Source organism: Hymenobacter aranciens (genome assembly GCF_030580865.1).
Lineage (GTDB): Bacteria > Bacteroidota > Bacteroidia > Cytophagales > Hymenobacteraceae > Hymenobacter > Hymenobacter aranciens.
Genome location: NZ_JAUQSY010000010.1, coordinates 169,737 through 225,917, shown reverse-complemented (window position 1 = coordinate 225,917; position 56,181 = coordinate 169,737). Strand labels below are relative to the sequence as shown.

The following is a 56,181-nucleotide window of genomic DNA, read 5'->3' as shown; positions in this document are numbered from 1 at the left end:
AACGTTTCGCCGATGCACAGCGGCGCGGCGGCAGGCGTTTGGGCGTGGAGGGCGAACGTCAGCAAATAGCAGCCGAGAAGCAGTAAGCGAGTCTTCATGGGCGAAAGAAGCATACTCGCCCTGCAGGTTGCGGGCCGCACGTCAGTAGCGCGAACTTTGTAGTTCGCTTCCCCGAACGACTTATTGGCGCGGGGACGCGAACTACAAAGTTCGCGCTACTGCTAATACCCGTACTTCTCGCCCCACCAGCCGCGCAGGCGCTCCTGGATTTTCTGCTCCGCCGCATTGAGCCCCGGCTCGTAGAAGCGGGTGCCGCTCAGCGCCTCCGGCAGAAATTCCTGCTCCTCGAAGTTGCCCTCGCCATTGTGCGAGTAGCGGTATTCCTGGCCGTAGCCGAGCTGTTTCATCAGGCGGGTGGGAGCGTTGCGCAGCGGCACCGGCACGGGGTGCACGCCGTGCTGCTGCACCTCGGCCTGCGCCGCCCGGATGGCCATGTACGAGGCATTGCTCTTGGGCGAAGTAGCGAGGTAAACCACGGTTTGGGCTAAAATCAAGTCCGACTCGGGCAGGCCGATGACGGTGCAGGCCTGGAAGCAGCTCGTGGCCAGCATCAGGGCGTTGGGGTTGGCGTTGCCGATGTCTTCGGCGGCCAGAATGAGCATGCGGCGGGCAATAAACTTCACGTCTTCGCCGCCTTCCAGCATCACGGCCAGGTAGTAGAGGGCCGCGTTGGGGTCCGAGCCGCGCATCGACTTGATGAAGGCTGAAATGACGTCGTAGTGCATCTCGCCGCCCTTGTCGTAGCGGGCCAGCGGGCGCTGGGCCACCTGCTGCACCACCGCATCGGTGATGTGCACCACGCCCTTTTTATCGGGCGGCGTGCTCTGCACCACTATTTCGAGCAGGTTGAGCAGCTTGCGGCCGTCGCCGCCGCTCAGCGCCAGCAGGGCGCGGTCGTCTTCCAGCTTCACCTTTTTCTGGCTTAGCGCCGAGTCTTCGGCCAGCGCCTTATCCACCAGTCCGCGCAGGATTTCGGGGCTCAACGGCTCCAGCACGTACACCTGGCAGCGCGAGAGCAAGGCCGGAATCACCTCGAACGACGGATTCTCCGTGGTAGCCCCGATGAGCGTCACGGTGCCGTTCTCCACCGCGCCCAGCAGCGCATCCTGCTGCGCCTTCGAGAAGCGGTGAATTTCATCGATAAACAGCACCGTGCCGCGCTGCCGCTTAGCCCGGTCAATGACTTCGCGCACATCCTTTACCCCCGCATTGATGGCGCTGAGGGCAGTAAAGGGCTGCTTCAATTCGGCCGCCAGCAGGTTGGCCAGGGTGGTTTTGCCCACGCCGGGCGGCCCCCAGAGGATGAGGCTGGGCAGCCGGCCCGAATTGAGGTAGCGGCGCAGCACGCCCTCGGGGCCCAGCAGGTGGGTCTGGCCGGCGTAGTCGGCCAGGCGGCGCGGGCGCTGGCGCTCGGCCAGCGGGGCATCGGGGCCGGGAGTGGGAATGGCGGGGGCGGGCGTAGGTTCGTCGGGAAAGAGGGAGTTCATGAGCAGCAGTAGCTTTGAGCTTCGGTATTGGGTGTTTGGTGTTGGGTGTTAGGTGTTCGGCCTTTTAACCCAATACACACCCAATACCAAACACCTAAAACCGAATACCAGAAAAACAAAGGTCGGGGTCGGCGCTTTGAAAACCCGTATGAATAATTCCCTGCGCGTTCACGCCGCCCTCTTCACCGTCTCCCTCATCTACGCGGCCAACTACTCGCTCTCCAAGGATGTGATGCCGCATTACCTCAGCCCCTTCGGCATCGTCACGTTGCGCGTTTTGAGCGCCACGCTGTTCTTCGCCGTCGCTAAATATCTGGTGGCCCCGCAGGATAAAATCACTGGCCGGGCCGATAATATCCGCTCCATCCTCTGCGGCATCTGCGGCATCGGTGTCAATCAGCTGCTGTTTTTCAAGGGCCTCAACCTCACCTCGCCCATCAGCGCCTCGCTGCTCCAGACGTTTTCGCCTATCGTGGTCGTGCTGGCCTCCGCCGTGCTGCTGAGCGAAAAAATCACCCTGCCCCGCGTGCTGGGCATCGGCGTGGGGCTGGCCGGGGCGGCGCTGCTCATTCTGGGGCGCGATGCCCACGCCGCTATTTATCCGCAGGCCGGGCTGGGCAACCTCTGCATCCTGGCCAATGCCACGGTGTTTGGCATTTACCTCGTCATCGTGGCCCCGCTCATGCGCAAGTATCACCCGTTCACGGTGCTGGGGCGCAGCTTCCTGGTGGGAGCCATCATCGCAGTGCCCTTCGGCTGGCACGACGCCCTCACGGCCGACTACGCCAGCTTTCCGCCCACCATCTGGGCCGAAATCGGCTTCATGATTGTCTTCCTCACCATCATCGCCTACCTGCTCAATAACTGGGCCCTGAAGTACGCCTCCCCCGCCCTGCTCGGTGTGTATATCTACCTGCAGCCGGTGTTGGCGGTGCTCATCGCCGTGAGCCTGGGCAAAGACCATTTCACCTGGGCCAAGGCCGGGCAGGCGGCGCTCATCTTCTTGGGCGTGTGGCTGGTGAGCCGCAAGCCGCGCCCTGTAACGGCTGCGGCGGAATGAACGGAAGTGGACGGATTGCGTTATCTTCCCGATACAATTCCCCTTACCGCCATTTTTCATGGAAACTCTGGTTATTGATTTAAACCACGAACACGCCCGGCGGCTGCTGGAAGACCTGCAGTTGCTCGGCGCTATCACCATCCGTTCAGCGGAGAATAATTCAACTGTTGGTCGTGGCCCTGCCACTTTCAACGCGCTCAAACTAGATACGCGCGGCTTCAAATTCAACCGCGAGGAAGCCAATGAGCGGTAGGATTTTTCTCGACACCAACGTTCTTGTTTATGCTTATTCAGCGTTTGAGCCCGTGAAACAGGCGCAGGCACTAGTAGCGAGCAACAGCGGCGAACGTTGGATTTCAACGCAGGTGCTTATTGAGTTTGTAAATGTGAGCCAACGCAAGCTGAAAGCTAGTTGGCCAGACATTCAAACCACTCTGATTGAGATAACCAGTAACAATCAGGTCATCGCTACTTCTACCGTCACCATTGCCCATGCTACCCGCCTCGCTCACCGCTACGATTTTTCATGGTTTGACTCACTCATTGTAGCCGCCGCGCTGGAGTGCGGCTGCGAAACGCTGTATTCCGAGGATTTGCAACATGGACAAGTTATCGAGCAAACTTTGCGAGTGGTGAATCCATTCCTGCCGTAATCATCCAACCACACGAAAAAGCCCGCAGGAATCACTTCCAGCGGGCTTTTTCTATTTCAACTAATCAGCAATTACAGGTGAATCACCTCGCCATACGCCGCGGCGGCCGCCTCCATAATGGCTTCCGACATGGTGGGGTGCGGGTGCACGGCCTTGATGATTTCGTGGCCGGTGGTTTCGAGCTTACGGGCCACCACCACTTCGGCAATCATTTCGGTCACGTTGGCGCCAATCATGTGGGCGCCGAGCCACTCGCCGTATTTCTTGTCGAAGATGACTTTCACGAAGCCGTCTTTGGCGCCGGCGGCGCTGGCCTTGCCCGAGGCCGAGAAGGGGAATTTGCCTACGAGCACGTCGTAGCCTTTTTCCTTGGCTTCTTTCTCGGTCATGCCCACGCTGGCGATTTCGGGCTGGGCGTAAGTGCAGCCGGGGATGTTCTGGTAGTTGAGCGGCTCGGGGTGGTGCCCGGCAATTTTCTCGACGCAGATGATACCCTCGGCCGAGGCCACGTGGGCCAGCGCCGGGCCGGGCACGATGTCGCCGATGGCGAAGATGCCGGGCACGTTGGTCTGGTAGAAGTCATCGACGATGACGCGACCGCGCTCCACTTTGATACCCAGCTCTTCGAGGCCGAGGTTTTCGAGGTTCGTAACGACGCCGGCGGCGCTCAGCACCACGTCGCAGTCGATTTGCTGCTCGCCCTTGGCGGTTTTCACGGTCACTTTGCAGCCTTCGCCGACGGTGTCCACCTTAGTTACCTCGGCGCTGGTCATCACCTTGATGCCGATTTTGGAGAAGGATTTCTCCATCTGCTTCGACACCTCTTCGTCTTCCACCGGCACGATGCGGGGCAGGTATTCTACCACCGTTACCTCGGTGCCCATGGTGCGGTAGAAGTAGGCAAACTCGACGCCGATGGCGCCCGAGCCCACCACCACCATGCGCTTGGGCGGTGCGGGCAGCACCATAGCCTGGCGGTAGCCGATGATTTTCTTGCCGTCGATGGGCAGGGCGGGCAGCTCGCGCGAGCGGGCGCCGGTGGCCAGGATGATGGATTTGGCCTCGACGGTTTCCTTGCCGCCGTCGGCTTTGGTGACCTCCACTTTGCCGGGGGCTACGAGCTTGCCAGTGCCCATCACCACCTCGATTTTGTTTTTCTTCATGAGAAAGGTCACACCCTTGCTCATGCCGTCGGCCACGCCGCGGCTGCGCTTCACCACGGCCTCGAAGTCGAAGCTCAGGCCCTCGGCCTTGATGCCGTAGTCCTGGGCGTGTTGCAGATACTCATACACCTGGGCCGATTTCAGCAACGCCTTGGTCGGGATACAGCCCCAGTTGAGACAGATGCCGCCGAGGCTTTCGCGCTCGATGATGCCCACTTTCAGGCCCAGCTGGGCGGCGCGAATAGCTGCCACGTAACCACCGGGGCCGCTGCCCACCACCACTAAGTCAAACTGTAAAGCCATAAAAACTTTCGGGAAGAAAAGAAAAAAAGAGGAAAATGGAAAACCCCGGCCGCCGTCCAAACCGGGCTACAAAGATAGCCGCAGCCAGGCACCGCGCCACGCCGGCCACAGCCCCGCTTGCAACAAGCTCGACCTAACCTTAGTTGCGCCTGATTGTGAGGCCGGGCAGCTATTCCGGCGCGGCTCCCGTATAACGGCCGAGCTACGGCGCAGCTTGCCGGCAGCTCGCTTACCCTTTTTCATCATGAAAGTATCTTTTCGCCTTCCGCTGGCGGCCCTCGGCCTGCTGGCTTTTCTGACTGATTGCGCCTCCACCACCGAAACGGAGCGTCCTTCGGCTACCAGTATGCCCATCGCGGCCCCCACCGCCACTCTGCCTGTTGACTCGACCGGCGCGGCAGCTACCGCCCCCGATGCCACGCCCGCCGCCGCCGAAGGCGCCGGCGCTGCCACCAACACCGTGACGGCCGGCACCACGACCACCGACAACACGACCACCACTGTCTCCGACGCCGCCAAAGCCGCCGCCCTGGCCGCCGACAAGCCCGACCCCACGGCCCTCTCGGCCAGCGCCGTATCGGAAGAGCGTGCCAAGGAGAAAAAGATGAACAACGCCGACTACCGCAACATGATTGCCAACGCCGACGCCATCCTGAAAGTGGACCCCAAAAGCTCGATGGCCTACCTGCAGCGCGCCAAGGCCAAGAGCTACCTCAAGGACTACGATAAAGCCATGCCGGACTACGCCACAGCCATTCGCCTGCAGCGCAACAACCCCGACAACTACTACAACCGCGCCGTAAACCGGCTGATGCTGAAGCAATACAAAGCCGCCATTTCGGATTTCAGCGCGGCTATTAAATACCGGCCCGATGATAAGGAAGCCCTATTTGGCCGTGGCGTGGCCAAGATGCAGAGCTACCAATATAAGTCGGCCGTGCCCGATTTCACGAAAGCCATTCAGCTCGACTCGACCTATGCCGACGCCTGGGAATACCGGGGCATCAGCTACGCGTCGTTTGATAAATCGTACCTGGCGCGGCAGGATTTTGAGCGCGCCGTGAAGCTGAACCCGGCGGCCGAGAAGAGCATGAAGAGGTATTTAGGCAAGGACGGGCAGACGGCCACGACTTCGGAGAAAATTCAGCTGAAGCGCGAAGCGGCGAAGAAGTAGTCTGTCATGCTGAACAGAGTGAAGCATCCTCTCACGCCGAAACGATTTGTTTTAGCGCGAGAGGATGCTTCACTACGTTCAGCGTGACAGTTACTTCCCGCCAAACAGCAGCTTGAAATAAAATCCTGGCTGCCGCAGCCGCTCCCGCAAGTCCAAATCCAGGAACATCATCGACAGGGTTTCGGCCAGCGTGGGGTTTTTAATGGCCCGATTGGCCACGAAATTGAACAAGCTGGGGAAGTTGAGCAGCCGCTGCATCACGCGGCTCAGGCGCAATTCCTTACCCAGGCGGTTGTACACCGCTTTATCGTAATTCTGCAGAAAGCCGGCGGTGAAGTCGGCTTTTTTTATGGCCTCGGCGGCCCAGTGGGCGGCGTGGCGGCCGCTCACCATGGCGTGCGAAATGCCCTCGCCGCTGAATGGGTCGATGAGCGAGCCCGCGTCGCCGAGCAGCAGGTAACCGGCGCCCGACAGCGCCCGGCGCTTCGAGCCCAGCGGCAGGCCAAAGCCGCGCACCGGCCCCAGCCGCTCGGCCTGGGCAAAGCGCGGGGCCAGCGCGGGATGGGTGGTCAGGATTTCATCGAGGCGCTGGCGCAGGTTGACTTTCTTGTCCGCCACGGCTTTGGAGAGCATGCCCACGCCCACGTTGGCCTGGCCGTTGGGCAGCGGAAAAATCCAGAGGTAGCCGGGCAGAAACTCCTTGATAAAGTGCAGCTCGATGAAATTATCGGGGCTGAGGTCGGCCACGTTCTGGTAGTAGGTGCGCAGGCCGGCGCAGTGATGATTGGGCTCCAGCGCGTGGCCGGCCACCTTGCGGGCAAACTCCGATTGGGCGCCGTTGGCCACCAGCAGCAGGCGACAGGTGGCGATTTCCCGGCCGGCTTTGTCGAGCAGCTGCCAGCCTTCGGGCGTGCGCTCGGTGCGGGCCACGTCCACGTTTTCGCGGAAGTCGATACCGGGGCGGCGGCGCACTTCTTCGATGAGAAAATTATCGAAATCGACGCGCTTGGCGACGTGGCCGGCGGCCCGGTCGGTGGCTTTGTTGAACTGCGGTTTGAAGGGCACGGCCAGCTTCTGGCCGTTGGGCGCGAAAAAGTCGATGCCCCAGCTGGGCACCTGCGCAGGGCTAGTATTGAGTTGGGCGGGCAGGGTTTCGTCAATCCGCTTTAGCTCGCTCAAGACTTTGCCGCTGAGGGCATCGCCGCAGATTTTGTCGCGGGGGAACGTGGCGCGGTCGAGCAGCAGGCAGAGCTGGCCGGCATTGGCGAGGTGCAGGGCGGCGGTGGCCCCGCCTGGGCCCGCGCCCAGAATGCAGATGTCGTGATGAAGCATGGGTAGTACGAAAGTAGCGCGGACTTTGTAGTCCGCGAGTTCAAACGGCGCACTCGCGGACTACAAAGTCCGCGCTACTTACCTTCGCGCCATGACCAACACCCTCACCGGAAAAGTGGCCCTCATCACGGGCGCTTCCAAAGGAATCGGCCGCGCCATCGCGGCGCATTTTGCCCAGCTCGGCGCCGATGTCGCCTTCACCTACCTCTCGTCCGTGGAGAAGGGCCAAGCCCTGGAAACGGAGCTCGCCGCCCACGGCACCAAGGTAAAAGGCTACCGCTCCGACGCTTCGGACTATGCGCAGGCCGAAAAGCTGATTGACGACGTGGTGGCCGAATTCGGCAAGCTCGACGTGCTCGTCAATAACGCCGGCATCACCCAGGACGGCCTGCTCATGCGCATGAGCGAGCAGCAGTGGGACCAGGTGCTGACCGTCAACCTCAAGTCCGTCTTCAACCTGACCAAGGCCGCCACCAAGCCCATGATGCGCGCCAAAAGCGGCTCCATCATCAACATGACCAGCGTGGTAGGCATCAAGGGCAACGCCGGGCAGGCCAACTACGCCGCCTCGAAGGCCGGCATCATCGGCTTCACCAAGTCGGTGGCCCTGGAGCTGGGCTCGCGCAACATTCGCTGCAACGCCATTGCCCCCGGCTTCATCGAAACCGAAATGACTGGCGCCCTCGACCAGAAGCAGGTGGACGAATGGCGCAAGGCCATCCCGCTCAAGCGCGGCGGCGCGCCGGAGGACGTGGCCAAAGCCACCGCCTTCCTGGCCTCGGACGACAGCAGCTACATCACCGGGCAAGTGCTGCAGGTGGATGGGGGGATGCTGACGTAGTATGGCCACGCCAGAAGAACACGCCGCGCATGACGCTGAAGCAGAGAAACAAATTCTCAGTGCTGTAGAAGAACACGGATTTTACATTGCCCAGTTTCGCGGTGATGGCTATTCACCCAACTTCGCTTACACAATCGGGTTATTCAAGACGTATGGGTACCCGGAGCTCATCTGCTTTGGGCTAGACCTTGACTTGCTGCATTCGGTACTTTGGTCGGGTAAGGAGCTGCTGGATAAGCAGCCCATGCCCGACCAGGGTATTGGGTACCCTGATTTTATAGGCGAATATGATGTACGCTTTTTGACTGTCGACAAAAAGTGGTATAAGAACTATTTCGGCTATGGCTATTGGTTTAATGGCAGTTGGGATTTCCCGGCTTTGCAAATCGTATGGCCCGACAAGCAGGCGCTTTTTCCATGGGAAGATGACTTTAATCCCGATTGGAAGTCTGGGCAACCGTTATTGGACCGCAATACTGATTTCAAGTTTCGGGAAGAGCGCGACTTGGGCGTTTACACGACGCGGCAGATTTTGGAAGGGGCTCCGATTCTACGTGTTGCTCATGACTATGATGGCGACTGGCAATTCCTTTGCAACACGACGACCGACAGTGCGGATTTAAAAATCGTGGCTTTGTCGGAAGTCGTCAGGCGCGACCCTTCAGTTAATAAGCTTTTCCAGCTTAACTATGGCTGGTCAGCTTGGCGGGAAAGTCCCGAAGCAGATTGGGAAACATGGGAGCAGGAAGATGATGAGGATTCGGAAGAATAACTCATCTGTCAACAAACCATTACTCCCTCAAACTGCATACAAACTAAAACAGCCATAATCAGTACGAACGCCCAAGGCATCGCCGACGAACCTGGCTTGGGCGCGTTTCACCGTATGGTAGAGATGAAAGGAGCGTAGCAGCTTTTTGCCGGTGAAATCATAAACCCAGGCCGTGTCCCGATGCAGCACCACAAGCCGGGATTCATCCGAATTAAAGCAGAAGTCCTGCGGATTATCCGGCAAGGCCAGGCTGGGAAACGCCAGCGCCCGGCCGGTAGCTACCTCAAAAAATAGCAGCGGGCCCCGCTCCCACGGCGCGTGTACCACCAGCATCGTGTCGTTGGCGGCGAACTCCAGGCGGGCTATGCGGGTGAAATTGCCGGTGATGGTACTTTGCAGGCGGCCGTCGGCGGTGTCGAGCAGCTGGATTTCGCCGAACCGGGTGTGTAGCGCCAGCTGCTGGCCGCTTTTCGACAAGGCGGCCGCGAATACGGAACTGCCGTTAACCAGGTCCGTACGATATGGTATTTCCACCAGCGGCTGGCCGGCCAGGGTTTGGAGGTGCAGGGTGGGCTCGGCGGCAAACGCCTGGACGGTAGCACTCACAGCGACGAACGAGGTCCAGTGAATTCCGGGCCCGGAGCCGGGCGCGGCCAGCTGCCGGAACTGCCCGGTGGCTAGGTCATAATCGTAGATGAAGTGGTCGACGTCGAGTAGCAGGCGGTTGGCCGGGGCGTTGTAATGCAGGTCCCAGGGCAGGATTTTGGGCAGGGCGATGGTTGCGAGCAGGGTGCCGGCGGCATCCAGGCGCAGCAGGTAATCGACTGGTTGTGCGGAAGTATTGTCCCAGCCATTTTGGTAGACGTAGATGCCGGTGGGCGTGCCCACGAACGAGAGGCATCCGGTGTAGCCTTTGCCCAGGTAGTAGTGCAAGTGCGGTTCGCCAGCCGGGGACGTGGGCTGGTGCAGCACGAATCCTTTTTTGAGAGCTTCCCACTCGCGTTTCTCGAATTGCTGCCGGGCCTCGGCGGGAGTGCCGAAAGTTTTAGTGGTCGTCCGCTCCTTGCCGGGGCGGCCGGTGGCCACGGTGAGGCTGGCGCCCGCAAGGGTAATGGTGACGCTATTGGCCGAGTGGGGGTCGGTGAGGCGGTGCGAAAGGCTGCTCATGGTGCAACGGAAATAGCCACCGGGTGTATTTGGCCGGCGGCGGTGGCGCGGCCAAATATACCCGGTGAGGGCAGCCGCTGGCGCTGGCGGGAGTATTTTTGCTCACTGCCCGCGTTGCCGGCTTATCACGGCGGCTGGCGGCGGCTGTCTTTTTTCGCTTTTCCGTTTGCTGACTACCCAATATTCTCCCTGGCTCATCCTCGTCTGCCTGCTCGTAGGAGCGGGCTATGCGGCGCTACAATACTCGGCCAAAGCGCCGTGGAGCAAGCAACTGAACTACGCGCTGGCGGCCCTGCGCTGGCTGGTGGTGAGCTTCTTGTGCTTCCTGCTGCTCGGGCCCTTCGTAAAAAGCAGCACCACCCGCACCGAGGCCCCAGCCGTGGTGCTGGCCGTCGACAACTCGCAGTCGGTGCCGCTATTCACGCCCAAAGACGTACTGGCGCAGGCTACCACCGGCCTGCCGAAGCTGGCCGCCGCCCTGCGCGCCCAGGGCTTCGAGGTGGAAACGCACACCCTCACCCCTACCCCCGACCGGCCCGCCAGCGTGGATTCGCTGCGCTTCGTAGCCAGCACGACCGACCTCGACAAGCTGCTTAGCGACACCCGCGAAGCCTACGACGGCCGCAACCTGGCGGGCGTGGTGCTGGTGAGCGACGGCCTCGTAAACCAGGGCCGCAGCCCGGCGTATTCGGAGTTTAATTTCCCGATTTACAGCGTGGCCGTGGGCGACACGGTGCCCAAGAAAGATTTGCGCATCACGGCGCTGACGTATAACCGCGTGGCTTTTAGCGGCAATAAGTTTCCGATTGAAGCCGAGCTGGGCTTCGAGGGCTACGCGGGCGGCGCGGCCACGGTGGAATTGCGCGAGGGCGGCCGGGTGCTCGATAGCCGCCGGGTGCCGCTGCCTGCTGGGCGGCGGCGCGTGAAAACGACCTTTCAGCTAACGGCCCCGGCCCCGGGCAAGCGCCGCTACGAGGTGCGCGTGGTGCCGCAGGCAGGCGAGTTTACGCCCTTAAATAATGCGCGGACGGCCTTTATCGAAATCGTGAAGGGCAAGCTGCGGGTGCTGCTGGCGGGCGCGGCCCCGCACCCCGATATGAAAGCCTTGCGGGCGGCCATTCTGGCCAATGACAACTTTGACCTGACCCTGGCGCTGCCGGGCGTGGCCCCGCTCAAGCCGGGGACGGACTTCGACGTGGCCATTCTGCACCAGTTGCCGGCGCAGGGTGGGCTGGGACAGGAATTGCTGGCCCAGGTGCAGGCCCGGCGCGTGCCGATGCTCTACATCATCGGGGCGCAGACGAATATCGACGCTTACAACCAGCTCGGTACCAGCCTCAGTATTCAGCCGCGCGGCAGTCAGACCGACGAGGTGACGCCCCTGCCCAACCCCGGCTTCACGCGCTTTGCCACCGACGAGGAATCGGCCCGGCGCTACGCGCAGTACCCGCCCGCGCCGGTGCCGTTTGGCGACTACCGGCTGGGCGCGGGCGCCGAGGCGGCGCTGTGGCAGCAGGTGGGCCGCCTGGCTACCCAGAAGCCGCTGCTGGTATTCGGCGGGCGGGCCGAGCAGCGGCAGGCTACCCTGCTGACGGACGGCAGCTGGCAGTGGCGCCTGACGGAGGCCGTGGAGCACGACGACCGCCCCGAGGCCTACGACCGGCTCATTATCCGCACCCTGCAGCTGCTGACGCAGAACGCCAGCAAGAAGCGCCTCGACGTATACCCGACCCAGGACAGCTTCGGCACCCAGGACGATGTGACGCTGGGCGCCGAAACCTATAATGCCGTGTTCGAGCGCCTATACAACCAGAAAATCGACCTCACGCTGACCGATTCGGCCCGGCGCGTGCGCCGCTTTAGCTTTGCCAACCCCGAGGATGGCTCGCCGCTGCACCTGGGGCCGCTGCCGGCGGGCCTCTACCGCTACCAGGCCCGCGCCACGCTGGGCGGGCAGGCGCAGCAGGATGCCGGCGAGCTGCTGGTGCAAAACCAGCCCCTGGAGGCCCTGGAAAGCCGCGCCGACCACAACCTGCTGGCCCAGCTGGCCCGGCGCAGCGGGGCGCGGCTCTACTATCCCTCGCAGCTCGATAAGCTGGCCGAGGATATCAAAAGGGCCAACTTCAAGCCGGTGATTTCGACCGATGAGGAGCTGAAGGATTTAATCAATCTGAAGTGGCTGTTCTTCGTCATTCTGGCGTTTTTGACGGTGGAATGGGCGGTGCGCAAGTATTCGGGCAGCGTGTAGAAGAACTGGCGCGAGTTTAGGCGCAGCCGTAACTCGTGCCGGTTATCACGGGAGGCTGCGCCTCCCCCGGGCGCGCCGATAGGTTTGTTGAGGGCCAGTCGTTCTGCTGCGAGGCACAGCCTCGCCCAAATGGTCGGCACGAGTTACGGCTGCGCCTAAACTCGCGCCAGTCCGTAAAGCATTTTCGCGCCTCGTGCGTCCTTATCGCTACTCACTTTCCGAACTCCTATGAACCTCCGCGTGATTCTCACTGGCGCCTCCGGCATGGTGGGCGAAGGCGTGCTGCTGGAATGCCTGCAAAACCCAGCCGTGGCCCAGGTGCTGGTGCTGGGCCGACGGCCCTGCGGCCACAACCACCCCAAAATGACGGAAATCCTGCACCAGGATTTTCAGAACCTGGCCCCCATCGAAAGCCAGCTGACGGGCTACGATGCCTGCTTTTTCTGCGCCGGCATTTCGTCGGTGGGCATCAGCAAGGAAGAGTACGAGCGGATTACGCACGATTTGACCATTCACGTGGGCGAAACGCTGGGGCGGCTCAACCCGACGCTGGCCTTCATTTACGTATCGGGCGCCGGCACCGACAGCGCCGAAACCAGCCGCCAGCACTGGGCCCGCGTGAAAGGCCGCACCGAGAATGAGCTGCTGGCGCTGCCGTTTCGGCAGGCGTTTATGTTTCGGCCGGGCGTGATGAAGGCGATGCCGGGGCAGAAGAATCTGCTGCGCTGGTATAAGTACCTGGCCTGGCTGTACCCGGTGGTGCGCGGGCTGGCGCCCAACTCGGCTTGTACCTTACAAGAAGTGGGGCAGGCCATGATTAATGCGGCCACGAGCGGCTACCCGAAAGGCGTGCTGGAGGTGAGCGACATTGTGGCGCTGGCGCACGGGAAAGTGGCCGTCAGCAAATGAAAAAACCGCTTAAAATCTTCCTCATGACTACCGGTAGCATCATCGGCACCTTGCTGGTGGCCGTCGTAGCCTTCACCAGCATCAGCCCGCAGCTGGGCGGCTCGCCCACGAAAGCTGATAAGGAGAAATACGCCCAATCGGGCCACTACCAAGATGGCAAATTCGTGAACCTGCTGCCCACCCGCGAGCTCACCGGTGGCAGCACGGTGGGGGTCATGTGGGATTTTCTTTTTGACAAGGATAAGCGCGCCGACCCGCCCGGCCCGCTGCCCCTGCAGCCGCTCGACTCGGCGAGCATCGTACGCAAAACCCCAGACCAGCTGCGCGTGACCTGGTTTGGGCACTCGGCCAGCCTGGTGGAGCTGGCGGGCAAGAATATCCTGCTCGACCCCATGCTGAGCATCGAGATGGGCCCCGTGAGCTGGGCCACGCCCAATCGCTACAACCCCACGCTGGCTATCCGGCCGGAACAGCTGCCGGCCATCGATGCCATCATTATTTCGCACGACCACTACGACCACCTCGACTACCAGACCATTAAGCGCATCAAGGACAAGGTGGCCAATTTTTACGTGCCGCTGGGCATTGCGCCGCACCTGCGGCGCTGGGGCGTGGCCGAGGCGCGCATCCACGAAATGAACTGGGGCGACAGCGCCCGGCTGGGCGACATTGTGGTGCGCTGCACGCCGAGCCGCCACTTTTCGGGCCGCGGCCTCACCAACCGCAACTCGACCCTGTGGAGCTCCTGGGTGCTGCAGGCGCCCACGAAACGCGTGTTTTATACCGGCGATGGCGGCTACGGGCCGCACTTCGCCAGCATCGGGGCAGCGTATGGGCCGTTTGATATTGCGCTGGTAGAGTGCGGGCAATACAACCCCAACTGGGCTGAAATCCACATGATGCCGGAGCAGAGCGTGCAGGCCGCCCGCGACGTGCAGGCCCGCGTGATGCTGCCCGTGCACTGGGGCGCCTTCACCGAAGCCCCGCACGCCTGGGACGAGCCCATCGAGCGGGCCACGGCCGCCGCTATGCGCCTGCACCAGCCCCTGACCACGCCCCGCCTGGGCGAGACGGTGACGGTGGACGGTAGAGCGCTGCCTGCCACGGCGTGGTGGAAAGAGGTGCAATAAGAACTGTCATGCTGAACGCAGTGAAGCATCTTCTCACGTTCGAACGAGTGGTTCTGGCATGAGAGGATGCTTCACTGCGTTCAGCATGACGTTCCTTTGTAAGCAGATTCTGTTCGCGCCGCAATGCCCACCATTCTCCTCAACAAGCCCTACGAAGTCCTCACCCAGTTTACCGACGAGCATGGCCGCGCCACGCTCAAGGATTTCGTGCCCGTGCCGAACATCTACCCCGTCGGCCGGCTCGATTTCGACAGCGAAGGCCTGGTCTTGCTGACCGATGACAAACAGCTGCAGCACCGCCTCAGCGACCCTAAGTTTAAGGTTCCCAAAACGTATTGGGCGCAGGTGGAGGGCACGGTTTCGGCCGCTGCCCTGCAACAGCTGCGCCAGGGCGTGCAGATAAAAGACGGCTTTACTGCGCCCGGCGAAGCTCAGGAATTGCCGGAGCCCGCCGGACTGTGGGCGCGCAGCACGCCCATCCGCTACCGGGCCAGCATCCCCACCAGCTGGCTCGAAATCCAGATTTCGCAGGGCATGAACCGCCAGGTGCGCAAGATGTGCGCCGCCGTGGGCCTCCCCTGCCTGCGGCTGGTGCGGGCGGCCATCGGCCCGCTTACGCTGGGCCCGCTGCAGCCCGGCGAGTGGCGCGAGCTGACGGCCGCCGAAGTGGCGACTTTGCGGCGGATTGCCGGGCTGCAGCGGCGGTTTTAAAGCATAACTTTGCCGCATGAAACGCTCCCGTCTGCGCTGGTTTTTAGGGTTGTTACTGCTGGGCTTTGCGGCAGTGAACGTGGTGGCGTTTTTCCACGCCTGGCGCTTCACGCACTTCACCACCGAGGCGGGCACGCACTCGCCTAACCCCGAAAAGCTGTCGGCCGGGCAAAAGCTGTGGGTGCTGCTCACCGGCATCCGCAACCCCAAGCCGCAGAACGGGCCGAAGCCGGAGTTTCCAGTCGAAACCGTAACCATCGATAGCCCGAACGGTCCGCTGGAGGCCTGGTACGCCCGGCCCGACAGCGCCACGGTGCGCGGCACGGTGGCGCTGTTTCACGGCTACACCAGCAGCAAGTCGCATCTCGCCAACGAGGCCAGCTACTTTCGCCACCTGGGCTACAACGTGCTGCTGGTCGATATGGCCGGCAACGGCAACTCGGCCGGCACCCGCACCACCGTGGGCTACCGCGAAGCCGACGATGTAGCCGCCGCCGTGCGCTGGCTGCAATCGTCAGGCTCCCCTCTCCTGGGGAGAGGGGCCGGGGGTGAGGTTACGTGGGACCGCATCATTCTCTACGGCATCAGCATGGGGGCCGTGGCCATCCTGCGCGCCGAGGCCGAGCTGGGCGTGCGCCCCACCGCCAACATCCTCGAATGCCCCTACGGCAACATGCGCCAAACGGCCTACAACCGATTCAATTCCATGCACGTGCCGCCCTTCCCGCTGGCCGATTTGCTGGTCTTCTGGGGCGGGGTGCAAAACGGATTCTGGGCCCCCGGCCTCAGCGCCGAGGAGTATGCCAAAAGCATCCGTACCCCCACCCTGCTGCTCTGGGGCGCGGCCGACCCGCGCGTGACCCGCCCCGAAACCGACGCCATTTTCACCAACCTGGCCGGGCCCAAGCGGCGACACGATTTCGCGGGCTCCGGCCACGAGCCGTATTGGTGGAAGCACCCGGCGGCGTGGGAGGCGCAGATTCGGGCATTTGCGCTTGCTATTCCGGCGAAGTAGTTATCCGCTGCTGCCACTGCCGCTTCTCGATGCTGCGGAGGTTTTCATTGGTAGCCAACGTTTCCAGGTATTTCAGCAGTATCGGCAGTTCCTCATCATCAAGTTGGCCCAGGTAGGGCGTGGGGTAAATAGCGTTGCCGTAGCAGTTGCGCACTTTGTGGGGCGTGTCGTCCACTATCAGCACTTGCTGCAGGTCGAAACCCCGCGTTCTGACTTTGCGCAGCTTCTTGGCATACTCGTAGTGGCTGGGGTAATCGGTGTTGTAGTAGCCAAAATCATCGATTTGCGGCGCCACCATCAAGGTGCAGCGCGAGCGGCCCCACACAAACGCCAGTGGAATATCCGGCGGCATGATGTGCTGCACGACTTCCGCCACGTAATCATCGCTGGCCGACGACCAGATGGCCAGCTCAAACCGCTCGGCGCAGGCACGCAGGAAGTGGTCGAGGCCCGGCCGCTTATACACGTAGTAGTGGAATACCTGAAAGTCGAAGTCCGGCCGCAGCAAAGTGCTTGAAGCATGAATCAGCGTCTCGTCCAGGTCGAGAATAAGCAGGGGCTTGAGTTGCTTTTTTACTGGTTTTCGTGCCATTAGGCTACTGCTTATGCTGATTGGCCAGAGCTGCCAACCGGGCCAAGGCCGACTGATACAACTCGCTTACCGTCCACTCTTTGGTATCGGAAACCTGCCCGTCGCCCACTTCGATAATGAGGGGCGCGCCCGTACTGGTGAATGCCACATCAATAGTGCAAAACCAGCGATTCTGGAGCGTTTGCAAGGCTGGTTTTAGAGCTTCGGGGAATGCCTGACCGGTCGCGCCAAAGGCTTCGCCCCGCACCACGAAGAACCGCTGCTCCGGCGTATCAGCCAGGTCAATGAACTCTCGCACAAACAGCTTATCAGTCGGCTCAATACCCTGCTTGCTCAATAAATCCTGAAACTCCGTCAACGACGTAACCACCGACTGCGCCTCAAACGACTTGCTCAGCCCTTTCACGAAGCATTTACCGCGCTGATTGATGAAGGCAGCAACTGCTTCTTCCGCCTCGCCAGCCGCCACAATTTCACTACGCGGCGTCAGGCCAGTTAGCGCTTTATACCACCCGATGGCTTGGTGCGAGGCCAGATACTCAGCGGGTGATACCAGCAGCGGCGTCAGCTCCGTCAGTCGTTGGTATTCGCTGGCAGTCAGCATCCAGCCCCGGTAGAGCGTGGGCAGCTGCGGGTTGATGGGCTGGTAAATCCGCTGCTGCCCGTCGTCGAATAGGCACACGTTGTGGCCGTGCTGGCGGGCTACTGTTGCTTCTTCTTCCCACATTGGGTCGATGAGGCGCTGGTAAGGCAGGCTGGGTAGTAGGCTGTTGAGCATAGATTTCAAAGATAAGGGCCTCGATTAATGCTTTTCCCTGCATCCTTGTCAGGAAATATTTCGCCGCTCGCAACCATTTCGGCCAGCTCGTCGGATAAGACGGCACTTTCCCGAAAGAAGCCGCCAAAATGTCACCATTTTCGGGCTGGTACGCGGCTTGTAATACGGCAGTAGCGGCCTGAAAACCGCATTTTATCTGACATTCCACACTCCTTTTAATTAACACCAAACCCTCATGGGCAAAATCATCGGCATTGACCTCGGCACCACCAACTCGTGCGTGGCCGTGATGGAAGGCAACGAACCCGTTGTAATTCCGAACTCCGAAGGCCGCCGCACCACGCCGTCAATCGTCGCATTTCTGGACAACGGCAAGGGCGAGCGCAAAGTGGGCGACCCGGCTAAACGCCAGGCCGTTACCAACCCCAAAAACACCATTGCCAGCATCAAGCGCTTCATGGGCCGCCACTTCAACGAAGTGACCGCCGAGACGAAGCACGTGGCCTACGACTTGGTAGGCGGCACCAACAACACGGTGGCCGTGAAAATCGGCGACCGCAACTACACGCCGCAGGAAATCTCGGCGATGGTGCTGCAAAAAATGAAGCAAACCGCTGAGGATTACCTCGGCACGACTGTCACGGAAGCCGTTATCACGGTGCCCGCTTACTTCAACGACGCCCAGCGCCAGGCTACCAAGGAAGCCGGTGCCATCGCGGGCCTCGACGTGAAGCGCATCATCAACGAGCCCACCGCCGCTGCGCTGGCTTACGGCCTCGACAAGAAGCACAAAGACCAGAAGATTGCCGTGTACGACCTCGGCGGTGGCACCTTCGATATTTCCATCCTCGAGCTGGGCGATGGCGTGTTTGAAGTACTGAGCACCAACGGCGACACCCACCTCGGCGGCGACGACTTCGACCAGGTTATCATCAACTTCCTGGCCGACCAGTTCAAGTCGGACAACGAAGGCCTCGACCTGCGCAACGACCCCATGGCCTTGCAGCGCCTGAAAGAAGCCGCTGAAAAAGCCAAGGTAGAGCTCTCCAGCTCGACCGAAACCGAAGTAAACCTGCCCTACATCACCGCCACCGCCAGCGGCCCCAAGCACTTGGTAGTGAAGCTGAGCCGTGCCAAATTTGAGCAGCTTGCCGACGACCTCGTGCGCCGCTCGATGGACCCGGTGAAAAAGGCTCTGTCGGACGCCGGCCTGAGCACTTCCGACATCGACGAGGTTATCCTCGTGGGTGGTTCGACCCGCATTCCGCGCATCCAGGAAGAAGTAGAGAAGTTCTTCGGCAAGAAGCCTTCGAAAGGCGTGAACCCCGACGAAGTGGTGGCCATCGGCGCTGCTATTCAAGGCGGTGTGCTCACCGGCGAGGTGAAGGACGTGCTGCTGCTCGACGTGACCCCGCTCTCGCTGGGCATCGAAACGATGGGCGGCGTGATGACGCGTCTTATCGAGTCGAACACGACCATCCCGACCAAGAAATCGGAAACCTTCTCGACGGCTTCGGACAACCAGCCTTCGGTAGAAATCCACGTGCTGCAGGGCGAAAGCCAGCTGGCCGGGAAAAACCGCACCATCGGCAAGTTCCACCTCGACGGCATTCCGCCGGCGCCCCGCAGCGTACCGCAGATTGAGGTGATTTTCGACATCGACGCCAACGGCATTCTGAACGTAACGGCCAAAGACAAAGGCACGGGCAAGGAGCAGAAAATCCGCATCGAAGCCAGCAGCGGCTTGAGCGACGCCGACATCAAGCGCATGCGCGACGAAGCCGCCGCCAACGCCGAGTCTGACAAAGCTGAGGTGGAGCGCATCGGCAAGATTAATGCCGCCGACTCGATGATTTTCCAGACCGAGAAGCAGCTGAAAGAGTACGGCGACAAGCTGAGCGGCGGCAACAAAACCGCCATCGAAGGCGCGCTGGCCGACCTCAAATCGGCTCACGAAAGCAAGGACCTCACGCGCATCGACTCGGCCATGGAGGCCATCAATGCGGCCTGGCAGGCGGCTTCGCAGGAAATGTACGCGGCTGGTCAGCCCGGTGCCGATGGCGGCCAGGGTTTCCCGGGCGGCGACGGTGGCCAGCCCCAGGGCGGCCAGCCGGCCGGCGACAACGTGACCGACGTGGACTACGAGGAAGTAGGCAAGTAAGCCTCTGCTGACTAGCACCTGATTGAAAGGCCGGAAGCAAATTGCTTCCGGCCTTTTTTTGTCTGTCATGCCGAGTGGAGTGAAGCATGACAGCTTACCTTTGACGCGATGAGCCTCTTGCAACGCTACCAGACCTTCCCCTCGCCCGCGCTGGCGCAGCCGCTGCTGACGCTGCTGGAGGAAAAGCGTATTGCCTTCGATACCGCGCACCTGCCCGAAACGTTTAATGCGGCGCTGGGGCAAACCGTGCCGGAGCTGTTTGAAGTGAAGCTGCTACCGGGTGATTTTGAAAAGGCGCGCGCTCTGGAGATGGAAGCCAACCGGGCTGGCCTGGCGGAGGTAGACCCGGCGCACTACCTGTTCAGCTTCACCGATGTGGAGCTGTTTGATATTCTGGCCAAAGCCGACGAGTGGAGTGCTTTCGACGTGGCGCTGGCCGAGCATATTCTGCAGCAGCGCGGGCACACTGTGACGCCGGAGGAAGTGCAGTTTTTGCGGCAGTACCGGGTGGCGGAGTTGTCGCGCCCCGCTCCGAGCGCCCACGCCTGGATTCTGTTTGGCTACGCGCTGGCGGCGGCGGGCGGGCTGTTTGCTGTTTTCATAGCCCTGCACCTGTTGCATCGCAAGCTGCTGCCCGATGGCCAGCAAGTGCCCGCTTTTTCGGCCGAAGACCGCAAGCATGGCAAGCAGATTATCATCCTCAGCATCCTGTCGACGCTGGTGTGGCTGGGCGTGGCGCTGTGGGCGCGCTAGCCGCTATGTTGGCCGGATTGCGGCCGGCTGCGTTGAAGGACTTTCCCCATATTCTGTGCAACAATTTACTTTCTCCTTACGCCGCCTCGTGCTGGGCTTGATGGCGGCCAGCGCCCTCTCCCACTGCACTCTGCGCGACCAGACGTCGGAAACACCCACCGGGCCCATGCTGAAATTTGGCCTCGCCCGCATTGACGAAGCCAGCCTGGGCGGCCTTGATGCCCGCGCCTGGCGCGAGCCGGCCGACGTGAACCTGGCTCAACGCAGCCAGCTCATCCAGGGCTACGTGAATGGCAACCTGCCCTTGCGCATGAGCTTGCTACTCGACGTGCGCGACCCCTCGCTGAGTGCCCAAAGCATCAGCACGATTGACTACGAGGTTTTTCTGGATGACAAGCTGCTGGGGAGCGAGCGGGCCACGCCCAATGCCATGCTGCCGGCTGGTGGCGCGGCCGTCAGCATTCCGCTCACGTTTGAGCTGAACACTACCAAGCTGCTCGGTAAAGACGCCTTGCCGGCACTACGCAATTTTGCCATTGGGCTGGCCGACCGGCGGCGGAGGCCGATGCGCCTGGGGCTGCGGCTGCGTCCCACGTACGTTACGAATGACGGCCGCACTATCGTGCTCAAGAATATGCTGCTGGTGGAAACCGACTCGGTGACGATGGCGCAGGCTGCAATGAATAATTAATAATGGGCAGTTGACATTCGAATTGCTCATTATTCATTACTCATCACCATCCCGTACGTCCTCGATGCCGTCCTGAATTTTCTCCTTAGCTTCCTCGTGGTCCTCCTCGTCGGGCTGTTCTAGTTCGGCTTCCTGGCTTTGCCAGCCCTGGGGCTCGTAGCTGAGGCGGATGTAGATGGGGTAATGGTCGGAGCCGATGTGGGTGAGGCGTTGGAGGTCCTGCAGGCGGAAGTGGGCGGAGTGGAAAACGTGGTCGAGGGGCCAGCGGAGCAGGCGGTAGTCGGCGTGGAAGGTGGGCAGCAGGCCCCGGCCGATGCGCGGGTCGAGCAGGCGCGAGAGGCGGCGGAAGAGCTCGGAGGTGTGCGACCAGGCCACGTCGTTGAGGTCGCCGGCCACGATGGTGGGGCCGTCGTGGTGCTGGATGATGTTGCCCACGACGAGTAGCTCGGCGTCGCGGCGGGTGCTGGTTTTGGCTTCTTTGGGCGCGGGCGGCTTGGGATGCACGAAATGCATGCTCACGCGCACGCCGTTGGGCATTTCGGCGCAGCCGTGGAAGGAGGGTATTTCGGGGTCGAGGATATAGCGAATCTGGGCGTTGTGCAGCGGCAGCCGCGAGAACACCAGCATGCCGTAGGTGTTGGGCAGCGGGGCGTGGCAGGTGTAGGGGTGGGTTTCGCTGAGTCGCTCGAGCTGGCTAAGCCACCAGTCGTCGGTCTCGACGGCCAGAATGACGTCGGGCTGGTAGTGGCGAATGTGGCCGAGGCAGCGCGAGGCGTCGCGGTTAAACATGAGCACGTTGGTCACGAGCAGGCTGATGTGGTGCTCGTGGGCATCGGCGGGGCGGGTGGCGTCGGCCACCTGCTTGCGGTGCAGCGGCGTGTAGGGCCAGATGCGGCTGAACTGATACACCAGCGCCACGCCCAGGCTCACGGTGAGAAAGGTGTCCCAGAACGTGGGCTCGTGCGGCAGCAGCAGGATAATGATTAGGCTCAGGGCCAGGCCGGCTACAATCTGGAGGCGCGGGAAGTCGCAGGCCCGAATCCACCAGGCGGTGTGGCGCCACAGCGGCAGCGCGGTAGCCAGCACCCCGATGCTGCCTACGATATACACCAGCCAGTTGGCGGCGGTTACTAAAAAAGACATGCCGGGGCGGGGTAAGAAACGTTCATTCGAACGCGGGAAGTACGTGTGGAGGGGGAATACGGGGTTGCTCCCGCACAGTTGGGGCGGTAAAGGTAAGTGGAGGGCGTAACTCCCCTCCTTGGAAAGGAGGGGATGTTTCAGCGCAGCTGAAACGGGGGTAGTCGCGCCGGTAGCGCCGGTTGGGAAAAGCTGATAGCAGAAGTTTAGTTTAAGCAGACAGGCTCCTAACGGTGCGGACGGGCGAACCACCCCCGTTCGCTGCTCTTCGCAGCTCACATCCCCTCCTTTCCAAGGAGGGAAGTTTCGTTCTTGCCTCCCCTACCTTTGCCTTTGCTATGGAAATCCTGCTCGCCACCTTCACCACGCTGTTCTCCATTGTCAACCCGTTCGGGGCCATGCCGGTATTCCTCACCCTCACCAGCCACGACACGGGCTCGGAGCGGCTCAGTACGGCCTTGCGGGCCTGCCTCTACATGGTGGCGATTCTGAGCGTGGCCTATCTGGGCGGGCAATACATTCTGAATTTCTTTGGCATCAACATTCAGCACCTGCGCATTGCCGGCGGCGTGCTGCTGATGCGCTCGGCTTTTGACCTACTGACACCGGGGGCCAACCGTGACCGGGTGGGGCCGGATGCGTTGGAGGAAAGCAAAACCAAGGATGATATCAGCTTCACACCGCTGGCCATGCCGATGCTGTCGGGGCCGGGCTCGATGGCCATTTGCATTGGTTTGATTCGGCCGACTTACGTGGATAAAATCATGACCATTGCGGGATTTGCGCTGGTGGCGCTGGCCAGCTTTATCGTGCTGGCCTCGTCGCTGCGGCTCACGCGGGTGCTGGGCAAGCCGGGCATGGCGGCGCTGGCGCGGATTATGGGGTTCATTACGCTGGCCATTGGGGTCAACTTTTTTGCGACGGCGATTGGAGCGTTGTTTCCGGGGTTGAGCCGGTAGGGCGTGCGGAGGCGGAAAACAGCGTGCGGTGGGGGAAATTTCCGTCCGGTGTAAAAAAACGGCGTCCGGTGGCTTCGCCACACCGTCCGGAAATCGGAAACAGCGTCCGGTGGGAAAAAACAGTCGTCCGGTGACGGAAAACGGTGTCCGGCGACGAGGAAACAGCGTGCGGTGACGGAAAACAGCGAGTTGGTTCGTTTTTACAGCGTCCGGACGCTGGCAGTAGCGCGGACTTTGTAGTCCGCGAGTCCCGGCGTTTGCACTCGCGGACTACAAAGTCCGCGCTACTTCTGCGCTGGTTCCGGCCGTACCTTTGCCCCGATTATGCTGAAAAACGACCTTTTCCTCCGTGCCGCGCGTGGCGAAGCTACCGAGCGCACGCCCGTGTGGCTGATGCGCCAGGCCGGCCGCATCCTACCTGAATACCGCGCGTTGCGCGGCCGCTTGTCCGGCTTCAAGGAGCTGGTGGAGACGCCCGCGCTGGCCGCCGAAGTAACCATCCAGCCCATCGACGCGCTCGACGTGGACGCGGCCATCATCTTCTCCGACATCCTGGTGGTGCCCGAGGCCATGGGCCTGACCTACGAGATGATTGAGGCCCGCGGGCCCTTCTTCCCCGAAACCATCCAGAGCGCCGCCGACGTCGAAAAGCTGCGCGTGGCCGACCCGCACGAGCACCTCGGCTACGTGCTGGAGGCGCTGCGCATTACCAAAAAGGAGTTGGCCGGCCGGGTGCCGCTCATCGGCTTCGCCGGCGCGCCCTGGACCATTCTGGCCTATATGGTGGAGGGCCACGGCTCCAAAACCTTCTCGAAGGCCCGCCGCCTGCTCTACCGCGAGCCCGCGCTGGCCCACCAGCTGCTGCAGAAAATCACCGACACGACCATTACCTACCTGCAGGCGCAGGTGGCGGCCGGGGCCGATGTGGTGCAGGTGTTCGACTCGTGGGCGGGCATCCTGCCGCCGACGCACTACGCCGAGTTTTCGAGCCGCTACATCGCGCAGATTTGCGCCGCGCTGGCCCCGCTGGTGCCCGTCACGGTGTTTGCCAAGGGCGCGTGGTGGGCGGTGGAGGACTTTGCCGCCCTCCCCTGCCGCACCATCGGGCTCGACTGGAACCAGAACCCCGCCCAGGTGCGCGCCCAGGCCGGCGACAAAACCCTGCAGGGCAACCTCGACCCGGCGGCCCTCTACGGCACCCGCGAGCAGGTGAAAGCGGCCACCGAGGCCATGCTGCGCCAGTTTGCCGGCGGCCCGCACATTGCCAACCTCGGCCACGGCGTGTACCCGGATACCGACGCGGATAACGTGCGGGTGTTTGTGGACACGGTGAAGGCGTGGCGAGGGTAATTATTCATTGAGTGCAATGACGGTTTTGGTTTCTCTTGCCTTTGCACTCATTGCGCTTATTGCCGCCGTCCCTCTCCTTTTTAGATGGCATCGGTTTTTACGCCAGAAAACACAACACAAGTTTATCGCTGTTTTTGGGGCGATGTTTTTAACAGCGGCCAGTGTTTCGGTGGCTTATATTGTTGCGGTTACCGCTTTTTTTGCCGCGACCTTTTACTATCCTGATAAGGATTTTGATAGAAACAGGTGGCTGACGGAGCGGGAAAAGCGCTTCGAGCTTTCGGAAGACCTCATTGAAAGTCGAATACTCGTCGGCAAGAATAAAGCAGCAGTAAAACAATTGCTGGGCGATGAAGAAAACGACGAGCAAAGCAATTACTGGCGTTATTATTTAGGTTATCGCCCTACTATCATCGGTATCGACCCTGACGTTCTTGATATTTATTTTCAGGATGGTAAGGTGGTAAAGGTTGAACAACATCAATTATAAATTCCCCATGCAAGAAACCGTCGCCGCCTTCGGCCTTCCCTTTTTCCTGGCCCTGGCGGGGCTGGACATCCTGCTGTTTCTGCTGCTGCGCTGGCTGCTGAGCAAGCGCATCGAGTCGCGCACGACGGTGATTGGCATCAGCGTGGTGGTGGCTATTGTGCTGGCGCCGATGCTGCTGTTTGGCTTGCTGCGGGTATGGAATGCGCTTAATTCTTAATCTACATCAACTTCAATGGACGTTAAAGACAGCAACGGCAACCTGCTTGCCGAGGGCGACACCGTCACCCTCATCAAAGACCTCAAGGTGAAAGGCTCGTCGCTGACGCTCAAGCGCGGCACGGTGGTCAAGAACATTCGCCTCACCAATTCGCCCGCCGAGGTGGAGGGCCGCGCCGGCGGCAGCACGATGGTGCTGAAAACGGAGTTTTTGAAGAAAGCTTAATTACATCTGTCATGCCTCATCTGGCGTTCACGCAGTGAAGCATCCTCTCGCGCCAGAACCAATCGTTCAAGCGTGAATGCTTCACTGCGTGACCGCCAGATGAGGCATGACAGGCAAAAAAGAGTTGAAAACAGGTAAAACTACGGGGGTAAACGTCACCGCCAGACCCTAGTTTTGCCGCGCCGCCAGCCTCCCTGCGGAAGCTGACGGCGCTTTTCTTTTCACTCCTCACCTTTTTGCCCATGAGCCAGACCTCCGCTCACCCTTCTTCTAAAGCGCACGAGTTGTCGGCGCACACCTCCAAGCCCGCCGCTGCCCCGGCCGCCCCCGCGCCGCCCCACACCGGCCACCCCGACCAGGTCACCTCGCTGCCCGGCCTCAACTCCCTCACCAACGTGCAGTTTGCCGGCTACGCGCCCATCGGCGACGATGCCAGCCACACCGACGAAGGTCTGTTCTACTGGTTCGTCGGGGCCGATGATTACGCCAACCGCCCCACCGTGCTGTGGACCAACGGCGGCCCCGGCTCCAGCAGCTTCTGGGGCTTTTTCCTCGAAAACGGGCCGTACGAAGTGGTGTCGGCCATCGGCCAGTACCCGCAAATCCAGCCCCGCCCCACGGGCTGGAACAACTACGCCAACTATATCATTTTCGAGCACCCGCTGAGCGTCACGCTGTCTTTCGCCAACAACGGGGCCGATGTACCCAAAAACCCCGAGCAGGGCGCCAAGCAGTGGCACCACGCCCTGCGCCACTTCCTCAAGCAGCACCCCGAAATTGCCCGCAACCCGCTCATCCTGGCGGGCGAATCCTACGCCGGCACCTACCTGCCGATGCTGGCCAACCACATCCTCAACAGCACGCACGAGCCCAAAATCGACCTGCGCGCCACCGTGCTGCTCGATGCCTGGGTCAACCCCATGGTGCAGATGGCCCAGGATACCACCTACGCCTTCACCCACGGCCTGATTTCGGCCGCCCAGAAAAAGCAGCTCGATGCCGAATACCAGGGCGAAAACCTGGCTAACATCAACAGTGCCATTGCCCAAATCAGCGGCGTGTACATGGCCAACATCGCCCAGACGGCCGACCCCTGCTTCGACCCGGTGCTGCTCTACCTCAACCGCGCCGACGTGCGCAAAGCCCTGCACGTAGACAACCAGACGCAGCTCACCGACACCTGGTCGCCGGCCGTATCGGATAATTACACGCCCTACGTCAACGAGTCGGCCATGCCCTACGTGCAGCAGCTGCTCGACCAGGGCCAGCAGGTGCAGGTCATCTCGGGCCTCAACGATGCCAAGGACTGCAACTTCCTGGGCACCGGGGCCTGGCTCGATTTGCTCACCGGCCCAGCGGCCGAGCAATTTCAGGCCACCGCCCCCACCCAGTGGCTCGACCCCGCCACCAACGTCATCGGCTTCGACCAGGACGGCGGCCAGCTCAGCTGGCTCAAGGTGCTCAATGCCGGGCACCTCGCCGTGCACGACCAGCCGCAGATTATTGAGATTATTCTGAAGAAGGCGCTGGGGTAGAGCGATAGCGCGGGGCTCTGCCCCGTGCTGACTATTGGCCGGCCTCTGGCCGGCGCGGGACTGGGCCATTCGGCTGTCGTTCTGCCGTGGCGGGCCGGAGGCCCGCGAATAGTCGGCACGGGGCAGAGCCCCGCGCCATCATTCATTTACAGTTTACAGCTCTGCTTCCTGCGCCTCTTCCAGCAGCCGCTGCTTCTCGATGGGCACCACGCCCACCTGCTCGCACACCAGACCGCCGCCCAGGTTGGCCAGCGCGGCGGTGAAGGCAGCCGGCTGGCCCAGCGCCACGCACAGCGCCGCGATGCTGATAACCGTGTCGCCGGCGCCCGACACGTCCGAGATGGTGCGCAGGTGGGCCGGCAGGTAGGTTTTTTCGTCGTTTTGCTGGGCAAACACGCCGTACTCCGACAGCGTGACAAGGACGATTTCGGGCGTCAGCACCGCGCGCAGCCGGGCCACGGCGGCCTCGAAGCCGGCGCGGTCCACGTCAGGCGTACCGAATTCCAGCTTCAGGCCCTCGCGCAGCTCTTTCAGGTTGGGCTTGAAGAGGGTGCAGTGGCGGTAGGCCAGGAAATTCTTTTTCTTGGGGTCGACCACCGTCGGGATGTTGCGCTGCCGGGCCCGGGCGATGCACTCGGTGATGATGGTTTCGCTGAGCACGCCCTTGTCGTAGTCCTCGAAAATCACCACGTCGGCGCGGCTCAGCAGGTCGTCGTAGGCGGCCAGTAGCTGGCTGGCTTCGTCGGCATTGAGGTCGGTTTCTACTTCCGAGTCGATGCGGAGCAATTGCTGGCCGTGGGCCAGAATGCGCTGCTTGAACGTGGTAGGCCGGTGCGAGCTGCGAATAATACCGTCGGCAGGCAAGCCGCGCTCGTGCAGCAGCTGCAGCAGCTGGTCGCCGCCCGCATCGTCGCCGATGACGGCGCAGAGCAGCGGCGTGGCGCCCAGGGCCTGCACATTGAGGGCCACGTTGGCGGCGCCGCCGAGGCGGTTTTCGGTGCGGGCCACGTTTACCACCGGCACCGGGGCCTCGGGCGAGAGCCGCGTCGATTTGCCCCACACGTAGGCATCCACCATCACGTCGCCGATGATGAGGACGCGGAGGGCATTGAATTGCTGGAAGAGCGTAGGCAGGGAGGAGTTGGGCACAGCGAGCAACAAAAAAAGAACGTCAGAAAAAGAACGTCATCCTGAGCGCAGCGAAAGGACCTCGCCCGCTTCGTTGTGGTGGTAATTAATTATCAGTGGCAATTAATTACTACGGCATGCAACAATTAATTACTGCTGCACACGGCGCGGGCGAGGTCCTTTCGCTGCGCTCAGGATGACGTTCTTTTAACTTTAATTAATTCAGTTTACCCAAACTAACCTTGATGCGCCGAAACGCCTCCACCAGCTTCTCATCGGCCGAGGCCGTGCTGAAACGCAGGCAGCTGGGCGCGCCGAAGGCATCGCCGGGCACGGCCGCCACGTGGGCATCCTGCAGCAGGTACAGCGCCAGCTCGTTCACATCATTAATGATTACGCCTTCCGAAGTGCGGCGGCCGAGGAAGGCCGACACGTCGGGGAAGATGTAGAAGGCGCCTTCGGGCGTGGGCGTGATGAGGTCGGGGATGTCACGCACGATGCCCAGCACGAGGTCGCGGCGGCGGCGGTAGGCGGCCACCATCTCGTCGGCGCTGGCGCGGCCGCCGCGCAGGGCGGCTAGGCCGGCCCGCTGGGTGATGGAGCAGGTGGCGGAGGTGAACTGGCTTTGGAGCTTGTCGCAGGCGGCGGCCACGTCGGCGCGGGCGGCCAGGTAGCCGATGCGCCAGCCGGTCATGGCGTAGCCTTTCGAGAAGCCGTTGACGGTGACCACGCGCTCGGCCACTTCGGGGAAGCGGGCCAGGCTGTAGTGCTCGCCCACGAAGTTGATGTACTCGTAAATCTCGTCGGCCACGGCCCAGATGCGCGGGTGCCGGGCCAGCACGGCGGCGATTTCACCCAGCTCTTCCTTGCTGAATACGGCGCCCGTGGGGTTACAGGGCGAGGAATACATGATGAGCTTGGTACGCGGCGTGATGGCGGCTTCGAGCTGGGCAGCGGTTACTTTATAGTCGTTTTCGAGCGCGCCCAGCACCGGCACCGTGATGCCGTCGGCCAACTTCACCATCTCCTCGTAGCTCACCCAGTAGGGCGAAAACACGATGACTTCGTCGCCGGGGTCCACGAGGCTGAGCACGGCGTTGGCCAGGGCCTGCTTGGCGCCGGTGCCCACCACAATCTGGTTGGGCTGGAAGTGCAAATCATTCTCCCGGGCGAATTTATCGCAGATGGCCTGCCGCAGCTCGGCGATGCCCGGCACCGGCGTGTAGAAGGTAAAGCCTTCGTCGATGGCCTGCTTGGCGGCGTCCTTGATGTATTGCGGGGTCTGAAAGTCGGGCTCGCCGAGGCTCAGGCTGATAACATCGACGCCCTGGGCGGCCAGCTCGCGGGCCTTCTTGCTCATGGCAATGGTGGCGGGCTCGGTGATGCGGCTCAGGCGGGCAGACAGGGGGGAAATGAGTTCGGTCATGGACGGGAAATGAGGCCGCAAAGGTAATAGCGGCGCTACTGCCCCAGCCGCCGCCAGCTCCGCAGCAAGATGCCCAGGTCAGTTTCGGGCTCGTAGTCCTTGGCGTAGAGCAGCTCCAGGCGGCGGCGGGTCACGTCATTAAGCAGGGCCGACTGCGCGGCATCGGCGGGCGAGAGCACGGCGGGGCGGGCCCGGGCGGGGCCGGGCGTGTAGCGCAGGCCCACCCAGGTGCGGCGGCCCAGCAGCACGGCCAGGCAGTTGCGCAGGTAGCCAGCCGGCTGTTTTTGAAACCAGACGAGCAGCGGGGCCAGCACGAGCAGCGCGCCGCTGCTCAGCATGTCGAGCAGGCGCTTGGCGCGGGCCTGGCGGGGCTGGTAGAGGTTGAGGGCGATGTCGAGGGTGTAGTAGTCGCCGGGCGAGTCTTTGCTGCTGCTGCCGATGATGTACTGGCTGTCTTCGGGCAGGATTTTGTAGGCCACCGGAGGCTCGGGCGGCAGCGTGAGCATGAGCGAAATAATCTGGCTGGCCGGGAGGTCTTTACCGCAGAAGATGAGCTCATCGAGCGCGTAGAGGCGGATGATGTCGGCGAGCTGGCGCAGCTCGCCCAAAGGTTCTTCGGATGCAGTTGAAGCTGCTGCCGGGGCGGGCTGAAGCGGGATGGTGGGTGTTGGGTGTTGGGTATTGGGTGTTGGGGCCTCGGTATTCACGTAGCCAATGACGCGGGCCTGCACGCCGGCGGCTTCCAGCAGCTGGCGCACGCGGCGGCTTTCGGGGCCCGAGCCCACGATGGCAATGTTCTTCTGCCGGCGCTCGTTGAGGCGGAAATCCTTGTATTTAATAAAGTGTGCCAGCAGCTGGCGGCCCACCAGCGCCGCCGTGGCCCAGGCGCCGCCCAGGATGATGAGAGCTTTGGAGAAGCGCCAGGCATCCAGAAAATTCGAGGCCGCCGAAATCAGCACCGTGCCCAGCAGCACGCCCCGTACGATGCGCGAGGTGCGCACCGGCCGGTCGTAGCCACCACTCAGGAACACCGCCGTGAGCCACACCCCGATGTAGACCGGCACGGCCGCCAGCATGTAGCGCGGCGGGTAGGTGCCGGGCACGTAGCGGTGATTGTGCTCCCAGTACTCCTTCAGGAAATACATGCCCAGCCACACCAGCCCGGCATCGAGCAGCAGCGGAGCCAGCTGGGTGGCCAGGCGCTGGGCCACCGCCGCGCCCGCCCGCAGCCAGATGGCCCCGTTGATGAGCAGCGAAAACAGCCCGGCCCGCCCCGGCGCGAAGTGCTTGCGGGCAAAAATCACCATCGCCCGGTAAAACACGAACACGTAGTTGACGCTCGTACGCTTGGTGCTTTCGCCCTTGTAGTGAATGATGCGCGTGCCGGGAAAGTAGTAATTTTTCCAGCCGCCCAGCGTGAGGCGGTACGAGAGGTCGATGTCCTCGCCGTACATAAAGTAGTCCTCGTCGAGCAGCCCCACCTGGTCGAGCGCCGCCTTACGCATCAGCATGAAGGCGCCGCTCAATACCTCGATTTCGTGGGCTTGGTCATTGTCCAGAAAGCCCAGGTGGTAGCGCCCGAAGGTGCGCGACTTCGGAAACAGGGCCGCCAGCCCGAAAATCTTGTAAAACGCCACCATCGGCGTGGGCAGGCCGCGCTTGCTTTCGGGCAGAAACTTGCCCTGGCCGTCGAGCATTTTCACGCCCAGGCCGCCGGCGTCGGGGTGCGCGTCCATAAAGTCGCAGCAGGCCCGGAAGGTGTCTTCCTCCACCACGGTGTCGGGGTTGAGCAGCAGCTGGTACTCGCCGGTGGCCAGGCGTAGGGCCTGGTTGTTGGCCTTCGAGAAGCCGGGATTGTCGTGGTTGGCAATCAGAATGACCTCCGGAAACCGCGCCCGCACCATCGCCACCGAGCCGTCGGCCGAGTTGTTATCGACCACGAACACCTCCACCGGCTGGCCCAGCTTCTGCACCGCCCGCCGCACCGACAGCAGTGCCTGCTCCAGAAAGTAGCAGACGTTATAATTAACAATAATGACGGAGAGCTTCACCACGGGAGCACGAAATTACGGCACGCCGCCCGGCCGTACCGCAGAAAACTCCTTTTAAGCATCCTGCTGGGGATGGAATAGTAAAAAGAGCTATCGAAAGCTCTCCAGCCGCGGCCGGAGGGCTTCCCACAGCTTTCGGAGGCACCCCGGTCGAGGCGGGAGAGCTTTCGAATGCATTTTGAAGCATCCAGGCCGAGGCTGGGACACTAAAAAAAGCTGTTGAAAGCATCCCGGTCGAGGCCGGAGGGCTTTCAACAGCTTTTGGAGGCACCCCGGTCGAGGCCGGGGCGGAAAACAGAACATTTTTAGCCAGCCCAGTGCAATTGTCAATACAATCTGTCATGCTTCACTGCGTTCAGCCTGACAGACGGCTTACCGCGCCTGCCGCTGCCGCTCCACGATGCTGCGGCCGAGGGTGATTTCGTCGGCGTACTCCAGCTCGCCGCCCATCGGGATGCCGCGGGCAATGGTGCTGATGTGGACGTCGGGCAAATCGCGCAGGCGGCGCGAGAGGTAGAAGGCCGTGGTGTCGCCCTCCATGGTGGGCGAGATGGCCAGAATCACCTCGCGCACCTCCGAGCCTTCGGCCCCAGCGCGTTGCACCAGCGAGTCGATGTGCAAATCGCTGGGCCCGATGCCCTCGATGGGTGAGATGACGCCGCCCAGCACGTGGTACACGCCCTTGTACTGCCCGGTGTTTTCGATGGCGATGACGTCGCGCACGTCGGCCACCACGCACACCTGGGCGTGGTCGCGCAGCTTGTTGGCGCAGATGCCGCACTCCTCGCTATCCGAGATGCTGTGGCAGCTCTGGCAGTAGGTGATTTCGAAGCGCATCTTGGCCAGGGCCTCAGCCAGCGTGGCGGTGGTTTCGGTTTCGGCCTTCAGCAGGTGCAGGGCCAGGCGCAAAGCTGTCTTCTTGCCGATGCCGGGCAGCCGCGAAAGCTCGCCGACGGCGTTTTCGATGAGTTTTGAGGGGTATTCCAAAATACTATGTCATCCTGAGCGCAGCGAAGGACCTTATCACGCTGGCGCCGTCTGGTTGGTTAAGCAAAAGAAACGCAGCCGTGATAAGATGCTTCGTTCCTCAGCATGACAATCAGGAAATATCGGCCGAAATGCCGCGGTCGTGAATGGCCGAGCACATGGGCTCCAGCTCTTCATAGGTGCCGTTTTTGACGGCGCACTTGCCTTTGTGGTGAATCAGCAGGGTGCATTGCTCGGCCTGCAGCGGCTCGTGGCCGCACACGTCAATCAGGGTAGTGATAACGTGGTCGAAGGTGTTCACGTCGTCGTTGTACACGACGAGGGCGCGCAGCTCGTCTTCGGCTTCGAGCAGCAGTACATCTTCGTTATAATCAATTTGTGGGCGGGTATTCATGCTTGCAAAGGTACGGCGGCTAAGTGGTTTGGGGCGGCTAGTGGTAACCGCATTTTTAGGGCTTTCGTTTCGCGGAACCAACTAAAATTCCGCTGGCGCGCGTCTCCGACGCGTGCCAGTTGGGTTCGAGCCTCTGGCTCGCTTATTAGAACATCGTTTAAGGAGTCGTGCTAACTAACGAGCCGGAGGCTCGAACCCAGTCGGCACGCGTCGGAGACGCGCGCCAGCCGGCTGCTGCCATTTCAGCCGTAATTTTCGGCCATGATGCTCCCCCGCCCCTTCCCCACCCCGCGCCCGGCACTGGCCGGCCTCGCGCTGCTGCTCTGGCTGCCGCTGGCCCCGGCCCTCAGCCAGAGCAAGCAGCTCACCGTCGAAGAAGCCTTTCTCAACCGCGACCTGCAACCGCAAAACCTCAAGCAGCTGAGCTGGATTCCGGGCTCAAAGGATGAGGTGGCCTACCTGCGCCCCGCTCAGAAAGGCCAGCCCGACGAGCTGCTGCGCGGCAGCGCCACGGGCAAAGACCTGACGCCTATCGTCAGCCAAACCACCCTGGCTGCCGCCCTCAAGGCTGCCGGGGCTACCGAGCCGAAGGCCTTTCCGAGCGTGCAATGGCGCGATGCGAACACCATGCTCATCACCAGCAAAAATCAGGTGTACAGCTACGACCTGAAAACCGGCAAGGCTGCCCGCGCCTTCGGTTACGATGCCGAGGCCGACAACGTAGACTTCGACCCCACCAAAACCCGTGTGGCCTACACTAAAGGCCCGAACCTCTACATCTCGCTGGCCGGCCGCGAAAATGAGGCGCTAACCAACCTAAGTGGCGATTTTGAAGCAACTAGTGCGGCCAACGCACCATTCGTAGCCGGACAGGCCGCCCACCGTTCGGAGTTCGGCATCACCAAAGGCACGTTCTGGAGCCCCAGCGGCACCAAGCTGGCCTTCTATATCATTAATCAAGGTGATGTCACCAGCTACCCGCTGGTGAATCTGACCACGACACCTGCCAGCATTATGCCCATCCGCTACCCTATGGCCGGCGATAAAAGCCAGTTGGTAGAAGTGGCAGTATATGACCTGACGACTCGTAAGCTAGCTAAGCTACAAACCAAGGTCAACGACGAGCACTACCTGACCAACCTGGCCTGGAGCCCCGACGAGAAAAGCATCTACCTGGCCGAGCTCAACCGCGGCCAGAACCACATGCAGTTCAACCAGTACACCGTGGCCGGTGGCGGCTTCGTGAAAACGCTGTTCGAAGAAAAAGACGACAAGTATGTGGAGCCGCAGCACCCCGCCCTGTTCGTGCCCGGCCACCCCGACCAGCTCATCTGGCAAAGCCAGCGCGACGGCTACAACCACCTCTACCTCTACAGCACCAGCGGCCAGCTGCTGCGCCAGCTCACCAAGGGCCCGTGGATTGTGACCGACGTGCTGGATTTCGCCAACGGTGGCAAGGAGTTCGTGTACGTGGGCACCGCCGACTCGCCGCTGGAGCGCCACGTGTACAGCGTGCCCCTCAACGGCGGCACGCCGCGCAAGGTGTCGCAGGGCACGGGCACGCACGTGGCCACGCTCAGCCCCAGCGGCCGCTACGTGCTCGATAACTTCAGCAGCCCCGTCACGCCGCGCACCATCCGCACCATCGCCGTGGCCGACGGCAAGCCCCAGCGCCTGCTGCTGAATGCGCCCAACCCGGTGGCCGATTACCAGCTGGGCGAGACGAAAATCGTGCCCCTGAAAGCTGCCGACGGCAGCACCGACCTCTACGCCCGTGTCATCACCCCGCCCAACTTCGACGCCAAGAAAAAATACCCGACGGTGGTGTACCTCTACGGTGGGCCGCACGTGCAGCTAGTCACCGAAAGCTGGCTGTCCGGCTCCAACCTTTGGATGCAGATGATGGCCCAGAAGGGCTACGTGGTGTTCACCATCGACAGCCGCGGCTCCGGCAACCGCGGCCGGGCCTTCGAGCAGGCCACCTTCCGCCAGCTCGGCACCGCCGAAATGGCCGACCAGCTCGTGGGCGTGAACTATCTGAAATCCCTGCCCTACGTCGACCAAACCCGCATGGGCGTGCACGGCTGGAGCTTCGGCGGTTTTATGACCACCACGCTGATGACCCGCGCGCCCGGCACCTTCAAGGCCGCCGTGGGCGGCGGCCCGGTTATCGACTGGCGCATGTACGAGGTGATGTACACCGAGCGCTACATGGACACGCCCCAGGAAAACCCCGAAGGCTACGAAAAAGCTAACCTGCTGAAATACGTCAGCAAGCTACAAGGCAAGCTCCTGCTTATCCACGGCACCATCGACGACGTGGTGGTGTGGCAGCACTCGCTCGACTACCTCAAGCAGGCCGTAGACGAAGGTGTGCAGCTCGACTACTTCGTGTACCCCGGCCACCCGCACAACGTAGGGGGCAAAGACCGAGCGCACCTCTACACCAAGATTACCCGGTATTTCGACGACAACCTGTAAGGGAGTTATGAATTATGAGTTTTGAGTTATGCGCTATTTGGAACTCTACCCCTGCGCCTACCCCATAATTCAAAACTCATAACTCAAAACTCATAATTCTTCCCCCGTGCCCGCTCCCTCCGCCGACTTCAAAAAAGCCCTCAAGCGCCTCTCCGAAACCGAGAAGGAAGCGCTGCTGCTCCGTGCCGTGCGCCGCGACGCCGAACTTTACGACACTTTCCGCTTCGAGCTGCTGGACGACATTTCTCTAACCAGCCTGCAGGCCGAAACCGAGGACAAGCTGCACGAGCTGTTCAATCTCAGCGTGAGCGGCTACCAGTTGCACAAGGCCCTGCCCAAAGCCCTCAGCAAAGCCCTGAAGGAAGTGGCCCGCGCCCGCCGCATCACCAAAAGCAAGCAGCTCGAAATCGACCTGCAATTGTATCTGCTGAAGATGATTCTGCGCAACTACTCCGGCCCGCTCAACTCTTCGCACGCCAGCTTCTACAAGGCCACTGCCCGGCTGGCCGTGCGCACGGCCACCATGGTACTCAAAAACCTGCACGAAGATTACTGGCACGAGTACAAAGGCGAGCTGGACGACGTGCTACAGCAGCTCCGCACCTACGACAACCGCTGGCAGTTGCCCTTCACCCTGCCCAGCGAGCTGGAAGTGCCGTAGCGCGTAACTTCATTGTGCAGCGCCCACAAAAAAAGCTCCGACCTTACGGCCGGAGCTTTTTCGTTTCATAGCGGGTAGCTACACGCAATTACTTCTTGGCAATTACGTTGAAGCTGAGGGTAAAGTCATCGTTGATGGCTTTGTCGCCGATGCTTTCGAAGAACGACTTCGAGCCGTATTTCAGGCCGTATTTGGTGCGGTCAACAGTCACGGTGCCGCTGGCGGCGGCCACGCCGTCTTTCACGCCCACTTTGGCCGGGAAGCTGATTTTGTTGGTCACGCCTTTGATGGTCATGTCGCCAGCCACGGTCGCGTTATTTTCACCGGCTTTGGCACCTTTGATGGGTGTTACGCTGGTGATTTTGAAGGTAGCAGTGGGGAATTTCTCCACCAGGAAGAAATCATCGGCTGCCATGTGGCCGTAGAATTTGGCCTGCGTTTCGGCATCGGTGATGTCGGTGGCTTTGATGGTTTTCATTTCCACCGTTACGGTGCCGCCTACCACGTTGGCGCCGTTCACCTGCAGGTCGCCGCTGGCAAACTGCACGGTACCGTTGTGGCCGTGGGTCACGGCTTTACCTTCCCAGCCCAGGGTGCTCAGATTGGGCTGCAGCTTGTAGGTAACAGCGGCTTTGGTGGCCGTTTTAGCAGCTTTGGGAGCTTTGGCGCCGGGGTTGGCTTGCACGGTAGCGAGGCTGAGAGCGGCAAACAGAGCGGGCAACAGGAATTTTTTCATGACGTTGAAAAAGGGTAATTAAAGGATTTGCTTGGGAAAAATGAGGCAACTAGCCCCGGATTTTATCGAGAAGAGTGTTGAGCTGACGCAACTCGTCATCGCTCAGGTTTTGCAGGTGAATGGCCGTCAGGGCACCTTCGTCTTCAATGCGTTGCAGCAGCTCCAGCCCTGCCTCGGTGATGCGGATGTCCACCGCCCGGCGGTTGGCCGGGCAAACTTTTCGGGTCACCAGGTGCTTTTCCTCCAGCTTGTCCACGATGCGCGAGGCATTGCTGGTTTTGTCGAGCATCCGGTCGATGAGCAGCGCCACCGTAGCCGGCAGCGGGTGCTGCCCCCGCAGAATGCGCAGAATGTTGAACTGCGGCGGCGTGAGGCCATACGGCTTGAAGGCGGCCGCCTGCTGCTGCCCCAGCCAGCCAGCCGTAAAAGCCAGATTGATATAGGCTTTGTGCTGCTCGCTGCGGAAGGTGGGTTGCTTAATCTCGTCTTCGATGCGCATACAATTCATTGGAATCGGGTGCAAATATAATGTACGTACATTAAATGTAGCAACATTGTTCCCGGGTTTCTGAAAAATTTATTTTGCGGCCTCTGTCAAAACCGGGCCAATCTGCGTAAGCAGTGGACTTTCACTACTCCCCCACTCGCCATGCGTTTGCTTTTAGTTGCCTCATTATTAGTAGCTGGCCTGGTCGGCACACCCCATTTTGCCACTGCCCAGGACGGCGGCTACCCCGTCAAAACCAACCGCAATACCGAGTTCGTGTTCCTCAACGGCGAAGTAGTGCGCCGCGACGGTGCTGTCACTACGCCCCTCACCCAGAACGTAAAGCTGGCCGGCGGCACCAAAATCAACTACAAAAACGGCATCGTGGAAATGCCCGACGGCAAGAAAACCACCCTGCGCGAGGGCGACTACGTGAAGCCCGACGGCGGCATCGTCTTCGCCACGCCGCAAAGCGCCGCCACTTCGCGCGGCGAAACGGCCCCGGCCGATGCCAAATTTACTACCTATGTTCAGAAAGGCGAAGCTTCGCCCAATGCCTCTCAGGAAATCTATCTGTTGCGCCGCAAAGTGGAGTTGCTCAATGAAAAAGTGAGCGTGCTAAGCAAAAACCAGTCGGGCACTCCTGACACCAGCCTACTTGACCGCCAGTTGGGTGAGCTGGACACCCAGATTCAGCAGCTGCGCAAGTAGCCGCCGCTACAAAGACAACAGTCCATCACGCTCCCGCACCAGCCCGAAAGGCTCGTCGCGCACAATCAGAAAGCCGTCCAGGTCATGTACTTCGGCCAAGGCACTGATGTGCAGTGCTGAACTGATTCCTAACGATGTTTCGACCATGCAGCCCAGCATGGGTCGCAGGCCGTGGGCGCGGGTACGCCGTAGCAGTTCGATACCGCGTCGGTAGCCGCCGGCTTTCATCAGCTTCACATTCACGCCGTGAAATTGCCGGGCAATGTCGGCAAAGTCGGCCTCATCGGTCACCGACTCATCGGCCATGAGCGGCACTGGGGTGCGCGAGTGCAGGTAGCGGTAGTCGCCGGCCAGGGCGGCGGGCAGCGGCTGCTCCAGCAGTTGCATGCGCAGGCCGGGCACAAGGGCAGCTTTTTCCAGGAATTGCAGCAGGCTGTCGGCATCGGGCCAGGCTTCGTTGCCATCCACCAGCACGGCGTGCCCGGGCAGGGCCCGCGCCACTTCGCTTAGCAAAGCCAGCCCCTCGGCCTGATTTACTTTGATTTTCAGCAGCTGAAACCGCTCGGCTTGCTGCTCGCGCAGAAACCCGGCCACCGCCCCCGGCTCCATAATCGGCAGGGAAAAGGCCGTGGGTACGGCCGCGGTCGGGGCGGGCACGCCCAGCCACTGCCACACCGGCTGCCCCGATTTGGCCGCCAGCCAGTGCACCAGCGCCGACTCCAGGGCAAACATCAGCGCGTGGGCCACCGGATGCGCTGCCAGCAGCACATCCAGGTCGGCAAGCGCCAATACGTTCGCCAAACCATTGGCTTGCAAGGCTTCGAACTGCTTTTGCAGCAGCGCGGGCGTTTCGCTATAGCGCACGTTGGGCGCCGCCTCCCCTTGCCCCACCCAGCCCTGATGCGCGACGCGCACCACCAGATTGGTTTTGATGGTGGAAGCATTGCGGGAGATTTTCCACACGTAGCGCAATGGCAGCTCGTGGGCAGTGAGGGTCCAGATAGGCACGGAAAACGAAAAAGCTTGGTGGAAAACGAGTAGCGGCGACGAGAAAACAAAGAACGGCTTTTATAGCGGGCCACGAAACGACGGCGGCCGGAAATTCAGCGGCAGAATCCCGTTCTTTATAGCCCCTAAATTCCCTTCGCCGCTTTTCCGCCTGCTTATGAAGTCTCGCTACGCTGTTCTATTCTTTCTGCTACCGTTCATTGCGGGCCTGATTATCCTGCTGTTGAACGCCACCGGCTTGCAGCCCATCGCGGGCACCCTGCCACCTACCCTATGGCAGGCCGCCCGCTGGCTGGGTCTGATGGGACTGGCTTTTTTCGTGGCGCGGCGGGGCTCACTCACGCTCTGGATTGTTTTTAACATGCTGGTGGGCATTGCCTTGGGCCACGACTCACCCGAGGTAGCCATGAGCCTGAAAGTGCTGAGCGACGCCTTCCTGCGTCTGGTAAAAACCATTATTGCACCGCTGGTTTTTGCCACGCTGGTCGTCGGTATTGCGGGCCACTCCGACTTGAAGCAGGTGGGGCGCATGGGCCTTAAAGCCTTGGTATACTTCGAGATAGTTACCACTTTCGCCCTCTTTATCGGCCTGGCCGCCATCAACCTGACTGAAGCCGGCGTGGGCATCACCCAGAAAATCGGCGCGGCGGCCGATAAGCTACAAGCCGCCGCCCCCCAAACGGCTGCCGACATCATCCTGCACATTTTCCCCGAAAATATCGCCAAATCGGTAGCTGAGGGTCAAGTATTGCAGGTCGTTATCTTCGCCATCATCTTCGGTATCGGCCTGGCCATGACGCCCGAGCGCCACCGCCGCCCCATGCTTTCGTGGACCGAAGGCCTCAGCGAAGTGATGTTCAAATTCACCAACGTGGTGATGTTTTTCGCGCCGCTGGGCGTGGGTGGCGCGCTGGCCTACACCGTGGGCAAAATGGGCCTCGACCCGCTATTCAACGCCTTCAAGCTGCTCCTGACGCTCTACGGAGCGCTCATTGCCTTTGTGTTACTGATTTTGCTGCCAGTAGCCTTGATAGCCCGCATTCCACTGCGCCGCTTCATTCAGGCCATTGCCGAGCCTGTGAGCATTGCCTTCGCCACCACCAGCAGCGAGGCCGCCCTGCCCCGCGCCATGGAGGCCATGGAAAGCATTGGCGTACCGCGCCGCATCGTGGCCTTCGTGATGCCGACGGGCTACTCCTTCAACCTCGACGGCACGACGCTTTATCTGTCGCTGGCGGCGGTGTTTGTGGCGCAGGCGGCGGGCGTACCGCTCACCTTCGGCCAGCAGCTGCTGATGGTATTCACGCTGATGCTCACTAGCAAAGGTGTGGCGGGCGTGCCGCGGGCCTCGCTGGTGATTCTGCTGGCTACCGTGGCCTCGTTCAATCTGCCCGACTGGCCGGTGTTCGTCATCCTGGGCATCGATGCGCTGATGGACATGGCCCGCACGGCCGTCAATGTGCTGGGCAACTGCCTGGCTTCGGCCGTAGTAGCCCGCTGGGAAGGCGAGTTTGTGGACAATTACCACGGACCTGACCCGACGGCCGTGCCCGCCGAGTTGCCAGTGCATTAGCTGCTAAACCAAGCAAACAAAAAAATCGTAGCATCACCAGCTACTTTTTTAACTGCACTATTCCTCTTCGCATGCCAGCATTGAAAACCGGCGGTTGACTTTATTTCAGCCGCCGGTTTTCACGTTTCATCCGGGGCTGGCAACGACCAATGATTTTTGGTAGTCATTCTTATATCCGGCAACTGCCAGCAATGGCCCCAGGCCCCATTGCCAACACAATTATACTTATCAGGGATTGACGAAATTATTTTCCTCTTTCAGCATCTTTTCTTTCAATTGATTAGACCCAAAATACGGTTTTCAGCTTTCCTCATTAATTGCACCAACGCTTGCTTTTTGTTCCGCCTTTGCAGTAACTTGTACATATGAAAGCCTTCCCTACCGCCGCCCTCTACCCGCTCGGCTCGGCCCTGCTGCTGCTATTAGCCCCCAGCTGCATGTCGGTCAAACCATTCATGAAAGCGACGCCGTCTGCCGCCATTTCCAACCGCCTGCCGGCCGTGGAAGTGACTGCCGACCAAGGCCCCCTAGTGATGAATGATGGCGCTCTACCCGAAGACCCACTGGAAGTGTTCAGGAAAGAGTGTCAGACCAATCTGGCCGAACCTACCGACTCGGCCAGCTTCGGCTACGCCCGCTTCGTGGTGAAGGAAGTGAATACTACGCGCACCGGCCGCGGGCTGCAGGCTTTGCAGTTTGTTACTTTTTTCATTCCCAGTGTATTCGGCGCCCCGCTGGAATGGTATCAAACCAAGCTGCAAGCCGAAGTACAAGTAACCAACGCCAACGGCGACCTGCTGGGCACTTACAAAGGCACGGGCACTTCAAAGGTAAAAGTGGCTATGTACCATGGCTTTTCGCAGAGTGATGCCCCCCGTCTGGCCGACGTGATGGCCATGCGCGCCGCCCTGGCCCAGATTCGCCCACAGCTCGATACGGCGGCAGCCCGCTTGCGGCCCCTGCTGTTGGCCGGTGGCACTGTGGAAAACCCCACGCTCACCAAGTCGGTAACGTCCGACCGGCAGTAGCCGCCGGACAGCGTATCTTTGACGCCTATGCGGCGTGTATTTCGTTTCTGGGTGGGGTTGTTGTTGGGTAGCCTTCTGGTAGCCAGCTGCTGCGCTAACGATTCGTGCGACTGCAAAGACAGCCGGGCCGATGCTCTGTACTTCCGTTTCCGAATTGGAGCAGATTCGCTGACGGGCCTGGATTTTGGTCGCAGTGAAGTTGATACGATATACCTGTTGCGCTATCCGCTGCCCCTAACACTGCCCAATTCAGGCGCCCACGATTCCGTTGCCCTGCTACCAGCGGACACGACCCGCCGCTCAAATTTGACCGGAACAACCTTCTTCCTCAATAACAACGGCCCTTTTGCGCTGGCAACCGGGCGTAAGGTCAACTCCTACGAATACGTTATTCTGGTGGGCGACCGCAAACGGCAGCAGTTCCGCCGTTACATCGTCAATAATATCAGCTTGAAGGGTAAGTTTGAAGGAGATGGCTGCTGCACGTGCTATGTTAATTCGGGCAAGTCCGCCACAGTGAACAGCGCCACCCGCGACAGCACCTATACGCTGACCGAGATGCCGGGTCAGCGCCCGATTATTGAGCTCACAAAGTAGCCACCGGGTCGGCCGCTCGCGTATAACCGAACCAATCCTGCCGCAACCGTCCCTGAGGCAGCGGGTTGTTTTCTCCTTATGTCTGCTGCCCCCACCCATCCCGCGACGCCCACGGCGCCGGCTGCCCTCGTGCCGTTTGCCACCACGCTCAGCCTGGAGCCACTCATCGCCTACTGGCAAACCCGCGAAAAATCGACCAATGCCGGAGTGGCCCTGTTGGCGCAGGCCATTGGCCAGCAAGTAGCTAACGCCCCGTGGTGCCGGGGCCTGCTGCACGACCACAACGTGCTCGACTGCAACTGCGACCTCATTGAAACGCTGATGCTGGCGGTATTTCCGCCCGCCTCATTCGCCACCGATATCAGCGGGGTAATCGGTCCATTTCAACGGCGCAGCTTCTACGCCTCGCCGCGCTTCGAGGAGGTAGCGCTGAACAAGGACCGCAACATCAAGCAGCCGCTGAACCTTGACCAGCGTATGATGGAATACCATCTGACACTGATGGCTTATCATTTGATTTTGAGCCGGGTGTACGGTGCTGACCTGCCGCCGCGCGGCACGATGGTTTTTACTGTTCCCGACTACAGCATGGGGCTGTACCGCCACTACGGCGTGACGTTCGACTCGACCTTTGTGGAGGTGAAAACGGTGGGGCGGAAACCTAAGCTCACGACCAAGCAGATTGATAACCTGGTGCATAATCGCCATCGGCTGGAACTGTGGCAGGACCTGCTCCCGCCCAAGCATTTCGAGCTGGAAGGCTTCAATATCATCCGCTTGGTGGATGTAACGGAGCAGGAAATCTTATCGGAGCTGAAGTATGACCTGCTGGAGCGCGACGTGCTCCAGACGCCCGCCCGCTTCGAGCAGATTCAGGAGAAGCTGCGGGTACTTTTTGCTACGCCTTCGCTGCAGCTGGGCATCGCGGCCTACGACGAGAAAAAGCGGGCCTTTATGGATTTTGGGCGCAAAATCAACCACAGCTTCATCACCAAGCAGGTGCAGAACCGGGAGGCCGACAGCGGCTTCTACCAGATATACTCTCGCTTGCTGACCGAACGCAAGCCTTTGGTACTGAAAGACGTTGCTAATGCCGACCTACCCGAGGATTTACGGCAGCAGATTCTGCACCTGGGTATTCACTCGGCCATTCTGGCACTCCTACCCTATGGTAACGACATTGTCGGTTTGCTCGAATTGGGTTCGCCCGAAGTAGGTGCGCTTGACGATTTTGCGATGGAGAAAGTAGCGCAGTTCGTCCCGCTGTTTGCCGTAGCCGTGAAGCGCAATGCCGAGGACTTACAAACTCGTATTCAAGCTATTATTAAAGAAAAATTCACTGCTATTCATCCCACTATGGAATGGCGCTTCACCGATGCGGCGCGCAACCTGCTCACCAAGCTCGATGAAGGCAACCGCACGGCCGAGATGGAGGATATAGTCTTTCATGAGGTGTATCCGCTGCACGGCTCCTGCGACATCAGGGGCAGCAGCACGGCCCGCAACGAAGCTATTCAGGGCGACCTGGTTGAGCATTTAACGTTGGCTGACAAAGTGCTTAAAAAAGCTTCGGAGTACCAGCAACTGCCTATTCTGGACGAGCTTAAGTTCTATGTAAACAAAAACTTGCAGCGCATGCACCAAGGCATGTTGTCTGGCGATGAGGCGAATATCTACGACTCGCTGCGCACCGAGGTGGAGCCGCTGTTTGAGTACCTGGGCCAGCATACCCCCGAAATGCGCCCCTTCATTAGCGAATACTGGGACAACATCGACCCGAAGCTGGGCATTCTCTACAAGCGCCGCAAGGCCTTTGAGGAAAGCATTACAATTCTAAACGATACCGTGAGCGACTACCTCGACCAGGAAGAAGCCAAGGCGCAGGAAATGTTTCCGCACTACTTCGAACGCTACAAGACTGACGGGGTTGAGTTTAACATCTACGTAGGCAGCTCTTTGGTCGAAGACAAACCCTTTGACCTGGTTTTTCTGAAAAACCTGCGACTGTGGCAGTTGCTGACCATGATTGAGATAACGCGGCGTACCGCTACGCTCAAAACCCGCATGCCCGTGCCACTCGATACCACGCAGCTGATTCTCATTCACGGCCAGTCGCTCAGCATCCGCTTCCGGCAGGACGAGCGGCAGTTCGACGTAGACGGCGCGTATAACATTCGCTACGAAATCATTAAGAAGCGTATCGACAAAGCCACCGTGCAGGGCACCGGCGAGCGGCTCACGCAGCCCGGCCACATCGCCCTCGTGTATGCCCAAACCCGCGAGGCCGTGGAATATATGGAATACATTGACTACCTGCAAGACCGCGGGCTGCTGGAACCCGGCATCGAAGACCTCGAGCTGGAAGAATTGCAGGGCGTGAAAGGCCTGCTGGCGCTGCGGGTGAAAGTGAAGATGAAGGATGCTAACCGCAGTCTTAAAGACGCATAATTACTGTGGCTACCGCCAGCTCTATTTAGCCACCGCATCCAGAATCTGCTTTTCTTCTTTCCAGAAGAGGTGCATGCCGGCCCGCAGCAGTAGCAGCCAGGCCGCGCCACCGGCAAAGCCGGCCAGCACATCGGTGGCATAATGCACGTGTAAATACACGCGGGTCAGACCAATGAGCCCGGCCCAGAGCAGCAGCGGCACCGCCCAGCCGGGGTGCCGGTAGTGCCGCGCCAGCAGCCACGCCAGGCAGCCATAAAACGTGACGCCCAGCATAGAATGCCCACTGGGAAAGCTCAAGCCCAGGGTTTGGAGCAGAGCGTCGGCCGGGCGGGGGCGCTGGAAATACATCTTCAGCAATTGGTTAAGAATAATGCCCCCGGCCATGGCCAGCACCAGCTCCCAAGCCTCGCGCCGCTGGCCGGCGCGATAGAGCAGCGCCGGCGCAATCAGGCTGGCGGGCAGCAGAAACGGCAGCGCGGCAAAAAACGTGACGAAGCGCACTGGCTTTATCAGCCAGGGCGCCGCTTGGCGCCAGCCGTCCACGATGCTCCAGGCCCACTGGTCGAGCGCCAGCGAGTGATGCACGAACACCACCCGCGCCATGTAAAAAAACAGCGCAAAAGCCCCGAATAACACCACGCCGCCCACAATCACTTCTACCGTGAGCAGGCCCAGCAGCGCCACAATACGCGCCGTGAATCGATTCATAAGCTTAGCAATAAGACCTCAGCAACCATTACCTCCCGTTGGCAGGCTTCAATGACTGTACGCAAAAGTCTGGCAGGGCGCTGCCCGGGCTGCTGATGAAATAAGCGGGCAATAAAAAAGCCGACCCATAAGGGTCGGCTTTTTCGTGCGCTCGGAGAGACTCGAACTCTCACACCTTGCGGAACTGCCGCCTGAAGACAGCGCGTCTACCAATTTCGCCACAAGCGCAGCTAGGTATCATCGGGCCGATTTCCCTACTGGGGGCGCCTTTGATGGTACAAAGATACACGCCTAAAACGACGCCGTGCAAGCCGGTGTTAGCTTTTTTTTACCCGGATGCAATCGTTTGGTGGTGCCCAAATTGTTTTTCAGCTACTTGCTGCCCGCATTTTTTTTCATTTTCGCACCTTTGCGGCTGATGTCGGCCTCCTCCCCTGTTATTCCGCCCGGCCCGCCGACGGCGGGCGTCGATTTTGACCGCGTGGCGGGCTGGTACGATGGCGCGGCGCGTTTGGTATTCGGCTCGGCGCAGCACGATGCGCAGCGGGCGGCGTTGGCGGGCCTCCCGGCGGGTACGCCGCAGCTGCTGGTGTTGGGCGGCGGCTCGGGCTGGGTGCTGGGCGAAGTGTGGCGCCGCCGCCCCGCCGCCACCGTGCTCTACCTGGAGGCGTCGGCGGGCATGCTCCGGCAGGCCGAGGCGCTGGTGCGGCAGCAGTGGCCCGCGCACTTGGCACAGGTGGAGTTTCGGTTGGGCACCGAGGCAGCGCTGACCACCAACGAGCAATTCGATGCCGTGCTGACTTTTTTCGTGTTCGACTGCATGGAGCCGACGGGGCTGGAGCTGGCGGTGGCGCGGCTGGCGGCCTGCCTGCGGCCGGGTGGAGCGTGGCTGGTGGCCGAGTTTACGCCGCCCCGGCGCTGGTGGCAACGGACCTTGCAGGGCGCGATGTACGCTTTTTTTCGGGTGGCAGCGGGGCTGCAAGCCCGGCGGCTGGCTGATTATGAGGCCGCGCTGGCGGCCTGGGGCTGGCACCCACAGCGGGCCAGCCACTTTTTTGGCAGCACGATACTGGGGGCGGTATTCTCGGATTCTGCACAGGTGTCACTGAAAAAATAGTCAATAGTGCTTATTTCTGTTTTTTTTTGAGCAGCTTTGCAGGGCAGGCTGTTTTTTTCGCTTTGCTAAGCTAAAAATGGCGGTTTCGGTATCGGCAGGTTGTGGATTTCGACGCAACTTTGCAGCAGTACCGGTTGCGCCGCTACTGCTTCCTCCGCTGATTTCAATTTCTCACCGCCGATGAAACATATCCTTACTTCTGCCACGGTGCTCGCCCTGAGCATAGTTAGCACCCCGCTGTGGGCTCAGACCAAAGCCGATACCGGCCCGGCCGTGCGCTACGCCGTGTCGTTTCCGAACGCCGTGCACCACGAGGCCCGCGTCACGGCCACGTTCACGGGCTTGCCCAAGGGGCCGCTACGGGTGCGCATGGCGCGCAGCTCGCCGGGCCGCTATGCCATCCACGACTTTGCCAAAAATATCTACTACGTAGTAGCCACCGATGGCACCAACAAGCCGCTGCCCACCAACCGCCCCGACCCCTACGGCTGGGACGTAACGCCGGGCGCCGACGGCACCGTCATGTTCAGCTACACGCTCTACGGCGACCTTACCGATGGCACGTACGTGGGTATCGACCAGCAGCACGCGCACCTCAATATGCCCGCCACGCTGTGCTACGCGCTGGGCCTAGAGGGCCGGGCGGCCGAGGTAAAATTTGACGTGCCGCCAGGTTGGAAAGCGGCTACGCAGCTGCGCCCCAGCGGCGAGAAAAACACCTTTACGGCGCCCAACCTGCAGTACCTTATGGACAGCCCGGTGTCGTGGGGTGCGCAGCAATTGCGCAGCTGGACCGAGGGCGAACAAACCATTGAGCTGGCCATGCTGACCGACGCCGCCAAGGCCGATGTGGACGCCTACCAGAAGAAGGTGCAGAAAATCGTGCAGGAGGAAAAAGCCGTTTTTGGTGAGCTGCCGCCCTTCGATTTCAGCCGTTACACCTTCATTGCCGATTACCTGCCCCAGTCGACCGGCGACGGCATGGAGCACCGCAACTCGACTTCGCTCACCAGCACCCGGCCCATCACCGGCGAAGAATCCATTCGCAACCTGGGTACGGTGGCGCACGAGTTCATCCATGCCTGGAACGTGGAGCGCATCCGCCCCAAAGATTTGGAACCCTTCGATTTTCAGCGCGCCAACATGAGTGATGCGCTGTGGTTTGCTGAAGGTTTTACGGAGTACTACGGTAAGCTGGTGCTGCGCCGGGCCAAACTGGTTGAGGATGAAGATTTTTTCAACGACATCAGCAGCTGGGTAAACATCCGGCAGAACAGCCCCGGCGCCCGCTACGCTTCGGCCGTGGACATGAGCCGGCAGGCGACGTTTATCGATGCCGCGGCCAGCAACGACCCCACCAATAAGGCCAACACTATCATTTCGTACTACACGCAGGGCGCCGGCATTGCGCTGGTGCTCGATTTGCAGCTGCGCCAGCACCACCGCTCCAACCTCGACAAATACATGCAGGCGCTGTGGCAGCAGTTTGGCAAGCAGGAGAACTACGCTCCGGCCAAGCCATACACTCTGAATGACTTGCAGCGCGTGCTGGGTGAGGTGAGCAAGGACACGACCTTTGCCGGCCGCTTCTTCCGGCAGTATGTGTACGGCCGCGAGCAGCCACGCTTTGCCGAGGCCCTGCTGCCGGCGGGCCTGGCCGTGGTGCCCACCCGCGCCCTGGGCGCGGCCCTGCCCCGGCAGGTAGAGTTCGACGACGAGGGCCGCTGCATCGTGGCTGTGAACACCACTATCGGCTCGGGCCTTTATAAGGCCGGCATCGACCGCGGCGACCAGATTGTGGTGCTCGACGGCAAGGAAATTCGCACAGCTGGCGAACTCGACGCCGTGATGCGCAAGCACTCGCCCAGCGACCTCGTGCTGGTGAAAATCCGCACCCGCGGCGGCGTGGAAAAAACCGTACAGCTGGTACTTACTGAAGACCCCAACGTGCAGGTGCAGCCAGTGGAGAATGTGGAGAAAATGACTCTCAGCCCCAAGCAAAAGGAGTTGCGCGAGGCCTGGCTGGCTAGCCAGGTGAAGTAAACGGAAGTATCATCCGTCTCTCCCCAAGTTAACCTTTTGGAATAAGTTAAAAGTGGAGAGTTAAAAGTTAAAAAGCAGTGCTAATCTGGTTTTTGACTTTTAACTCTCCACTTTTAACTTATTTTTTTATCTATGGCCCACAACATCCACTACCTCCGCAACGAGGACCTGCGCACGGTGCGCCCCGGCTACCCCGGCAACAAGCTATTCGGCAAGCAGTTCGCCAACGGCGAAGAACTGTTTACCCCGCAATTCTCGGACGTACTGAAGTGGCAGCTTAGCAAAAACCCACAGAAGGAAGAGAAAAAGCGCGACACCTGGGTGCCAGCGGTGGTAAGCTGCGAAGGCATTTTTTCCTCTGAAGAGGACATGCTGGTATGGCTGGGGCACTCCTGCTTTTTGCTGCGCGCGGCGGGCATCACGCTGCTCTTCGACCCGGTGCTGTTCAGCTCCTTTGGCCTGCGGCCGCGCCATGCCCTCCCCTGTCGGGCCGAGGATATTACGGGCATTGATTACCTGTTGCTTTCGCACGGCCACCGCGACCACCTTGACGAAAAATCGGTGCAGCTACTGGCCCGGCAAAATCCGCAGCTGCAGGTATTGTCGTCGCTGCGCATGGCGCCGCTGCTGCACGGCATGGTGCCCGGGCTACCGGTGCAGGAAGCGGGCTGGTGGCAGCAGTACAAGCTGCCGGCCGGGGTGCCGCTGGAAATCACCTACCTGCCCGCCGCCCACTGGCACCGCCGTGGCCTCACCGACCTCAACGAAGTGCTGTGGGGCAGCTTCCTCATCCAGGCAGCCGACAAGCTCATCTACTTCGGCGGCGACACGGCTTACGCCGACCATTTCGAGGCCATTGAGCAGCAGTTCGGCCCCATCGACATTGTGCTGATGGCCATCGGCGCCTACAAGCCCGCCTACATGATGCAGAAAAGCCACGTGAATCCGCACGAGGCTGCCAAGGCCGCCAACGTGCTGCGCGCCGGCCACGTGGTGCCCATGCACCACGGCACCCTTGACCTCAGCGACGAGCCCGCCTCCGAGCCGCTGCGGCTGCTGCAGGAAATTGCGGCCACCGGGTTACTGCGCGGCGAGCTGCATGCGCCCGCCGTGGGCGAGGTGCTACGCTGGCAGAATTGGGAATAGCGGTCAAATGGCGAGTTTTTAGGTTTTCGGGCGCTTCGTGCGGATAGGCAAAGTACCTTTGCTGATTGAATGGTGCGGCTGATGGTGAAAAAACTCACCAGCCCACCAATCCACCAACCCACCCCATGTCTCCTACCCTGATTCTGAGCCTGATTGCGGGCTATTTTCTGGTGCTCATCGTCATTGCCGTGCTCACGTCGCGCGGGGCTACGAGCGCCAGCTTCTTCGTGGCCAACCGCGACGCGCCCTGGTACATGGTGGCCTTTGCCATGATTGGCACTTCGCTGTCAGGCGTCACGTTCATTTCGGTGCCGGGCATGGTGCAAAGCCAAAGCTGGAGTTACATGGCCGTGGTGTTTGGCTACATGGTGGGCTATCTGGTAATTGGTACCGTGCTGATGCCCTTATACTACCGACTACGACTGGTGTCCATCTACACCTACCTAGAGCAGCGTTTTGGCTTCTGGAGCTATAAAACCGGGGCGCTTTTCTTCCTGATTTCGCGGGCGGTGGGCGCGGCATTCCGGCTGTATCTGGTGGCGGGCGTGCTGCAGCTGGCCGTGTTCGATGGCATGGGTGTGCCGTTTGCCGTCACGGTCACGGCCAGCATTTTGCTGATTTACCTCTACACCTTCCGCGGCGGGCTCAAAACTATTCTCTGGACCGATACCTTCCAGACCCTGGCCATGCTTACCTGCGTGGGGGTCAGCATCTACCTTATTTCGTCGGAGCTGCACCTGGGCCTGGGCGAGTTGGTAAAAACGGTGAAGGAAAGCGAGATGTCGCGCATCTACTTCTCCGATTTCAAGGACGACAAATTTTTCTGGAAGCAGTTTGCCTCCGGCGCCTTCATTACCATCGTGATGACGGGCCTCGACCAGGATTTGATGCAGAAAAACCTGAGCTGCCGCTCCTTGCAGGACGCCCAAAAGAATATGTTTTGGTTCACGCTCACGCTGGTGTTCGTTAATGTTCTGTTTTTGACCTTGGGCGTACTGCTCTACCAATACGCCGCCAGCAAAGGCATTGCCTTGCCGATGAAAGATGGCAAAGTCATTGGCGACAACGTGTTTCCGATGCTGGCTACCACGCACTTCACCCTTTTCGCCGGCATCATCTTCATCCTCGGCATCATCGCCGTCACCTACGCCTCAGCCGACTCGGCCCTGACGGCCCTCACTACCTCGTTCTGCGTCGATTTCGTGCTCATCGAGCGCTTTCCGGAGGCACGGCAGACACGCATCCGGCAGCTCACGCACCTGGCCTTTTCGGTGGTGCTGATTGTTATCATTCTTATTTTCCGCGCTTTGAATGACGAGAGTTTGATTACCGTCTTGTTCAAAGCAGCGGGCTATACCTACGGGCCGCTCCTGGGGCTGTTTTCGTTTGGCATTTTCACGCGGCGCATGCTGCGCGAGCCGGCAGTGCTGCCGGTGTGCATCATTGCGCCGGTGCTCACCTATATCCTCAATTACAATTCGGTAGAGTGGCTGAACGGCTACAAGTTCGGCTTCGAGATTCTGCTCGTGAACGGGGCGCTGACCTTCCTGGGCCTGTGGTCGATTTCGCGCCGGGCGGCGGTGAACCCTGCGGTGGAAGTGGCAGTTTAAGCTTTTTAGTTGTTCGTTGCTAGTTGTCAGCTGTTAGGCGCTGACTCTCGAATCTAACAACTGGCAACGAACAACTGACAATAAACATGAAATACCTGCTTCACCTCCTGCTCATGCTGCCGCTGGCATCTTTGGCCCAGCAAACGCCGGCTCCCACGACTGATAAACAACCCATTGTCCTGCGCTCAAACCGCATGCAGGTGCAAGCCAAATCCGCCGCCAACCGGCCCGACAAAGCGCCGTCATTTCCGGGCGGCGCGGCGGCGCTGGGCGTGTTTTTTCAGCAGTACGCAAAATATCCCGACGCCGCGCGCGTCAAAGGAATCAACGGCAACGTGCTGCTGACGGCGCTAGTGAACGCCGACGGCACGCTGAGCGACTTCAAGGTGGCACAGTCACTGTCGCCGGACTGCGACGCGGAGGCCATCCGAGCTGCCGCGCAGCTGCCGCCCTGGCAGCCGGCCACCCGGCGCGGCGTGCCGGTGCCCTGCCTCATTCAGTTGCCGGTGCCGTTTGGCAACGCCAACGTGCTGAAGGTGGCGAAATAAATAGAAATGACTAACAGAAAAACCCGTCTGTCGTGCTGAACGCAGTGAAGCATCCTTTCACGCCCGAACGAAGCGGTAACTCAATCATTCGAGCGCGAGAGGATGCTTCACTGCGTTCAGCATGACAGACGATTTTTAGTGTACTGATAAAGAAAAAATGGCCCGAAGTGGACTGAATACCAGCGGCAACGACCTCACGGCCGACCTGCCCAAACCGAAAGTAACCAAAGACTCGCTCAAGCACGGCTTGCGGATTTTTCGCTACGTGCTGCCCTACCGGGGCAAATTTATTCTGGGCATGGTGCTGCTGGTGCTCAGCAGCCTGAGCACGATGTCGTTTCCGTGGATTGCGGGTAAGCTGGTGAATGTAGCGACGGGCCAGCCGCTGCAACTGCCGGGCGGACTGCTGCTTGATATCAATAAGGTGGCGCTGCTGCTCTTTGCCGTGACGGTGTTGCAGGGCTTATTTTCGTTCGGGCGCATCTGGTTTTTCACGCAGGTGAGCGAGTTCACGGTGCGCGATATCCGGCAGGCGCTCTACGCCAAGTTTGTGCAGCTGCCCTTGCCCTTCTTTGAGCGTAACCGCGTGGGCGCCATCACCTCGCGCCTAACGGCCGACGTGGGGCAGATTCAGGACTCGTTTTCGCTGACGCTGGCCGAGCTGTTTCGGCAGGTGTTTACGCTGGTGGGCGGCATTGGCTTTATCATGGTGGTGTCGTGGCGATTGTCACTGTTTATGCTGCTCACGTTTCCGCCCATCGTGCTGGCGGCGGGACTGTTTGGGCGCAAAATTCGCAACCTCTCGCGCACCGTGCAGCAGGAGTTGGCCCACACCAATACCATTGTGGAGGAAACTCTGCAGGCCATTGGCTCGGTGAAAGCCTTTACCAATGAGCGGTTTGAAATCGGGCGCTACAACTCCTCGCTGGGCAAGGTGGTGCGGGCCGCCCTGCAAAGCAACCTCTACCGGGGGGCCTTCGTGTCGTTCGTCATCATCGGCTTGTTTGGCGGTATCATTCTGGTGCTGTGGCGCGGAGCCACGCTGGTACACACGCCCGTCACCGACCCTAACCACCTGCAAATCGGTGACCTGACGGCTTTTATTATCTACACGGCCTTCATCGGGGCCTCGGTGGCGGGGCTGGGCGAGATTTACGGCAAAGTGCAGAGCACGCTGGGCGCTTCGGAGCGCATCCTAGAAATTCTGGACGAAGCGCCCGAACCTTCTAACCAGGAGCCCGCTACCGGCATCGTCCCCGCCCGGATAGAGGGCAATATTGAGTACGAGCACGTGGCTTTCCGCTACCCCACGCGGCCTGATTTGCCGGTGCTGCAGGATGTGAGCTTCACTATCGCGGCGGGCGAAAAAGTGGCCCTCGTAGGCCCCAGCGGCGCGGGCAAAAGCACCATCGCGGCCCTGCTGATGCAGTTTTATGAGCTCAGCGGTGGGCAGATTTTGGTAGATGGCCACCCGCTGGCCGACTACGACCTGACCGGCCTGCGCCGCCACATCGGCATCGTGCCGCAGGAAACGCTGCTCTTCGGCGGCACCATCCGCGAAAACATTGCCTACGGCAAGCCCGACGCCAGCGAGGAAGAGATAACCGCCGCCGCCCGGCAGGCCAATGCCTGGCAGTTTATCGCCAACTTCCCCGAAGGCCTTGATACCGTGGTGGGCGACCGCGGCGTGAAGCTCTCCGGCGGCCAGCGGCAGCGCGTGGCCATCGCCCGCGCCATCCTGAAAAACCCCGCCATCCTCATCCTCGACGAAGCCACCTCGGCCCTCGATTCGGAAAGCGAAAAGCTGGTGCAGTCGGCCATGGACGAGCTGATGGAAAACCGCACGAGCATCATCATCGCCCACCGCCTGAGCACCATCCGCAAAGTCGATAAAATTCTCGTCATCGACGGCGGGCGCGTGGTGGAGCAGGGCTCGCACGAGGAGCTGGCCGAGCGCGAGGGCGGGCTGTATGCAAATCTGCTAAGGTTGCAGTTTGAGTTGAGTTAGAGTTACCGGCTATACAAACTGCTTATGTCATCAATAGTAATCGCTGCTTCCCCGCTGACTTACGCTGAATACCAGAAATTAAGTCTCGCCGATGCGCGCGCCCGGCATCCAAAGCAATACATTTTCCTTCCCCTTTTCTCAATAATTCCGCTGGTGGTTACCGCAACACTGCTTGCAAACAATGACTTTGCAACCATTGGATGGGACACATTGGGCATTTTACTGCTACTACCTGCCATATCAACTATCGTATGGTTGGCCACTTGGCTAACTATACGCCGAAACTATAGCCGAAACGAGGTACTCAGAAACGGGGTGGTTTATCATTTGGATGCACAGAGGATAGTGCAGGAAGGAAACATTCCCCAAACAATATTATGGTCTGACATTGCAAGGAATGCCAAACAGGTGGGTGAATGGATTTTATTACGCCATGCTGCTGCGGCTTCCAGTGAAATCTATTTCCTGAACACAAATAGTGTCATGTTGCCTGCCATCCGCACCGAACTATTGGACCTCCTGAAAAGTAAGCGCGTCAAACCTATTTGAGCCGTAAAAGCTCCCCGAAACCCGCGCCCCCAGCGCGGGTTTCGTACTTTTAGACCCGCAAACTTTCCCCTCTTCCTCCCGGATGAAAAAATTCCTCCCCGTGGCCGCCGTGGCGGTGGCCCTGCTGGCCGCCCCGGCCGCCCACGCTCAGCTTAAAACCCCGTCGGCCAGCCCTACCAGCACCATCACGCAGCGCGTGGGCCTGACTGACGTAACCATCACCTACTCGCGGCCCAGTGCCCGGGGGCGGGCCATTTTCGGCACGCTCGTGCCGTATGGCAAGCGCTGGCGCACGGGTGCCAACGCCACGACGAGCATCAAATTCTCGGATGATGTGACGGTGGAGGGCAAGAAAGTGCCGGCCGGCGAGTACGGCATCTACACCATTCCCAATAAAAGCGAGTGGCTGGTGGTACTCAACAAGAGCACCAAGCAGGGCGCCAACGTCGACGGCTTCAAGGACGACGAGGACGTGGCCCGCTTCACGGTGAAAACCTACAAGGTGGCTGCCCCGGTCGAAACCTTCACCATCGACCTGACGGACCTGACACCCGCCACCGCCAACCTGGCGATGGAATGGGCCAGCACCGGCGCCAAGTTCAAAATTGCGGCCGACGTGGACAGCAAGGTGATGGCCCAGATTGGCGAGAAAATCACCAACAACGCCAGCCCCGCCGCCAGCGACCTGGCCGCTGCTGCCGTGTACTACAACGATAACGACAAGGACCTGAAGCAGGCCCTGGCCTGGATGGAAAAAGCCAACGCCGCCGAGCCCACCAAGTTCTGGAACCTGCACACGGAGGCCAAAATCCGCCTCAAGATGAAGGACTACAAAGGCGCCATCACGGCCGCCGAGGCGTCGAAGAAGGCAGCGCTGGCCGCTACGCCGCCGAATGGCGACTACGTGAAAATGAACGAAGATTTGATGGCCGAGGCCAAAAAGATGGGCAAGTAAGCTGCCGTTTTTTACTGCCCGAGTCCCCTCGCTACCCTTGGTTGGCGAGGGGATTTTTGTTGGCGGCCCGTCGGTCTGCCCAGGCCAGCAGCCCGCCCAATACCACCGTCCACGCCACCACCAGCCACGTCGAAAACCATACATCGCTGAGATAGTGCGCGCCCAGAATGGGCCGGCCCAGCATAATGAGCCCCGGCAGCACCAGCAGCGGCAGCCGGTAGCGCGGCCAAGCCACCGCCAGCGGCCAGAACAAGCTCAGGTACCCCGCCGTGTGCGAGGAGGGAAACGAGTCGTTGTGCGGGCCACTGGCCCAGAGGCCCAGCCCCTCGTAGCCCGGCCCGAACAGCACCTCCGGCCGCAGCCGGTGCACCACGCCCTTAAGTACATTGGAGCTTACCTGGCTGGCAATGTGCACGAGCAGCACCAGCAGAAACAGTGAGGCGCCCGGCCGCCGCAGCCCCCAGCGCCCCACCAGATACGCGACTACCACCAGCACGTAGGGCCAGGGTAGCGGCCCCAGCCGCTGGCTCAACAGCCAGCCATGGAGGTGGTCGGCACCCTCGGTGTAGGCCAAAAAGAACGGCACCGCCCAGCCCGTATGCCGGTGAATGAACAACGCCAGCGGCTGGTCGAGAAAGCAGATGAGCAGCACGCAGGCGGCCAGCGTGGCGGCGGTGAAGTAAAGGAAGGAACGCATGGCCCAAAGAACGGGGTGGTCGGGCGAAACATAGTTCGGCGAAGCCAATTCCGCGCAGCGGTTCGTACTACCACGTCGTTACAGTAACTGCTCCCCAATACCATCCGGCAGTACCTGCAACATAAAAGCCTGCAACTCCTGGGGATTATCCGGCAAGTCCAGCAGCTC

54 protein-coding genes and 1 tRNA gene (2 of these 55 running past the window's edge) are annotated in these 56,181 nt (G+C 60.7%); 35 read left to right on the top strand and 20 right to left on the bottom strand.

What is annotated here, in order from left to right; translation table 11 throughout:
* Both Q5H93_RS16365 and Q5H93_RS16360 read right to left on the bottom strand, forming a co-directional pair.
* Positions 1-98: the 5' portion of an alpha/beta hydrolase gene (locus Q5H93_RS16365; RefSeq protein WP_305007680.1), read on the bottom strand. It extends 706 nt beyond the left edge of the window; only the first 98 of its 804 coding nucleotides appear in the window; the start codon lies at positions 96-98; its stop codon lies beyond the left edge, outside the window.
* A 123-nt stretch (positions 99-221) separates the two neighbouring features.
* Positions 222-1,547 carry a replication-associated recombination protein A gene (locus tag Q5H93_RS16360; protein WP_305007679.1) on the bottom strand — a complete coding sequence of 442 codons (1,326 nt, stop codon included), beginning with the start codon at positions 1,545-1,547 and terminating at the stop codon, positions 222-224.
* Between the two features lie 148 nt (positions 1,548-1,695).
* Here Q5H93_RS16360 and Q5H93_RS16355 point away from each other — a divergent pair, with 148 nt between their 5' ends.
* The 3 genes from Q5H93_RS16355 to Q5H93_RS16345 are packed head-to-tail and all read left to right on the top strand — an operon-like array spanning position 1,696 to position 3,260.
* The gene (locus tag Q5H93_RS16355) at positions 1,696-2,607 is read left to right on the top strand and encodes a DMT family transporter (protein ID WP_305007678.1); all 912 of its coding nucleotides are present in this window, start codon (positions 1,696-1,698) and stop codon (positions 2,605-2,607) included.
* A 58-nt stretch (positions 2,608-2,665) separates the two neighbouring features.
* Positions 2,666-2,860 carry a hypothetical protein gene (locus Q5H93_RS16350; RefSeq protein WP_305007677.1) on the top strand — a complete coding sequence of 65 codons (195 nt, stop codon included), beginning with the start codon at positions 2,666-2,668 and terminating at the stop codon, positions 2,858-2,860.
* Positions 2,850-3,260, top strand: a complete 411-nt coding sequence (locus Q5H93_RS16345; protein ID WP_305007676.1) for a PIN domain-containing protein — start codon at positions 2,850-2,852, stop codon at positions 3,258-3,260. The genes Q5H93_RS16350 and Q5H93_RS16345 overlap by 11 nt, the downstream gene beginning before the upstream one ends.
* Positions 3,261-3,331: 71 nt before the next feature.
* Here Q5H93_RS16345 and lpdA read toward each other — a convergent pair whose 3' ends face one another.
* Complete coding sequence (lpdA, locus tag Q5H93_RS16340) at positions 3,332-4,726, bottom strand: dihydrolipoyl dehydrogenase (RefSeq protein WP_305007675.1); 1,395 nt, start codon at positions 4,724-4,726, stop codon at positions 3,332-3,334.
* A 244-nt stretch (positions 4,727-4,970) separates the two neighbouring features.
* Between lpdA and Q5H93_RS16335 the strand changes: the two genes are divergently transcribed.
* Complete coding sequence (locus Q5H93_RS16335; RefSeq protein ID WP_305007673.1) at positions 4,971-5,900, top strand: tetratricopeptide repeat protein; 930 nt, start codon at positions 4,971-4,973, stop codon at positions 5,898-5,900.
* Between the two features lie 90 nt (positions 5,901-5,990).
* Here Q5H93_RS16335 and Q5H93_RS16330 read toward each other — a convergent pair whose 3' ends face one another.
* Complete coding sequence (locus Q5H93_RS16330; protein ID WP_305007672.1) at positions 5,991-7,232, bottom strand: NAD(P)/FAD-dependent oxidoreductase; 1,242 nt, start codon at positions 7,230-7,232, stop codon at positions 5,991-5,993.
* A 91-nt stretch (positions 7,233-7,323) separates the two neighbouring features.
* Between Q5H93_RS16330 and fabG the strand changes: the two genes are divergently transcribed.
* Positions 7,324-8,073, top strand: coding sequence for a 3-oxoacyl-[acyl-carrier-protein] reductase (gene fabG / locus Q5H93_RS16325; RefSeq protein ID WP_305007671.1), 750 nt, complete (start codon positions 7,324-7,326; stop codon positions 8,071-8,073).
* A gap of 1 nt (position 8,074) precedes the next feature.
* Positions 8,075-8,845, top strand: coding sequence for a DUF4262 domain-containing protein (locus Q5H93_RS16320; protein ID WP_305007670.1), 771 nt, complete (start codon positions 8,075-8,077; stop codon positions 8,843-8,845).
* 27 nt (positions 8,846-8,872) lie between these two features.
* On the opposite strand, the gene Q5H93_RS16315 is transcribed toward Q5H93_RS16320, so the two are convergent.
* Positions 8,873-10,012, bottom strand: a complete 1,140-nt coding sequence (locus Q5H93_RS16315) for a hypothetical protein (RefSeq protein ID WP_305007669.1) — start codon at positions 10,010-10,012, stop codon at positions 8,873-8,875.
* A 166-nt stretch (positions 10,013-10,178) separates the two neighbouring features.
* Here Q5H93_RS16315 and Q5H93_RS16310 point away from each other — a divergent pair, with 166 nt between their 5' ends.
* From Q5H93_RS16310 to Q5H93_RS16290, 5 genes are all read left to right on the top strand, one after another.
* Positions 10,179-12,260 carry a VWA domain-containing protein gene (locus tag Q5H93_RS16310; protein ID WP_305007668.1) on the top strand — a complete coding sequence of 694 codons (2,082 nt, stop codon included), beginning with the start codon at positions 10,179-10,181 and terminating at the stop codon, positions 12,258-12,260.
* Between the two features lie 228 nt (positions 12,261-12,488).
* Positions 12,489-13,169, top strand: a complete 681-nt coding sequence (locus tag Q5H93_RS16305) for an NAD-dependent epimerase/dehydratase family protein (protein WP_305007667.1) — start codon at positions 12,489-12,491, stop codon at positions 13,167-13,169.
* Between the two features lie 23 nt (positions 13,170-13,192).
* Entirely contained in the window at positions 13,193-14,299 is a 1,107-nt protein-coding gene (locus tag Q5H93_RS16300; protein ID WP_305007666.1) for an MBL fold metallo-hydrolase, read from the top strand.
* Between the two features lie 123 nt (positions 14,300-14,422).
* A complete protein-coding gene (locus Q5H93_RS16295) occupies positions 14,423-15,010 on the top strand; it encodes a pseudouridine synthase (RefSeq protein ID WP_305007665.1) in 588 nt (195 codons plus the stop codon).
* A 16-nt stretch (positions 15,011-15,026) separates the two neighbouring features.
* Positions 15,027-16,025 (top strand): alpha/beta hydrolase, encoded by a 999-nt coding sequence (locus tag Q5H93_RS16290; protein WP_305007664.1) that lies wholly within the window; start codon positions 15,027-15,029, stop codon positions 16,023-16,025.
* Here the strand turns inward: Q5H93_RS16290 and Q5H93_RS16285 are convergent.
* On the bottom strand, positions 16,009-16,617 hold the full coding sequence (locus tag Q5H93_RS16285; RefSeq protein ID WP_305007663.1) for an NIF family HAD-type phosphatase: 609 nt from the start codon (positions 16,615-16,617) through the stop codon (positions 16,009-16,011). The two genes, Q5H93_RS16290 and Q5H93_RS16285, sit on opposite strands and share 17 nt — an antisense overlap.
* A 4-nt stretch (positions 16,618-16,621) precedes the next feature.
* Positions 16,622-17,395: an ATP-grasp domain-containing protein gene (locus tag Q5H93_RS16280; RefSeq protein WP_305007662.1), complete on the bottom strand. Its 774-nt coding sequence runs from the start codon at positions 17,393-17,395 to the stop codon at positions 16,622-16,624.
* Positions 17,396-17,630: 235 nt separating this feature from the next.
* Between Q5H93_RS16280 and dnaK the strand changes: the two genes are divergently transcribed.
* The 3 genes from dnaK (at position 17,631) to Q5H93_RS16265 (ending at position 21,000) form a co-directional block, all read left to right on the top strand.
* Entirely contained in the window at positions 17,631-19,556 is a 1,926-nt protein-coding gene (dnaK, locus tag Q5H93_RS16275) for a molecular chaperone DnaK (RefSeq protein WP_305007661.1), read from the top strand.
* 108 nt (positions 19,557-19,664) lie between these two features.
* Positions 19,665-20,309: a hypothetical protein gene (locus Q5H93_RS16270; RefSeq protein WP_305007660.1), complete on the top strand. Its 645-nt coding sequence runs from the start codon at positions 19,665-19,667 to the stop codon at positions 20,307-20,309.
* A 55-nt stretch (positions 20,310-20,364) separates the two neighbouring features.
* Positions 20,365-21,000 carry a hypothetical protein gene (locus tag Q5H93_RS16265; RefSeq protein ID WP_305007659.1) on the top strand — a complete coding sequence of 212 codons (636 nt, stop codon included), beginning with the start codon at positions 20,365-20,367 and terminating at the stop codon, positions 20,998-21,000.
* Between the two features lie 36 nt (positions 21,001-21,036).
* Here Q5H93_RS16265 and Q5H93_RS16260 read toward each other — a convergent pair whose 3' ends face one another.
* The gene (locus Q5H93_RS16260) at positions 21,037-22,143 is read right to left on the bottom strand and encodes an endonuclease/exonuclease/phosphatase family protein (protein WP_305007658.1); all 1,107 of its coding nucleotides are present in this window, start codon (positions 22,141-22,143) and stop codon (positions 21,037-21,039) included.
* Between the two features lie 335 nt (positions 22,144-22,478).
* Here Q5H93_RS16260 and Q5H93_RS16255 point away from each other — a divergent pair, with 335 nt between their 5' ends.
* The 6 genes from Q5H93_RS16255 (at position 22,479) to Q5H93_RS16230 (ending at position 26,916) form a co-directional block, all read left to right on the top strand.
* Positions 22,479-23,099, top strand: coding sequence for a MarC family protein (locus Q5H93_RS16255; protein ID WP_305007657.1), 621 nt, complete (start codon positions 22,479-22,481; stop codon positions 23,097-23,099).
* A 321-nt stretch (positions 23,100-23,420) separates the two neighbouring features.
* On the top strand, positions 23,421-24,449 hold the full coding sequence (hemE, locus tag Q5H93_RS16250) for a uroporphyrinogen decarboxylase (RefSeq protein ID WP_305007689.1): 1,029 nt from the start codon (positions 23,421-23,423) through the stop codon (positions 24,447-24,449).
* 16 nt (positions 24,450-24,465) lie between these two features.
* Positions 24,466-24,939, top strand: coding sequence for a hypothetical protein (locus Q5H93_RS16245; protein ID WP_305007656.1), 474 nt, complete (start codon positions 24,466-24,468; stop codon positions 24,937-24,939).
* Between the two features lie 7 nt (positions 24,940-24,946).
* Positions 24,947-25,156 carry a hypothetical protein gene (locus Q5H93_RS16240; RefSeq protein WP_305007655.1) on the top strand — a complete coding sequence of 70 codons (210 nt, stop codon included), beginning with the start codon at positions 24,947-24,949 and terminating at the stop codon, positions 25,154-25,156.
* A 15-nt stretch (positions 25,157-25,171) separates the two neighbouring features.
* Entirely contained in the window at positions 25,172-25,381 is a 210-nt protein-coding gene (locus Q5H93_RS16235; protein WP_305007654.1) for a zinc ribbon domain-containing protein YjdM, read from the top strand.
* Between the two features lie 242 nt (positions 25,382-25,623).
* Positions 25,624-26,916 (top strand): S10 family serine carboxypeptidase-like protein, encoded by a 1,293-nt coding sequence (locus Q5H93_RS16230; RefSeq protein ID WP_305007653.1) that lies wholly within the window; start codon positions 25,624-25,626, stop codon positions 26,914-26,916.
* 153 nt (positions 26,917-27,069) lie between these two features.
* Here Q5H93_RS16230 and Q5H93_RS16225 read toward each other — a convergent pair whose 3' ends face one another.
* From Q5H93_RS16225 to Q5H93_RS16205, 5 genes are all read right to left on the bottom strand, one after another.
* Entirely contained in the window at positions 27,070-28,074 is a 1,005-nt protein-coding gene (locus Q5H93_RS16225; protein WP_369811053.1) for a bifunctional heptose 7-phosphate kinase/heptose 1-phosphate adenyltransferase, read from the bottom strand.
* 187 nt (positions 28,075-28,261) lie between these two features.
* Positions 28,262-29,470, bottom strand: coding sequence for a pyridoxal phosphate-dependent aminotransferase (locus Q5H93_RS16220; protein ID WP_305007651.1), 1,209 nt, complete (start codon positions 29,468-29,470; stop codon positions 28,262-28,264).
* 35 nt (positions 29,471-29,505) lie between these two features.
* Positions 29,506-31,524: a glycosyltransferase family 2 protein gene (locus tag Q5H93_RS16215; protein WP_305007650.1), complete on the bottom strand. Its 2,019-nt coding sequence runs from the start codon at positions 31,522-31,524 to the stop codon at positions 29,506-29,508.
* A gap of 369 nt (positions 31,525-31,893) precedes the next feature.
* The gene (gene recR, locus Q5H93_RS16210) at positions 31,894-32,508 is read right to left on the bottom strand and encodes a recombination mediator RecR (RefSeq protein ID WP_305007649.1); all 615 of its coding nucleotides are present in this window, start codon (positions 32,506-32,508) and stop codon (positions 31,894-31,896) included.
* Positions 32,509-32,620: 112 nt separating this feature from the next.
* On the bottom strand, positions 32,621-32,902 hold the full coding sequence (locus Q5H93_RS16205) for an ATP-dependent Clp protease adaptor ClpS (RefSeq protein ID WP_305007648.1): 282 nt from the start codon (positions 32,900-32,902) through the stop codon (positions 32,621-32,623).
* A 261-nt stretch (positions 32,903-33,163) separates the two neighbouring features.
* On the opposite strand from Q5H93_RS16205, the gene Q5H93_RS16200 reads away from it, so the two are divergent.
* Positions 33,164-35,383 carry a S9 family peptidase gene (locus tag Q5H93_RS16200; RefSeq protein ID WP_305007647.1) on the top strand — a complete coding sequence of 740 codons (2,220 nt, stop codon included), beginning with the start codon at positions 33,164-33,166 and terminating at the stop codon, positions 35,381-35,383.
* Positions 35,384-35,489: 106 nt separating this feature from the next.
* Positions 35,490-36,044, top strand: a complete 555-nt coding sequence (locus Q5H93_RS16195; RefSeq protein ID WP_305007646.1) for a hypothetical protein — start codon at positions 35,490-35,492, stop codon at positions 36,042-36,044.
* A gap of 88 nt (positions 36,045-36,132) precedes the next feature.
* On the opposite strand, the gene Q5H93_RS16190 is transcribed toward Q5H93_RS16195, so the two are convergent.
* Entirely contained in the window at positions 36,133-36,780 is a 648-nt protein-coding gene (locus tag Q5H93_RS16190; RefSeq protein WP_305007645.1) for a YceI family protein, read from the bottom strand.
* Between the two features lie 49 nt (positions 36,781-36,829).
* On the bottom strand, positions 36,830-37,279 hold the full coding sequence (locus Q5H93_RS16185) for a MarR family winged helix-turn-helix transcriptional regulator (protein ID WP_305007644.1): 450 nt from the start codon (positions 37,277-37,279) through the stop codon (positions 36,830-36,832).
* Positions 37,280-37,429: 150 nt separating this feature from the next.
* On the opposite strand from Q5H93_RS16185, the gene Q5H93_RS16180 reads away from it, so the two are divergent.
* Positions 37,430-37,978, top strand: coding sequence for a DUF6799 domain-containing protein (locus Q5H93_RS16180; protein ID WP_305007643.1), 549 nt, complete (start codon positions 37,430-37,432; stop codon positions 37,976-37,978).
* A 6-nt stretch (positions 37,979-37,984) separates the two neighbouring features.
* On the opposite strand, the gene Q5H93_RS16175 is transcribed toward Q5H93_RS16180, so the two are convergent.
* Positions 37,985-38,986: an enolase C-terminal domain-like protein gene (locus Q5H93_RS16175; protein ID WP_305007642.1), complete on the bottom strand. Its 1,002-nt coding sequence runs from the start codon at positions 38,984-38,986 to the stop codon at positions 37,985-37,987.
* 157 nt (positions 38,987-39,143) lie between these two features.
* Here Q5H93_RS16175 and Q5H93_RS16170 point away from each other — a divergent pair, with 157 nt between their 5' ends.
* The 4 genes from Q5H93_RS16170 to Q5H93_RS16155 all read left to right on the top strand — a co-directional run bounded on the left by Q5H93_RS16170 (position 39,144) and on the right by Q5H93_RS16155 (position 44,632).
* Positions 39,144-40,559 carry a dicarboxylate/amino acid:cation symporter gene (locus tag Q5H93_RS16170; protein WP_305007641.1) on the top strand — a complete coding sequence of 472 codons (1,416 nt, stop codon included), beginning with the start codon at positions 39,144-39,146 and terminating at the stop codon, positions 40,557-40,559.
* 365 nt (positions 40,560-40,924) lie between these two features.
* Positions 40,925-41,587, top strand: coding sequence for a hypothetical protein (locus tag Q5H93_RS16165; protein ID WP_305007640.1), 663 nt, complete (start codon positions 40,925-40,927; stop codon positions 41,585-41,587).
* Positions 41,588-41,614: 27 nt separating this feature from the next.
* Positions 41,615-42,184 carry a hypothetical protein gene (locus Q5H93_RS16160; protein WP_305007639.1) on the top strand — a complete coding sequence of 190 codons (570 nt, stop codon included), beginning with the start codon at positions 41,615-41,617 and terminating at the stop codon, positions 42,182-42,184.
* A 78-nt stretch (positions 42,185-42,262) separates the two neighbouring features.
* Positions 42,263-44,632, top strand: a complete 2,370-nt coding sequence (locus Q5H93_RS16155; RefSeq protein ID WP_305007638.1) for a GAF domain-containing protein — start codon at positions 42,263-42,265, stop codon at positions 44,630-44,632.
* Positions 44,633-44,653: 21 nt separating this feature from the next.
* On the opposite strand, the gene Q5H93_RS16150 is transcribed toward Q5H93_RS16155, so the two are convergent.
* Both Q5H93_RS16150 and Q5H93_RS16145 read right to left on the bottom strand, forming a co-directional pair.
* Entirely contained in the window at positions 44,654-45,340 is a 687-nt protein-coding gene (locus Q5H93_RS16150) for a phosphatase PAP2 family protein (protein WP_305007637.1), read from the bottom strand.
* A gap of 146 nt (positions 45,341-45,486) precedes the next feature.
* Positions 45,487-45,568 (bottom strand) — tRNA-Leu (locus tag Q5H93_RS16145).
* Between the two features lie 190 nt (positions 45,569-45,758).
* Between Q5H93_RS16145 and Q5H93_RS16140 the strand changes: the two genes are divergently transcribed.
* The 8 genes from Q5H93_RS16140 (at position 45,759) to Q5H93_RS16105 (ending at position 55,316) form a co-directional block, all read left to right on the top strand.
* Positions 45,759-46,457 (top strand): class I SAM-dependent methyltransferase, encoded by a 699-nt coding sequence (locus Q5H93_RS16140; protein ID WP_305007636.1) that lies wholly within the window; start codon positions 45,759-45,761, stop codon positions 46,455-46,457.
* A gap of 180 nt (positions 46,458-46,637) precedes the next feature.
* Positions 46,638-48,500 (top strand): M61 family metallopeptidase, encoded by a 1,863-nt coding sequence (locus Q5H93_RS16135; protein WP_305007635.1) that lies wholly within the window; start codon positions 46,638-46,640, stop codon positions 48,498-48,500.
* Between the two features lie 132 nt (positions 48,501-48,632).
* Entirely contained in the window at positions 48,633-49,646 is a 1,014-nt protein-coding gene (locus tag Q5H93_RS16130) for an MBL fold metallo-hydrolase (protein ID WP_305007634.1), read from the top strand.
* Positions 49,647-49,771: 125 nt separating this feature from the next.
* Entirely contained in the window at positions 49,772-51,256 is a 1,485-nt protein-coding gene (locus Q5H93_RS16125; protein WP_305007633.1) for a sodium:solute symporter, read from the top strand.
* Between the two features lie 86 nt (positions 51,257-51,342).
* Positions 51,343-51,804 carry an energy transducer TonB gene (locus Q5H93_RS16120; RefSeq protein WP_305007632.1) on the top strand — a complete coding sequence of 154 codons (462 nt, stop codon included), beginning with the start codon at positions 51,343-51,345 and terminating at the stop codon, positions 51,802-51,804.
* Positions 51,805-51,961: 157 nt separating this feature from the next.
* Entirely contained in the window at positions 51,962-53,812 is a 1,851-nt protein-coding gene (locus tag Q5H93_RS16115; RefSeq protein WP_305007631.1) for an ABC transporter ATP-binding protein, read from the top strand.
* A gap of 24 nt (positions 53,813-53,836) precedes the next feature.
* The gene (locus Q5H93_RS16110; RefSeq protein ID WP_305007630.1) at positions 53,837-54,361 is read left to right on the top strand and encodes a hypothetical protein; all 525 of its coding nucleotides are present in this window, start codon (positions 53,837-53,839) and stop codon (positions 54,359-54,361) included.
* Between the two features lie 82 nt (positions 54,362-54,443).
* Positions 54,444-55,316, top strand: a complete 873-nt coding sequence (locus Q5H93_RS16105) for a DUF2911 domain-containing protein (protein ID WP_305007629.1) — start codon at positions 54,444-54,446, stop codon at positions 55,314-55,316.
* A gap of 31 nt (positions 55,317-55,347) precedes the next feature.
* Here Q5H93_RS16105 and Q5H93_RS16100 read toward each other — a convergent pair whose 3' ends face one another.
* On the bottom strand, positions 55,348-56,013 hold the full coding sequence (locus Q5H93_RS16100; protein WP_305007628.1) for a phosphatase PAP2 family protein: 666 nt from the start codon (positions 56,011-56,013) through the stop codon (positions 55,348-55,350).
* 78 nt (positions 56,014-56,091) lie between these two features.
* On the bottom strand, positions 56,092-56,181 hold the 3' end of the coding sequence (locus Q5H93_RS16095) for a transposase (RefSeq protein ID WP_305007627.1). It continues 471 nt past the right edge of the window; 90 of the gene's 561 nt are visible here — the last part of the coding sequence; its start codon lies off the right edge, out of view; the stop codon is at positions 56,092-56,094.

Bases quoted from the DNA above. Each gene is read 5' to 3' on its own strand.
- Q5H93_RS16190 (WP_305007645.1), bottom strand. From the start codon at position 36,780: ATGAAAAAATTCCTGTTGCCCGCTCTGTTTGCCGCTCTCAGCCTCGCT.
- Q5H93_RS16280 (WP_305007662.1), bottom strand. From the start codon at position 17,395: ATGCTCAACAGCCTACTACCCAGCCTGCCTTACCAGCGCCTCATCGAC.
- Q5H93_RS16160 (WP_305007639.1), top strand. From the start codon at position 41,615: ATGCGGCGTGTATTTCGTTTCTGGGTGGGGTTGTTGTTGGGTAGCCTT.
- Q5H93_RS16135 (WP_305007635.1), top strand. From the start codon at position 46,638: ATGAAACATATCCTTACTTCTGCCACGGTGCTCGCCCTGAGCATAGTT.
- Q5H93_RS16320 (WP_305007670.1), top strand. From the start codon at position 8,075: ATGGCCACGCCAGAAGAACACGCCGCGCATGACGCTGAAGCAGAGAAA.
- Q5H93_RS16285 (WP_305007663.1), bottom strand. From the start codon at position 16,617: ATGGCACGAAAACCAGTAAAAAAGCAACTCAAGCCCCTGCTTATTCTC.
- Q5H93_RS16230 (WP_305007653.1), top strand. From the start codon at position 25,624: ATGAGCCAGACCTCCGCTCACCCTTCTTCTAAAGCGCACGAGTTGTCG.
- Q5H93_RS16300 (WP_305007666.1), top strand. From the start codon at position 13,193: ATGACTACCGGTAGCATCATCGGCACCTTGCTGGTGGCCGTCGTAGCC.
- Q5H93_RS16165 (WP_305007640.1), top strand. From the start codon at position 40,925: ATGAAAGCCTTCCCTACCGCCGCCCTCTACCCGCTCGGCTCGGCCCTG.
- Q5H93_RS16205 (WP_305007648.1), bottom strand. From the start codon at position 32,902: ATGAATACCCGCCCACAAATTGATTATAACGAAGATGTACTGCTGCTC.
- Q5H93_RS16355 (WP_305007678.1), top strand. From the start codon at position 1,696: ATGAATAATTCCCTGCGCGTTCACGCCGCCCTCTTCACCGTCTCCCTC.
- Q5H93_RS16360 (WP_305007679.1), bottom strand. From the start codon at position 1,547: ATGAACTCCCTCTTTCCCGACGAACCTACGCCCGCCCCCGCCATTCCC.
- Q5H93_RS16305 (WP_305007667.1), top strand. From the start codon at position 12,489: ATGAACCTCCGCGTGATTCTCACTGGCGCCTCCGGCATGGTGGGCGAA.
- Q5H93_RS16150 (WP_305007637.1), bottom strand. From the start codon at position 45,340: ATGAATCGATTCACGGCGCGTATTGTGGCGCTGCTGGGCCTGCTCACG.
- Q5H93_RS16120 (WP_305007632.1), top strand. From the start codon at position 51,343: ATGAAATACCTGCTTCACCTCCTGCTCATGCTGCCGCTGGCATCTTTG.
- Q5H93_RS16270 (WP_305007660.1), top strand. From the start codon at position 19,665: ATGAGCCTCTTGCAACGCTACCAGACCTTCCCCTCGCCCGCGCTGGCG.
- Q5H93_RS16235 (WP_305007654.1), top strand. From the start codon at position 25,172: ATGGACGTTAAAGACAGCAACGGCAACCTGCTTGCCGAGGGCGACACC.
- Q5H93_RS16315 (WP_305007669.1), bottom strand. From the start codon at position 10,012: ATGAGCAGCCTTTCGCACCGCCTCACCGACCCCCACTCGGCCAATAGC.
- Q5H93_RS16140 (WP_305007636.1), top strand. From the start codon at position 45,759: ATGTCGGCCTCCTCCCCTGTTATTCCGCCCGGCCCGCCGACGGCGGGC.
- Q5H93_RS16110 (WP_305007630.1), top strand. From the start codon at position 53,837: ATGTCATCAATAGTAATCGCTGCTTCCCCGCTGACTTACGCTGAATAC.
- Q5H93_RS16295 (WP_305007665.1), top strand. From the start codon at position 14,423: ATGCCCACCATTCTCCTCAACAAGCCCTACGAAGTCCTCACCCAGTTT.
- Q5H93_RS16245 (WP_305007656.1), top strand. From the start codon at position 24,466: ATGACGGTTTTGGTTTCTCTTGCCTTTGCACTCATTGCGCTTATTGCC.
- Q5H93_RS16290 (WP_305007664.1), top strand. From the start codon at position 15,027: ATGAAACGCTCCCGTCTGCGCTGGTTTTTAGGGTTGTTACTGCTGGGC.
- Q5H93_RS16185 (WP_305007644.1), bottom strand. From the start codon at position 37,279: ATGCGCATCGAAGACGAGATTAAGCAACCCACCTTCCGCAGCGAGCAG.
- Q5H93_RS16200 (WP_305007647.1), top strand. From the start codon at position 33,164: ATGATGCTCCCCCGCCCCTTCCCCACCCCGCGCCCGGCACTGGCCGGC.
- Q5H93_RS16130 (WP_305007634.1), top strand. From the start codon at position 48,633: ATGGCCCACAACATCCACTACCTCCGCAACGAGGACCTGCGCACGGTG.
- dnaK (WP_305007661.1), top strand. From the start codon at position 17,631: ATGGGCAAAATCATCGGCATTGACCTCGGCACCACCAACTCGTGCGTG.
- Q5H93_RS16100 (WP_305007628.1), bottom strand. From the start codon at position 56,013: ATGCGTTCCTTCCTTTACTTCACCGCCGCCACGCTGGCCGCCTGCGTG.
- Q5H93_RS16240 (WP_305007655.1), top strand. From the start codon at position 24,947: ATGCAAGAAACCGTCGCCGCCTTCGGCCTTCCCTTTTTCCTGGCCCTG.
- Q5H93_RS16255 (WP_305007657.1), top strand. From the start codon at position 22,479: ATGGAAATCCTGCTCGCCACCTTCACCACGCTGTTCTCCATTGTCAAC.
- Q5H93_RS16220 (WP_305007651.1), bottom strand. From the start codon at position 29,470: ATGACCGAACTCATTTCCCCCCTGTCTGCCCGCCTGAGCCGCATCACC.
- Q5H93_RS16330 (WP_305007672.1), bottom strand. From the start codon at position 7,232: ATGCTTCATCACGACATCTGCATTCTGGGCGCGGGCCCAGGCGGGGCC.
- lpdA (WP_305007675.1), bottom strand. From the start codon at position 4,726: ATGGCTTTACAGTTTGACTTAGTGGTGGTGGGCAGCGGCCCCGGTGGT.
- Q5H93_RS16170 (WP_305007641.1), top strand. From the start codon at position 39,144: ATGAAGTCTCGCTACGCTGTTCTATTCTTTCTGCTACCGTTCATTGCG.
- Q5H93_RS16105 (WP_305007629.1), top strand. From the start codon at position 54,444: ATGAAAAAATTCCTCCCCGTGGCCGCCGTGGCGGTGGCCCTGCTGGCC.
- Q5H93_RS16115 (WP_305007631.1), top strand. From the start codon at position 51,962: ATGGCCCGAAGTGGACTGAATACCAGCGGCAACGACCTCACGGCCGAC.
- fabG (WP_305007671.1), top strand. From the start codon at position 7,324: ATGACCAACACCCTCACCGGAAAAGTGGCCCTCATCACGGGCGCTTCC.
- Q5H93_RS16260 (WP_305007658.1), bottom strand. From the start codon at position 22,143: ATGTCTTTTTTAGTAACCGCCGCCAACTGGCTGGTGTATATCGTAGGC.
- Q5H93_RS16350 (WP_305007677.1), top strand. From the start codon at position 2,666: ATGGAAACTCTGGTTATTGATTTAAACCACGAACACGCCCGGCGGCTG.
- Q5H93_RS16180 (WP_305007643.1), top strand. From the start codon at position 37,430: ATGCGTTTGCTTTTAGTTGCCTCATTATTAGTAGCTGGCCTGGTCGGC.
- Q5H93_RS16335 (WP_305007673.1), top strand. From the start codon at position 4,971: ATGAAAGTATCTTTTCGCCTTCCGCTGGCGGCCCTCGGCCTGCTGGCT.
- Q5H93_RS16345 (WP_305007676.1), top strand. From the start codon at position 2,850: ATGAGCGGTAGGATTTTTCTCGACACCAACGTTCTTGTTTATGCTTAT.
- Q5H93_RS16155 (WP_305007638.1), top strand. From the start codon at position 42,263: ATGTCTGCTGCCCCCACCCATCCCGCGACGCCCACGGCGCCGGCTGCC.
- Q5H93_RS16125 (WP_305007633.1), top strand. From the start codon at position 49,772: ATGTCTCCTACCCTGATTCTGAGCCTGATTGCGGGCTATTTTCTGGTG.